The organism is Rhodobacter sp. NTK016B (assembly GCF_017303295.1).
Classification (GTDB): domain Bacteria; phylum Pseudomonadota; class Alphaproteobacteria; order Rhodobacterales; family Rhodobacteraceae; genus Pararhodobacter.
This window is the reverse complement of record NZ_JAFKOK010000005.1, coordinates 112493-167528: the sequence shown is the minus strand read 5'-3', so window position 1 is coordinate 167528 and position 55036 is coordinate 112493. Positions and strand designations below refer to the sequence as shown.

Here is a 55036-nt window from a genome sequence, read left to right as displayed (position 1 = left end):
GCCAGCACGCCGAAGCGGTGATACATCACCGCGATGTCGAAGCGCCCGTAATGGAACAGCTTGATCACGTTCGGATCCGCCAGCAGCCGCTTGAGGTTCGGCGCATCGTCCTGATCCTGGGTGATCTGCACCAGATGCGCATTGCCGCCGCCGCCGGAAAGCTGGATCAGGCACAGCCGGTCGCGATGCGGATTGAGCCCCATGGTTTCGCAGTCGATGGCGACAACCGGACCCAGATCCAGATCATCGGGAAGGTCCTGGGAATAGAGATGCGTCGCCATGCTCAAGCTTTCGATACCGCGGAAACTGGCGCTTGGCTTAGACCTGACGGCCCCGCACGTCAATTGTGGCCCCCAAAACGCAGCGGGGCGCCCCATGGACGCCCCGGTATGGTAATCGCGCAACTTCGCGATTTCAGCCCATGCGATCCGAGGCATAGGCCCCCGGCGAGGCCGGGAAGACGACGGTCTTGTTGCCGTTCTGGAACACGCGATGTTGAGCATGCGCATGCACCGCGCGCGCCAGAACCTGCGCTTCGACATCGCGCCCGAGCGACACGTAATCGCTGGCCGATTGTGCGTGGGTAATGCGCACGATGTCCTGTTCGATGATCGGCCCTTCGTCCAGATCGGCGGTGACGTAATGCGCCGTGGCGCCGATCAGCTTTACCCCGCGCTGGAACGCCTGCTTATAGGGGTTCGCGCCCTTGAAGGACGGCAGGAACGAGTGGTGGATGTTGATGATCCGCCCCGACATCTTGGTGCACAGCGCATCCGACAGCACCTGCATGTAGCGCGCTAGCACGATCAGTTCCGCGCCCGAGTTCTCGACAACTTCGAGCAGACGCGCCTCGGCCTCGGGCTTGTTCTGCTTGGTGACGTTGATGTGGTAGAACGGCAGATCGTGGTTCACCACGACCTTCTGATAGGTCAGGTGGTTCGACACCACGCCGACGATCTCGACCGGCAGCGCGCCGATGCGCCAGCGATAGAGCAGGTCGTTCAGGCAATGGCCGAAATTCGACACCATCAGCAGAACCTTCATCCGCTTGGCGGTGTCGTTGATGCCCCATTCCATGCCGAACCGCTCGGCGACCGGCGCGAAGCCTGCGCGCAGCGTCTCGGGGTCCGCGCCGGTTTCGGCGACGAAGGTGATGCGCGTGAAGAAGCAGGCGGTTTCCTGATCGTCGAATTGCGCGGCATCGGTGATGTTGCATCCGTTCTCGGCCAGAAAGCCCGAGATCGCGGCGACAATGCCGCGCTGCGTATCGCAGCGGACCGTGAGGACGTAAGAGGTCATCGAAAAAGTTCCTTATTCGGGCGTCTCGCTGGAAGTCTAGCCGATACTGCGGCGCAGCATACGCCCCTGCAGGTACGCCCGCGACGCAAATCGCGATACCAGCGACGCCGAAACGCAGCACCGGGACGCGGATGGTGAACTTTTTCCCTGCCTGCCGGCGCCCTGCCCGGAAAACGGCGCGGGCGCGGCTGGTGCGGCAGCGCGGCGCCCGCGCACGTCTTGGTTGACGAGCGACCGGGACGCGCCAGATTCCAAGCTGTCAAACCCGGAGACCCTGAAAAGATGAGCGCCCAGGATGTCGACGCCAGCGGCCTGCAAAGCATGGCCGAGGTCGTCGAAGACATACGCAACGCCGCCAAAGGCGATGACAAGACGACGCTGGGCGAGGTCCTGCGGGCGCTCGAACACGCGTCCTTCGTGCCGGTGCTTCTGGCCCCGGCGCTGATCGTGGTGACGCCGCTCTCGGGCATCCCGTTCTTTTCCAGCTTCTGCGGGCTGGTGATCGCGCTGGTGGCCGGGCAGATGTTCTTCGGTCGCTCGTCGCTATGGATTCCGCGCTTTCTGGATCAGCGCACGATCCCGTCCAAACGCCTGCGCGACGCCACCGACAGCCTGCGCAAGCCCGCGCGCTGGATCGACAAGCGCACCAAGGCGCGGCTGCAATTCCTTGTCTCGCCGCCCTTCGACCGGATCACGCATTTCTTGTGCATGCTCTGCGGTCTGGTGATGCCGATGCTCGAACTCGTGCCGTTCTCGTCCTCGATCCTCGGGGCAGCGGTGACGATGATGGCGCTGACCCTGTTGCTGCGCGACGGGCTCTTCGCGCTGATCGGCTTCGGCTTTATCGGCGTGGTGATCGGGCTGGTCGTCTACCTGCTGTGAGCGAGGTCAGCTTCCCGGCTGCCACATATCGGCCGAGATCAGCCAGCCGCCATCGACCCTGACAAGATACAGAAGCGACCGGCCCTGCACCTGTTGCGGCGCCTGCCCCGGCGGGGCGATGGTCGCGCGCCACAGCATGACCAACGCGGCCCTGTCGCTGCCGGTCTCGCTGCGTTGGCGCGTGACGGTCAGGCTGTCATAGCCATTGGCGAAGTTGCGCGCCCAGATCTCGCGGACCTGATCGCGGCCCGACAGGATCGGACCGTTGAACAGAAAGACCGCAGCGTCAGGGGCATAAAGCGCGGCGACGGCATCGGCATCGCGCGCGGCGACTGCCTCGGTCATGGCCGCCACCGCGTCGCGGGGCGTGGCGACTTGCGCGAAAAGGGGCGCGGCGGACAGGATGGCACTCGTAAGGGTGACGGTAAGGATTTTGAGAAAAGACATGCGGGGCCTCCGGGCAATGCCACGCGGGTGTACCAACGCGGCGCCGGGGCGGCTTCACCAATTCGGACTAAGGCCATCCATTCGGTGATCTTTGTTCTGTCGCACGCGGGCTGCACAACGCCCCCGTGAAAACATTTCGACGCGCGCCAGAGCTGGCGCGCGTCGTGAGCGATCGGCTTGGATATGCCGTCGGAAGATCAGGCTGCTCAACGCGTGACGTTGAACGGACGGTTGCCGGCATCGGCGCTGTAGTCGTTGACGGTCAGCACGTCGCTGGCGTTCAGGCCCGTCGCTTGCAGTTCGCGCGACGAATAGACGTCACCGGCGCGGACTTCGACTTGTTTGCGCGGGCCGACTTCGACGATGTCCGAGGCTTCGAGGCCAGCGGCAACCAGTTCGCGCGTGGTGTAGACGTCGCCGGCGCGGAATTCGATCTGGCCGTTGCTGGTGACTTCAGCGGCGTTCGAAGCGTTGCGGTTGGTCACGCCATTGGCGGCGAGGTCCGACGCGTTGGCGGCAACGGCGCCCAGAGCAACGAAAGCAACGGTGGCGGAGATAGCAAAGCGGTTCATTTTCAGTCTCTCTTTCAGGTCTGTCTGTGTGTGTTTTGGATGATCGTTTCCGGTCATGAACGGGAGGTAGGGTCGCCCCCGGCTGTCATCAATCCGTCGCATATCTTCCAAAATGAGCCGCCAAATGTGCAGCCCTGCACACAAAACAATCACCCGATAACCTTGATATGAGAAACGCACAGAATTACCGCGATTTCGCGGATTTAAATTGACGTCGCGCCCATAAGGGCCGGACGGCCTTCGCGGCCCCAAACCGTCCGCCGCCATCCCCCGGCGATGCCGGTTTCTCGACACCCGGGAGGCCCCCGAACGGGGCCGAAAATCCGGCTCTCGGGGCCGGTATGACAAGAGCGCAAATCGGGTATGTCGCGCCTTGACCATGAAGAAGGCCCGGCAGAAGCTGCCGGGCCGTTCATTTGTCGATTGTGACGGGTGTCAGAGGCTGGCGTCCAGCGCCGCGATGATCGCGTCGCCCATCTCGGCGGTCGAAACCGGGGTGCCGCCATCCGGGCCCATCAGGTCGGCCGTGCGCAGACCGTCGGCGAGGACTTTCTCGACCGCTTTTTCCAGACGGTCGGCCTCGGTCAGTTCGCTGAAGGAATAACGCAGCGCCATGGCGAAGGAGAGGATGCAGGCGATCGGGTTCGCCTTGCCCTGACCCGCGATATCGGGGGCCGAGCCATGCACCGGCTCATACAGCGCTTTCGGGCGGCCATTGGCCATCGGCGCCCCGAGCGAGGCCGAGGGCAGCATCCCCAGCGAACCGGTCAGCATCGCCGCGAGATCCGAGAGCAGGTCGCCGAACAGGTTGTCGGTGACGATCACGTCGAACTGCTTGGGCCAGCGGGTCAGCTGCATGGCGCCCGCATCGGCATACATATGCGACAGCTCGACATCGGGGTATTCGGCGTCGTGGATTTCCTGCACGACGTCGCGCCACAGGATGCCCGATTCCATCACGTTGGCCTTCTCCATCGAGCAGACCTTATTGCCGCGCTTGCGGGCCAGCTCGAACGCCGAGCGGGCGACGCGCGCGATTTCGGATTCCGTGTAGCGCTGGGTATTGATGCCGACGCGCTCGTTGCCTTCCTTGTGGATGCCGCGCGGCTCGCCGAAATAGACGCCCGAGGTCAGCTCGCGCACGATCATGATGTCGAGACCGGCCACCACGTCCTTCTTCAGCGAGCTGAAATCGGCCAAAGCGTCAAAGCACTGGGCCGGGCGCAGGTTGGAATAGAGATCCATCTCTTTGCGCAGACGCAGCAGGCCGCGTTCGGGCTTCACGCTGAAATCCAGCGTGTCGTATTTCGGACCGCCCACGGCGCCCAGAAGAACCGCGTCCACTTCCTGCGCCTTGGCCATCGTCGCGTCGGTCAGCGGGGTGCCATGCGCGTCATAGGCGCAGCCGCCCACCAGATCCTCGCTCACGTCAAAGCTGAGGCCGCGCTTGTCGCCGTACCAGGTGATGATCTTCTTCACCTCGCCCATGACTTCGGGGCCGATGCCGTCGCCGGCGAGGATCAGGATGGAAGGATTGGCCACGGCGGGACTCCTTGAATTACGGATGCGTGAGCGGCCTAGCCTGCCTGTGCCGTGTGGTCAAGATTTCCACACGCCGGGTCTCTCCGCGACAGCACCGTTCAACAGCGGATGAGGCCCGTTTTCGGTCTGCGCCGAACGCCGGTGCCGTGTTACCCTCGTCCCCGTGCATTTGAGCCCGAGGATTTTAGCGATGCGTTTTTCGTCCCTGATACTCTCCTCCGCAGCGTTTGGCCTTTTCTCTCCGCTGCCCGGTCTGGCCGATGTCGTCGAGGTCCGACCGCCGAATGTCGCCGAACTCTCGCAAGAGCGGCGACAGACCCTGCTTGATGACGTTGTGGCCATGTCGGTGTCGCTGGAAGTCTGCGACACCACGCCCAGCGATCTGACGGTCGAAGAGGCCGAGATCCTCTGGATCAGCGGGCTGGCCCTGGGCGAAAGCTTGGGCATCCCCGAAAACGACCTCTACGCCACGCATTACCCCCGCGCCCGCGCGATGTTCGACAGCCAACCCGCGCGCTGTGCGCAGGTTTCCGGCAATCTGCGCCCGCTGGTGATGACGCTTGTGGGATACGGCGCCGGGCCGGTCCTCAGCGAGTAAGGTCCATCGCCGAAACCAGCGCCTCGGCCAAGAGATCCCAGACCCGACGAACACGCGGCGTGCGGCGCATCGCTTCATGCGCCGTCAGCCAGACCGGCAGCGTCGGCAGGTCGATCCCGAAATCGAGCTCGCGCACCGTCGGATCGCGCCGCCCGAAGCTGCGCTGCGCAAAGCCGATCCCCGCGCCCGCGCGCACCAATTCCCATCCCGTCGCCACGTCGTCGCAGCGAAAGGCGAACATCTCGCGGGTGGCGGTGACGCCGAGGCTTTGCATCCCCTCGATCAGCAGCGTCTCGCGATCCTGACCTATGAGGTCATGCCCGGCCAGATCGGCGGGCGTGGCGGGCACGCCGTGTTGCTCGATATAGCTTTGCGCGGCAAAGGCGCCTATGGCGGTGTCGCCCAGATGGCGGGTAATCAGGTCCTGCTGCGTGGGGCGATACATGCGGATGGCGATATCGGCTTCACGGTAAAGCAGGTTCGACGACCGGTCCGACGGCACAAGGTCGATGGAAATGCGCGGCTCCTGCCTGCGGATCGCGGTCAGCACCTGCGGCAGATGCCAGACCGACACCGCGACCGAGGCGGTGATGCGCACGCTGCCCTCCAGCCGGTCCTCGCGCCCCGCTGCGGCAAGGGTCATCGCATTCGCTGCCGCGCGCATCTGCCGTGCGGGGTCGATCAGGGCGGCGCCGGTATCGGTCAGTTCCAGCCCGCGCGGCTGGCGGTGAAACAGCTCGACACCAAGCTGATCTTCGATCGCGCGGATCTGGCGCCCCAGCGTCGGCTGGCTGCGGCCCAGCGCCCGCGCCGCGCCCGACAGGCTGCCGGTTTCGGCCACCGACAGGAAAGCCTGAACCAGAGACCAGTCGAGAAAGCGGAACGCATCCATTCACAAATGAATACACGACATACGAAGTCATGCAATTCCGATGAGGCCTGTCCATGCGTACACCCTGAGGCATCGCAAGGAGACACCCATGACACAGACTGCTCTTATCCTCGGCGCCAACGGCAAGGTCGGTGACCATGTCGCACGGGCCTTCCGCGCCGCCGGCTGGTCGACCCGCGCCTATCAGCGCGGCACCGACATGACCAAGGCGGCCCTCGGCTGCGACGTGATCTTCAACGGCCTCAACCCACCGAATTACCACGACTGGGCGACGATCCTGCCCGCGATCACCACACAGGTTCTTGCGGCTGCGAAAGCCTCGGGCGCGACCGTGCTGTTTCCGGGCAATGTCTATGTCTATGGCAGTCAGCCCGGCCCGTGGGACGACACCACGCCGCACCGCCCGGTCACCCGCAAGGGCCGCATTCGTGCCGAGGTTGAAGCCCGCTACAGGGATGCCGCGGCGGACGGGGTGCAGACGATCATCCTGCATGCGGGCGACTTCATCGACCCCGACAGCGATCAGGACCTGATGAGCATCGTCATGCTGAGAAAGCTGGACAAGGGTATCGTGACGACCATGGGCGACCCGGATGCGGATCACGCTTATGCCTATCTGCCCGACATGGCGCGCGTCATGGTGATGCTGGCCGAGAAACGCGCCGAACTTCCCGCGTTCAGCGATACGGCCTTTCCCGGCCATACCCTCACCACGCGCGAACTGACCGAGGCGCTGTCACAAATGACCGGACATCCGCTGAGCATCCGCCGCTTTCCGTGGTGGGCGCTGCGCCTTGGCGCGCCGTTCTCGGAGCTGGCGCGGGAATTGTCCGAGATGCGCTATCTTTACGACACGCCGCACCGCTTGTCCGGCAAGGCCCTGTCCACGTGCCTGCCCGACTTTCGCGCGACGCCGCTCGGCGAGGTCCTGCGCACGATGCTGCCGCAGCAAGAGCGCTTCGCAACCGCAGCGTGACTTGATGGCTTGGTTGCGCTACCGTCCGGGCTGAAGTCGTATCGAAACGAGGAGGCTATCATGTCCAAGCATCCGCTGGATCACGACCACGGCCCGTCGAAAGGCCGGCTTGAGAAATTCACCGCGGCGGAAAAGGCAGGAATGCCCAGCGCCGCCACCAGAGAGCTGCAAAAACGCGAACGCACCAAGGGCGACGCGAAGCTCAAGGCCTATACCAAGATCGAAAAGGTGGGCGTTTCGGGTTAACCCTCGGACCCGTCCCCGCCCCAGTCAGCCGCCTGCATCTCGCGCAGGCGGCTGGCCGTGCGTTCGAATTCGAACGACCCGGCGCCCTCGGCATACAGGTTTTCGGGATCGTCTGCCGCCGATGCGATCAGCCTCACTTTGGCCTCGTAAAGCGCGTCGATCAGCGTGACGAAGCGCTTGGCCTCGTTGTAATTCGACGATGACAGGCGCGGAATGTCTTCCAGAATCAGCACCCGAACCCGTTCGGCCAGCGCCAGATAATCCGCGGGCCCCAGCGGCTTGGCGCACAGGTCCCAGAACGAGGCCCGCGCGACGCCGTTATGGTGTTGCGGCACTTCGACCCGGCGCCCCTGCACGTCCAGCACAAGCGGCGTCCCGTTGCTATGGCCGGTCAATTCGTCCCACAGGGTGTTGATCGCCGCGCGCGCTTCGGCCCCGGCGGGCGAGAAGAACACTTTCTGGCCGCTCAGCCGGTGCTGGCGGTAATCCGTCTCGCTCTCCATCTCGATCACATCCATCTTCTGGCGGATCAGGTCGATGAAGGGGACGAACAGCGCGCGATTGAGCCCGTTCTTGTACAGATCCTCGGGCACCCGGTTCGACGTCGTCACCACCGTGACGCCCGCATCGAACAGCATCTGGAACAGACGCCCCACGATCATCGCATCGGTGATGTCGGTGATCTGCATCTCGTCGAAGGCCAGCAGGCGGACCTCGTCGGCGACCTTGCGGCCCACCGGTGCCAGCGCGTCATCGACCCCGGTTTTGCGCGCCTCGTGCATGCCGTGATGCACTTCCTGCATGAAGGCATGGAAATGGACACGGCGCTTGTCGGGGATATCGACCGACTTTTCGAACAGGTCCATCAGCATCGACTTGCCACGCCCGACACCGCCCCACAGGTAAAGCCCCTTGTAGCCATCGGGCGCCTTCTTGAAGAACCCGCCCAGAAGCCCCTTCTTCACCGGCTGTTCCAGAAAGGCACGCCTTTCTTCCAGCGCGGGCAGAAGGGCGCGTTGCGCCGCGTCGGGGCGAAGCTCGCCTGCGGCTACCTTGGCATCGTAGAGTTCGGTCAGTGTCTGTCGCATGTCGCTGACTTAGCGCGACACCACCCGCCGCGCCAGCACCCAGGCGCATTCCGTGTTCCGGGGCCATTCAAGTCCGGTTTCACACCGGTTTCACGGGCCACGGGCCGCCGATCTCCCGTATCTGGCCTTGCCCTTACCGTCCCGCATTCGGTAACGGTGTTGCGTAGCTGAACAGGGAGCGAGAGATGGCGAGTGACGACCCGCGGACGCTGGTGTCCACCGACTGGCTGGCAGCGCATCTGAACGACCCGGATCTGCGCATCCTCGATGCTTCGTGGCACATGCCCGGCTCGGATCGCGATTCGAAGGCCGAATATCAGGCCGCGCATATTCCCGGCGCCCGTTTCTTCGATATTGACGAGATCAGCGACCAGCGCAGCGCGCTACCGCACATGGCTCCGCCGCCCGAGAAGTTCATCTCGCGGATGCGGGCGATGGGCGTGGGCGACGGGCATCAGGTCGTGGTCTATGACAGCGTCGGCCTGTTTTCGGCGCCGCGCGTGTGGTGGACCTTCAAGCTGATGGGCAAGATGGATGTCGCCGTGCTGGACGGGGGCTTCCCGAAATGGCTGCGCGAGAACCGCGAGACCGAGGATCTGCCGCCCGTCGTGCGCGACCGCCACATCACCACCCAGCGTCAGGCGCATATGGTCAAGGATGTGAGCCAGGTCGCCTCGGCCTCGAAGCTGGGTGACTGGCAGATCGTGGATGCGCGCGGCGAAGCGCGCTTCAAGGGTGAAGTCGAGGAACCCCGGCCCGGCCTGCGTTCGGGCCATATTCCGGGCGCCAAGAACACCCCCTTCGGCAACCTGCTGAACGAAGATGGCACGATGAAGGACGACGCGGGCCTGCGCGCCGCGTTCGAAGCCTCGGGCGTCGATCTGTCGAAACCGATCATCACGTCCTGCGGTTCGGGCGTCACGGCGGCGATCCTGTCACTGGCGCTGGAACGTCTGGGCCATCCGCAACACGCGCTTTACGACGGATCGTGGAGCGAATGGGGCATGTATCCCGACCTGAAGGTCGAGAAGGGCTGACATGACGCTCTACAAGGCCGGCGAAGCTGTCGATTACCGCGTCACGTGGCTCGAAATGACCCAGCGGCCGGGCTATGGCTGGCCCTCGCTGCCGGTGGGCCGCGATGTGATCCTGACCCACGCGGATACCCCGCCCGCATGGTGGTTCCTGACGCTTTATAACGCGGTCGGGCGCGACTATGCGTGGACCGACAAACACGCGATGGGCGACGCGGCGATCGCCGACTGGGTCCAGCATGCCGACGTGTCGCTGTACACGCTGATGGGCAAGGGCTGGCCGCAGGGCTTTTTCATGCTCGACTGGCGCGAGACGGGCACCTGCGATCTGGCCTATTTCGGGCTGGTCCCCGAAGCGGTGGGGATGGGGCTGGGAAGCTGGCTTCTGAAAACCGCGATCCTGACGGGCTGGGAGCGTGAAGGCACCACCCGCATGACCGTCAATACCTGCACCCTCGATCATCCCCGCGCGCTGGCGCAATATCAGCGCATGGGCTTCTCGCCGCTGAAGACCGAAGTGCATACCCGGACGCTGGCACGGGACTTTACCGCCAAGCAACCCCTGACCTGAGAGAAGAGAGAACGCCATGTTCCAGAGCCTGCCCGCCCCGGCCGCCGATCCGATCCTGAAGGTCATGACGATGTATCGCGAGGATGCGCGCGAGCGAAAGGTCGACCTCGGCCTCGGCGTCTACAAGGATGTCAGCGGCCACACGCCGGTCATGCGCGCGGTCAAACTGGCCGAAGAGCAGCTTCTCGCGCAGCAGGACACCAAGGCCTATACCTCGCTGTCGGGCGATCCCGCACATTCCAAAGCCGTGGCGGCGCTGGTTCTGGGCGACGCGGTTCCCGCCGCGCGTCTTGCCGGAAGCTCGTCGACCGGCGGCACCGGCGGTGTCCGTCAGGGGCTTGAGCTGATCCATCAGGCGAATCCGGATGCGACGGTGTGGATTTCGACGCCCACATGGCCCAACCACTTCGCGCTGACCAAGGCGGCGGGTCTGAAATTCCAGACCTACCGCTATTACGATGCCGAAAGCGGCAGTCTCGACCGCGCGGGCATGTGGGAAGACCTGAACGCCGCGAAAGCGGGCGACGTGGTGATGCTGCATGGCTGCTGTCACAACCCGACCGGCGCCGATCTGAGCGCCGACGACTGGGCGCGGGTGGCGGACTTCTGCAAATCGAAGGGCGTTCTGCCCTTCATCGACATCGCCTATCAGGGCTTTGGCGACGGGCTGGACGCAGACGCGGCGGGCCTTCGGGCGCTGGCCGGACAGGTGGACCGGATGATCGTCGTGGCGTCGGCCTCGAAGAATTTCGGGCTGTACCGCGACCGCGCCGGCTGCTGTCTGGTCATCAGCCCCGAGGACGAGCGCGCCGCCGTTCAGGGCACGCTCGAGACGATCAACCGGCAGGCCATCAGCTTCCCGCCCGATCACGGTGCGCGGCTGGTGACGATGATTCTGGAAGACGACGCCCTGCGCGCAACGTGGGAGCACGAACTGACCGAGATGCGCGACCGCATGAACGCCCTGCGCCGCCAGCTTGCCGACGCCCTGCGCAGCGAATGCGGCTCGGACCGGTTCGGCTTTCTCGCCGATCAGCGGGGCATGTTCTCGGTTCTGGGCGGCAACGAAGAGCAGATCGCCCGCCTGCGCGAGGAATTCGGCGTCTATGTTGTGGGCGGCGGACGGCTGAACATGGCCGGGCTGACCGAAGAAACCATCCCGCATGTCGCCAAGGCCATCGCCACGGTTCTCTGAGCCGCGACATATGAAAAATCGGGGGCCGCTTGTGCCCCCGATACGGTCTTCGCCCGCCCCCTGTGGTTTTCGCGTCCGCCCTTACACCAGGCCGGCGCGTCGTCAGATTTTCAGGAACGGCTGCAGCAAGCGCGGGATCAGCCCGTTGAAGCGCAGTGGCGCATCGGTCACGGCCAGACAGATGCAGGCCGACCCCGTATCGGCGACCGGGGTATGTTCAAGCGCCTCGTCGGCAATCTCGACATCACCGCGCCCGAAATGGTCGGTCTCATCATGGAAGGCGCCCTGTAGCACCAGCGTCAGCTCGGTGCCGTGGTGACCGTGATCGGGCACCGCCGTGCCGGGCGGAATGTAGAGCAGCCGCGCGCTGCTGCCCGGCGCCTGCGTCAAGATCGCCTGCCGCACACCGCCGCCGACGCTGCGCCACGCGACCGCATCGCTGTCCCCGCCGACATAGTCCTGCAAGGGCGCGGGGAAAATGCCGGGCGAGGCCGGGCGGGGTGCCGGGGTTTCTGGCGCGTCATCGCCGATCCGCGCAAGCGTGGCGGCCAGCGCGCCGTCGGCCATCGCCATCACGGCGCTGTCTTCCAGCAGCGCGCCGCCGACCGCGTCCTGCGCCTGCAGGCGGACGCGGCATTCGTCGCACATCGACACATGCGTGGCGACGAGCAGATTGAACGCCTCGGGAAGGGTTCCGGCCGAATAGCCGGTCAGCAGGGCGTCTGAGAGGTGATGACGGATCATCTGTTCTTGTCCTCAGGTCATGTGTTGGCGCAGCTTTTCCAGCGCCAGACGGATACGCGATTTGATGGTGCCAAGGGGCAGCCCCGTGGCGGCGGCGATCTGCGAATGGCTCAGATCGCCGAAGTAAGCTCGTTCGATCAACGCGCGCTGATCTTCCGGCAACCGGGCAAGCGCGTCGCCCAGCCGCTCGGATTCCTGTTGCATGACCAGCGTATCGAGCTGGTCGGGTTCGGGTTCGGGCCCCCATGGCAGCTCTTCCGGCTCGGGGCGCCGGTCGCGACGCAGCAAGTCGATGCGGCGGTTCCGGGCGATGGTGAAGATCCACGTCGCGACCGAAGCCCGCGACGGATCAAACATCCGCGCCTTGCGCCAGACCGTCGCCATCACGTCCTGTACGCAATCCTCGGCCATCGCGGGCGTGGCGCCCGACTTGATCAGAAACGCCTTCACCCTTGGGGCGAAATGCGTGAAAAGCGCCGCGAAAGCCGCCTTATCGGCATCGCGCGCCACGGCTTGCATCAGCTTGGCGTAGCGCAGGCTTTCATCGTCTCTGGTCACGTCACGCGGCCCTCCGTCGGCAAATCGACCCTCCGGCGCCCGCCCCATGGGCGGCACCGGCATGGCGAGTGTCTGCGGATCCCGAACGTCTTGCAACATGGGCTTGTTACGACATAGCGCCCGGACCGGATCACTCGCCCGTCGGTTTTTTTCATCAAATAGCGCCCGATTTTGCTTTTTTTCGGTTTTGCTTCATCCGTTTCCGTTTTTCGCGCGTACCCTTTGCAAACCATCGGGAGTGTAAGATGCCGTTCGAGTCCGTTCCAGTTCCGCCCAAGCGCATCGCCATCATCGGCGCGGGGATATCCGGGATGGCAGCCGCGTGGCTTCTGGCGCCCGGCCACCGCGTGACTCTGATCGAGGCCGAGCCGCGCCTTGGCGGCCATGCGCGCACTGTCATGGCGGGCAGATTCAACGATCAGCCGGTCGATACCGGCTTTATCGTCTTCAACCATGCCAATTACCCCAATCTGACGGCGATGTTCGAAGCGCTCGACGTGCCCACGGCGCCCGCCTCGATGAGTTTCGGCGCGTCTTTCGACAAGGGTGCCTGCGAATACGCGCTGGCCAATCTCGACACGCTGTTCGCCTCGCGCCGCAACATCGCCGATCCGCGTTTCCTGCGCATGGTGCGTGATATCGTGCGGTTCAACGCCAAGGCGGTTCATGCCGCGACCGACCGCGACATGAGCATCGGTGGCCTGATGGACCGGCTGGGCATGGGCCGCTGGTTCCGCGAACGCTATATCGCGCCGTTCTCGGGCGCGATCTGGTCGACGCCTACCGACAAAATCATGGATTTCCCGGCCCGCGCGATGGTGGATTTCTTCCGCAACCACGCGCTGTTGTCGAATAACGGCCAGCACCAGTGGCACACTGTGCGCGGCGGTTCGATCGAATACGTCAACCGGCTCGAGCGCGATCTGCGGGTGCGCGGGGTCGACATCCGGCTGGGTGCCCCCACCGCCGGCGTGCGGCGCCTGCCCGAAGGGGTCGAGATCCGGCTGGAAGGCGGCGATTGGGAGACCTTCGACGAGGTGATCTTCGCCACGCATTCGGACACGACGCTTTCGCTTCTCTCCGATGCCAGCGCGACCGAACGCGCCGCGCTGGGTGCGGTGCGCTATCAGGACAACCATGCCGTCCTGCATTGCGACGAGACGCTGATGCCCAAGCGCCGCAAGGTCTGGTCGTCGTGGAGCTATACCGAGCATTCGCCCGAGGACCGCGAGCGGATCAGCCTGACCTACTGGATGAACTCGCTGCAGCCGATCCCGCAGGACGATCCGATGTTCGTCACGCTCAACAGCACCCGGCAGATCCGCGAAGAATGCATCTATGACGAAAACACCTTCCGCCACCCGGTCTACGACATCGCCGCTTTCGCCGCGCAGGATGTGCTGCGGGTCCTGAACGGGCGGCGCAACACGTGGTTCTGCGGTGCGTGGATGAAGAACGGCTTCCACGAAGACGGCTTCGCCAGCGCGGTGGACGTGGTCAAGAAAATGGGCGCGGGCGCTGAAGCCGAGGCGGCATGAGCACTATCGAACATATCGCCGGGCACACGTTCCACGGGCGCAACGACACGCTGTCGAACCGGTTTTCCTATGGCGTCGATTACCTGCTGCTCGATGCCGAAAGCCCGCAACAGGCCCCGCGCCTGTTCTCGCGCAACCGCGCCAATCTGGTGTCGCTGCACGACCGCGACCATGGCGGAGAACGCGGCGCGGGCAAGGGCGCGGAATGGGTGCGCGCGGTGATGGCGACAACCGAGGCGCCGCGTATCGGGCGGATCGAGTTGCTCGCCCAGCCACGCGTGCTGGGTCATGTGTTCAATCCGGTCTGCTTCTGGCTGTGCCACGATCAGCAAGGCGCACTGATCTGCGTGATCGCCGAGGTCAACAACACTTTCGGCGACCGCCATTCCTATCTGTGCCACAATGACGGCTTCACCCCGATCGGGCCCGAGGACACGCTGGAAGCGCGCAAGGTCTTCCATGTATCGCCCTTCCAGCCGGTCGAGGGGGAATATCGCTTCCGCTTCGACATTCGCCCCGACCGGATCGCCATTCGCATCGCCTATAACCATGCGGGCGGCGGGCTGGTTGCCACGCTGACCGGCCCGCGCCGCCCTGCGACGACCGGCAGCCTGCTTCGCGCGATGCTGCGCCGCCCCTTCGGCTCGCGCCGGGTGCTGGCGCTGATCCACTGGCAGGCGCTCAAATTGTGGTGGAAGGGCGCGGTCTACCGCCCGCATCCCGTGCCGCCGGAACAGGAGGTCTCGCGATGACGGAGATTCTGCTTGCCCTTGCCGCTGTCGCGGTGCTGACGCTGGTGGCGCGCAATTTCATCGGCTTCACCGCCCAGCGCCCGGCGCATTACGCGACACAGCAGCCGCAATTCGACCTCCGCCACCATCTGGACGGCCCGCTTCTGTGCGAAGGCGTGATCTATGGCCCGCTGGGCCGCGTCAATTCGCGTTTCGTGGCCGATATGCAGGGGCGCTGGGAAGGTAATCGCGGCGTTCTGGACGAACATTTCCGCTATTCCAGCGGCGAAACGCAGATCCGCCAATGGCGCCTGACACTGGCCAATGACGGCGACATCCGGGCCGAGGCCGACGATCTGGCCGATCCGGGCCGCGGTCGTCAGGAAGGCGCCGCGCTGCAATTGTGCTATCGCATTCGCCTGCCGGAAAAGGCGGGGGGCTGGGTCCTGGACGTGACGGACTGGATGTACCTCACCGACAACGGCACGATCATCAACCGCAGCCAGTTCCGCAAGTTCGGCATCAAGGTGGCCGAGCTGGTCGCGACGATGCGGAGGGTTCCGGCATGAAGACGCTTGCGGGACAGACTTGGTGGCTGATCGGCGCGTCCGAGGGGCTGGGACACGCTGTGGCGACGGCCATGGCTCGGGATGGCGCGGATCTGCTGCTGTCCGCCCGCTCCGAGGACCGGCTGCGCGAGGTCGCGCTGGAAACCGGCGGGCGGCCCCTGCCCGTGGATGTCAGCGACCCCGAATCCGTGGCCCGCGCCGCCCGACAGGCGGGCGAGATCGACGGGCTGATCTATCTGGCCGGCGCCTATTGGCCGCTCAGCGCGCAGGAATGGGACAGCGCCAAGATCGAGACGATGATCGACGTGAACCTGACCGGCGCGGTGCGCGTCTTGGGCCATGTGCTGCCCGCGATGATCGCGCGCGACAAGGGGCGCATCGTGCTGACCGGCTCGCTGGCCGGGTTCCGGGGCCTGCCCGGCAGCCTGGGCTACGGGCAGTCCAAGGCCGGGCTGATGAACCTTGCGCAGGGGCTGCAGGCCGATCTGCAGGGCACCGGCGTGGCGGTTCAGCTGGTCAATCCGGGTTTCATCAAGACCCGTCTTACCGACAAGAACGAATTCTCGATGCCCTTCCTGATGCAGCCCGACGAAGCCGCCGGGCATGTCCTCAGGGCGATCCGCAATGAGCGTCCGGCGACGTCGTTCCCGGCTGTATTCTCGTGGCTGTTCCGCGCCGGGCGGGTATTGCCCACCGGCCTGTGGAACCGGATCTTCGCGCGCGGCTGATCCGGGTCGCTGCATCCTCTTGCACCCGTGCCCCATCAAGGCGATGCTGATCCCCAACGCAGGAGATTCCGATGACGCCCGAGATCAGCATCAAGAAAGTGGTCCATATCATCTTTCAGGCCCGTGAACGCGGCCGGACCGCGGAATTGCACGCCTTCATCGACGCGCTCAACGAAGATGAGAAAGCCAATCTCGTCGCCATCGCCTGGGTCGGTCGCGGCGCGTTCGAACCCGAAGATTTCGACGACGCGCTGAAGACCGCCTATGCCGAGGCGACGGCACCGACGGCGGATTACCTGATGGGTATGCCGCATCTGTCCGAGAACCTTGAATCCGGGCTTGAAGCCTTGGAAATCGATGTGACCGAGGCGGAAGAGGATTTCTACGACCGCTGATCCGGAGCGGGCGAAACGGCGCAGCCCGGAAGGCTGCGCCAACAGAGATCAGACGCGCTCGAGCGCGACGGCGATGCCCTGCCCCACACCGATGCACATCGTGCACAGCGCGCGCGTCCCACCGTTCAACTGCATCTCAAGCGCCGCTGTGCCGGTAATGCGGGCGCCCGACATGCCCAGCGGATGGCCCAGCGCGATAGCGCCGCCATTGGGGTTCACACGCGGGTCGTCATCGGCAATGCCAAGCTGGCGCAACGTGGCCAGCCCCTGCGAGGCAAAGGCCTCGTTCAGTTCGATCACGTCGAAATCCGCCGCCGACAGGCCCAGCCGCGCCATCAGTTTCTGCGACGCCGGCGCCGGGCCGATCCCCATCACGCGCGGCGGCACCCCGGCGGTCGCACCGCCCAGAATGCGTGCGATGGGCGTCAGGCCATAAGCCTTGACCGCAGCTTCCGAGGCGACGATCAGCGCCGCAGCCCCGTCATTGACGCCCGACGCATTGCCCGCCGTCACGCTGCCCTCGGCCGTCACGATGGGGCGCAGACGCTCAAGATCCGCCAGCGTGGTCGAAGCGCGCGGATGCTCGTCGGTATCGACGATGCTGGTGCTCTTGCGGCTCTTCACCTCGACCGGCGTGATCTCTTTCGCCAGACGCCCGTTTTCCTGCGCGGCGGCGGCCTTCTGCTGACTGCGCAGGGCGAAAGCGTCCTGATCGGCGCGCGCGATCGCATGGTCGACAGCGACATTCTCGGCAGTCTCGGGCATCGAATCGACGCCGTATTGCGCCTTCATCAACGGATTGACGAAGCGCCAGCCGATGGTCGTGTCATAAACCGCATTGTTGCGCGAAAACGCGGACTCGGCCTTGGGCATGACGAAGGGCGCGCGCGACATGCTCTCGACACCGCCCGCGATCATCAGATCGGCCTCGCCCGCCTTGATCGCGCGGGCGGCGGCCAGAATCGCGTCCATCCCCGAGCCGCACAGGCGGTTGATCGTGGTGCCCGACGCCTCGACCGGCAGCCCTGCCAGCAGCGCGGCCATGCGTGCGACGTTGCGATTGTCTTCGCCCGCCTGATTGGCGCAGCCATAGATCACGTCATCGACCGCCGCCCAGTCGACGCCGGCATTGCGCTCGATCAGCGCCCGCAGGGGAATCGCGGCCAGATCGTCAGCCCGGACCGAAGACAGGGCACCGCCAAAGCGGCCAATGGGCGTACGGACATAGTCGCAAAGATAAGCGTCGGGCATTCAGGTCTCCGGTTCGGTGGCGGGGCCGTGTTTGTGTCTGGCGGGTGGCGGAGCGCCCCCGGCCCATCGGCGTGCAGGCTATGCGCGGCCTTCGGGATCTGCAACGCTGAGCGGGCCGCGAGACGGCGCGTGACGGGGGCATTCCCCGATCCGGCGGGGCGCTGTGCCATGGGCATTGCCACGCGAAGGGTCTGAAAAGCAAAAACCCCGCAAGGCTTTGAACCTTGCGGGGTTTTCGTTCTTGCAATTGGTGCCCAGGAGAGGACTCGAACCTCCACTTCCTTACGGAAACTAGCACCTGAAGCTAGCGCGTCTACCAATTCCGCCACCTGGGCCGGTTGCGTGAGCGGCTGATTATCCGTGCCCTCGGGCACTGTCAACGGGGCTCGTGAAAAAATCGCGCGGTGGGGAAAGAAATCTCTCGCCGCATCGCAGCAAGCCCTTAGCCGGTTTCGTGGTTTTAACTTGTCCACGCGGGGGGCCAGAGGTATTCAGCAAGACAACGCTATGGACGCAGCGATCTCTGTACGGAGGGCGAAATGTCGAAACTTGTCACCATCCTGGGCGGTTCGGGCTTTGTCGGGCGCTATGTTGCCCGCCGCATGGCACAGGCGGGTTGGCGCGTTCGCGTCGCCACGCGCCGTCCCAGCGAGCATCTCTTCGTGCGCACCTATGGTGTCGTCGGTCAGGTCGAGCCGGTCCTGTGCAACATCCGCGACGACGCCTCGATTCGCGCCGTGCTGGAAGGCGCCGACGCGGTGGTGAACTGCGCGGGCATCCTGACCGAAAGCGGCAAGAACAGCTTCGAGGCGGTTCTGGCCGACGGCGCGGGCCGCGTTGCGCGGCTGGCATCCGAGGCGGGCGTGGGCCGGATGGTGCATATCTCGGCCATCGGCGCCAATGCGCAGTCGGACAGCGGTTACGCACGCGCCAAGGCGGCGGGCGAAGACGCCGTGCGTGACGCCTTCCCGAACGTCGTGATCCTGCGCCCTTCGGTGATCTTCGGCCCCGAGGACGAGTTCTTCAACCGCTTCGCCGGGATGGTGCGTTCGTCGCCGGTCCTGCCGATCACCGCCGGTCACACGAAGTTCCAGCCGGTCTATGTCGACGATGTCGCCGAAGCCGCCGCCAAGGGCGCGATGGGCGATGCCGCACCCGGCGTGTACGAACTGGGCGGTCCTGACGTGATGACCTTCCGCGAACTGATGACGATGATGCTGGATGAGATCCGCCGCAACCGCGTGATCGTGAACATGCCGCGCTGGATGGCAGGGCTGGTTTCGCGGCTGATGGGCGTGGTGCAGTTCCTGACCATCGGGATCGTCAAGAACCCGCTGACCCGCGATCAGATTGCCGATCTGCAAAGCGACAACGTCGTTTCGGACGAGGCGAAGACGCTGCACGATCTGCGTATCGTCCCCACCCCGATGGAATTGATCCTGCCGACCTATCTGTGGCGCTTCCGGCCCGCCGGGCAATACGCTGCGATCAAGGAATCGGCCAAGGGCCTGCGTCGTCAGGAATAAGCGAGCCACAGCAGGAACACGCCCAGCGCGATCCGGTAGATCACGTAGGGCGTGAAACTGACGGCGGCGAGGAACTTCATCATCAGCTTCAGCGCGACAAGCGCAGCGACGAAACTGATCGCCGCGCCGATGGCGCCGTCAATCGCCGCCTGCGCATTCGCCGTCTCGACAAGATCCAGCGCGGTGATCGCCCCCGAGGCGATGATCGTCGGGATCGACATCAGCATCGACAGCCGCGCGGCGTCATGACGCTCGAATCCCAGAAACCGCGCGCCGGTGATCGTGCTGCCCGAGCGTGACGTGCCCGGGATCAGGGCCACGGCCTGCCACAAGCCAAGGATGATCGCGTCGCGCAGATTCCAGCCCTCGGCCCGACGGGTTTCACGGCCCATCTTGTCGGCAACATAAAGGACGATGCCGAATCCCAGCATGGTCCAGCCGATCACCGTGATCGAGCGCATCGCATCGACCATCCCGGTGACTTTCAGGATCAGGCCGACCACGATCACGGGGAGCGTGGCAACCGCCAGAAGGCCCGCCATGCGCGCCCCGTCCGAGTCGAATCGCCCACGGATCATGTCCGGAATGCCGCGAAGCACCGCCATCACGTCGTCACGGAAATAGAGCATGACGGCAAACAGCGTCCCGACATGCACTGCCACATCCAGCGCGACGCCTTGGTCCTGCATCCCCGTCAATTGCGGAAAAAGGATCAGATGGCCCGAGGACGAGATCGGAAGGAACTCGGTAATGCCCTGAATCAATGCGAGAATCAGGATGTGGTAGAGCGGCATTCGACGAGACTCCGGCCTGTGCGCCGGCACCTTACTGCCAAACCCCGGGGGCTTCATCCGAAAACATAGGTATCACTTGCTGACCTATTAATCGCAAAAAAACGCCCGAAAGGCTTGCGTGAGCCAAAATAAAGTGGATATAGGTCACACATACTGACTTTTATTGCATCGCGGTTCAGAGTATTTGTGCGCGACACATCGGGAGGCCGTACCCATGGCAAAACAGCCTATGCTCAAATTCGTGACCACGTCCAAGGAAATGCCGACCAAACGGACGGCGGGCGAGCGTCGTGAGGATTTCGCCGAAATCTACCGCGAATACGCGGCGGAAAAGGCGCAGGAGCAAGCCAGCCGCTGCAGCCAGTGCGGCGTTCCCTATTGCCAGTCGCATTGCCCGCTGCACAACAATATCCCCGACTGGCTGATGCTGACGGCGACGGGCCGTCTGCAAGAAGCCTACGAGATGTCGCAATCGACCAATACCTTCCCCGAGATCTGCGGCCGCATCTGCCCGCAGGATCGTCTGTGCGAAGGCAATTGCGTGATCGAGCAATCGGGCCACGGCACTGTCACCATCGGCGCGGTCGAGAAATACATCACCGACACCGCGTGGGAAAAAGGCTGGGTCAAGGTCGGCGCCCCGCTTGAAGAGCGCGATCAGTCGGTCGCCATCATCGGCGCGGGTCCGGGTGGTCTTGCCGCCGCCGACAATCTGCGCCGCGCGGGCCTGCAGGTCACGGTCTATGACCGTTATGATCGCGCCGGCGGGCTGCTCACCTATGGCATCCCCGGCTTCAAGCTGGAAAAGGACGTGGTCATGCGCCGCGTCGAACAGCTGGAAGCAGCGGGCGTGCAATTCGTTCTGAACTGCACCGTCGGTCAGGACATCAGCTTTGACGCGATCCGCGGCAAGCACGACGCCGTGCTGATCGCCACGGGCGTCTACAAATCGCGCGACCTTGGCGGCAAGGGCGCGGATCTGAACGGCATCGTCAAGGCGCTGGACTATCTGACCGCCTCGAACCGCAAGAGCTTCGGCGACGAGGTCGAAGATTTCGACTCGGGCCGTCTTGATGCCAATGGCAAGCGCGTCGTTGTGATCGGCGGCGGCGACACGGCTATGGATTGCGTGCGCACCGCCGTGCGTCAGGGCGCGACGTCGGTCAAGCTGCTCTACCGGCGCGACCGCGACAACATGCCAGGCTCGCAGCGCGAAGTGCAGAATGCCGAGGAAGAAGGCGTCGATTTCGTCTGGCTGACCGCGCCCGCCGGGTTTGAAGGCAGCGAGATTGTCGAAGGCGTCGTCGTGCAGAAAATGCGTCTGGGTGCGCCCGATCTGTCGGGCCGTCGTTCGCCCGAACTGATCGAGGGTGCCGATTACGTCGAGCCCGCCGATCTGGTGATCAAGGCGCTGGGTTTCGAACCCGAAGAACTGCCCGCGCTGTGGGATGTGCCCGAACTGACCGTGACCCGCTGGGGCACGATCCGCTGCGACCACACCACCCACGCGACCAGCCTGCCGGGCGTTTACGCTGTGGGCGACATCGTGCGCGGCGCGTCGCTGGTGGTCTGGGCAATCCGCGACGGGCGCGAAGCGGCGCAGTCGATTCTTGAGTATCTGGCGGCGCCCGCTGCCGTGGCGGCCGAGTGATGGACGCCCGGCTCCGCCTTCTGGCGGTGACGGCCGCGATGACGGGCTTTGCCCTGCCGGCGCTCGCCGACGAATTCGTGCCGCCCGCAGGGTGCAGCCTGACGATGACCGAGCAGTCGCGCAACTGCACGGTGTCGCAGTATTTCATCTGCGAGAACGCCCCCGGTCATCGCTGGCGCATCACTTTCGATGCCGAAGGCGCGATCTACATCAACGAGATCGATGCCGAGGCCCAATGGCTGCGCGATCGATCACTGCCCGATGGCGGCTGGACGATCACCGAACAACCCGCCGAGGACCCGTCTTCGATCACCACGCTGTTTGAGACCGGGCGCGACGACTGGTCCTTTGTCCAGCGTCTTCCATCGGGACAGCGGGTGCGGGTCGAAGGCTATGACCGCCTGCTGGGCGAAACCGAAATGATCGACGGCGAAGAGCTTGAGCGCACGCAGTACAGCTTCCGCCTTCTGGCCATGGACGGCACCGAACTGAGCGAGTCGTCGGGCGAGGAATATGCCTCGCGCCACTACCGCCGCTTCTTCGGCGGCCTGCGCACGACCGAGATCGACGGCGCGAGCGTGACAACCGACAGCTCGCCCAGCCGCTTTATCCACGAAGGCGAGCCGGGTTACGGCTCGACCCTGCCGCTTCATGGCTGTGGCCAGATGATGAGCGGTGAGCTTCTACCGGGGGAACGGACATGAGCACGACAACCCGCACCGGCGGCTGCATGTGCAGCGCCGTTCGCTTCACGGCCGAGCTGGTCAATCTGGAATTCGGCGCCTGCCATTGCGAAATGTGCCGCCGCTGGACCGGCTCTGCGCTTCTGGGCATCACCACGCCCGTGGCCAATGTCACGTGGCAGGGCACCGAGTCGATCACGCGGATCCAGTCCTCGGACTGGGCCGAGCGCGCCTTCTGCAACAAATGCGGAACCCCGCTTTACTACCACCTGACGGCCGAAGGGCCGATGTCGGCATCTCTGGAGCTTCCCATCGGCCTGCTGGACGATGCGGGCGGGCTGACGATGACCAATGAGATCTACATCGACCAGAAGCCCGACAGTTTCTCTTATGCGGGCGAAGGACGGGACACCATGACGCGTGCCGAAGTCTTCGCCAAATACGCCCCCAACGCCGAAATCTGAACAGGAGACTTGCCATGACCGTCTATGACGAAAGCTGGGTCGCCGCCGAAGAGGCAAAGCGCCAGTGGATGGATGAGAACGGCCTCTACAAGGCCGATGACGAGCATGCCTCCTGCGGCGTGGGTCTTGTCGTGTCCATTGACGGCAAGCCCTCGCGCCAAGTGGTGGTGAACGGGATCAACGCGCTGAAAGCGATCTGGCACCGGGGCGCGGTCGATGCCGACGGCAAGACCGGCGACGGCGCGGGCATCCATGTGCAGATCCCCGTCCCCTTCTTCTATGACCAGATCCGCCGCACCGGGCACGAGCCCGATCTGGATGCGCTGATCGCCGTGGGTCAGGTCTTCCTGCCGCGCACCGATTTTGGCGCGCAGGAACGCTGCCGCTCGATCGTCGAGACCGAAGTGCTGCGGATGGGCTATTATATCTACGGCTGGCGCCACGTTCCCGTCGACACCTCGGTGCTGGGCGAGAAAGCCAACGCGACGCGCCCCGAGATCGAGCAGATCCTGATCCGCAACACCAAGGGCACCGACGAAGAAACCTTCGAGCGCGAGCTCTATGTCATCCGCCGCCGGATCGAGAAAGCCGCCGCCGATGCGCAGATCCAAGGCCTGTATCTGTGCTCGCTGAGCTGCCGCTCGGTGATTTACAAGGGCATGATGCTGGCCGAACAGGTGGCCGAGTTCTATCCGGACCTGAAAGACGAGCGTTTCATCTCGTCCTTCGCGATCTATCACCAGCGCTATTCGACCAACACCTTCCCGCAATGGTGGCTGGCGCAGCCCTTCCGCATGCTGGCCCATAACGGCGAGATCAACACGCTCAAGGGCAACGTCAACTGGATGAAGTCGCACGAGATCCGCATGGCCTCGTCGGCCTTCGGCGACATGGCCGAGGATATCAAGCCGATCATCCCGGCGGGCACCTCGGATTCGGGTGCGCTGGACGCGGTTTTCGAAGTGCTGGTGCGCTCGGGTCGCTCGGCGCCGATGGCGAAAACCATGCTGGTGCCCGAAGCGTGGTCGAAAACCACGGTCGAGCTGCCGAAAGCGTGGCAGGACATGTATTCCTACTGCAACTCGGTGATGGAACCGTGGGACGGCCCCGCCGCTCTGGCGATGACCGATGGTCGCTGGGTCTGCGCCGGTCTCGACCGGAACGGCCTTCGCCCGATGCGCTATGTCGTGACCGGCGACGGGATGCTGATTGCGGGTTCGGAAACCGGCATGGTTCCGACCGACGAGATGACGGTGCGCGAAAAAGGCGCGCTGGGTCCGGGGCAGATGATCGCCGTCGACATGAAAGACGGCCATCTGTACCGCGACGTTGCGCTGAAGGATCGTCTGGCGTCGAGCCAGCCCTTCGGGGAATGGATCGACAAGATCGTCGACCTGAACGAGCTGCTGCGCGACGTGCCCGAAGCGCCGATGTTCTCAGGCGAGGATCTGCGCCGCCGCCAGATCGCCGCAGGCTATTCGATGGAAGAGGTCGAGCAGATCCTCTCGCCGATGGCCGAGGACGGCAAGGAAGCCGTGGCCTCGATGGGGGATGATACGCCCTCGGCGGTGCTGTCGAAGATCTACCGTCCGCTCAGCCACTTCTTCCGTCAGAATTTCAGCCAGGTGACCAACCCGCCGATCGACAGCCTGCGCGAAAGCCGGGTGATGTCGCTGAAGACGCGGTTCGGCAACCTCAAGAACGTGCTGGACGAATCCAGCGCCCAGACCGAAATCCTGATGCTGGAATCGCCGTTCATCGCGAACGAGGAATTCCGCGTCATGGTCGAGCAATTCGGCGGCGGCGTGGCGGTGATCGACTGCACCTTCGACGACGATGGCGACGAAGACGCGCTGCGCAACGGGCTCGAGCGGATCCGCACCGAGGCCGAGGACGCCGTGCGTTCGGGGAACGCCCATATCGTGCTGACGGATGAAAAGCAGGGCCCCAACCGGGTGCCGATGCCGATGATCCTTGCCACCAGTGCGGTTCATTCGTGGCTGACCCGCAAGGGCCTGCGGACCTTCACCTCGATCAACGTGCGCTCGGCCGAATGCGTCGATCCGCATTACTTCGCGGTGTTGATCGGCTGCGGCGCGACGACCGTGAACGCCTATCTGGCAGAAGACACCATCGCCGACCGGATCGACCGCGGCCTGCTCGACGGGTCGTTGGTCGAAGCCATGCGCCGTTACCGTGACGCGGTCGATGCGGGTCTGCTGAAGATCATGGCGAAGATGGGGATTTCGATCATCTCGTCCTATCGCGGCGGTCTGAACTTCGAAGCCGTCGGCCTGTCGCGCGCGCTGGTCGCCGATTACTTCCCCGGCATGCACAGCCGGATCTCGGGGATCGGTCTGCACGGTATCCAGATGAAGCTGGTCGAGGTCCATTCCAAGGGCTGGAAGATGCCCGTGGGCCCGCTGCCGGTGGGCGGTTTCTACAAGGCGCGGCGCTCGGGCGAAAAGCACGCATGGGAAGCGCAGACGATGCACCTGCTGCAATCGGCCTGCGACCGCGCGAGCTACGACATGTGGCGCAAGTATACCGCCGCGCTGCAGGCAAACCCGCCGATCCATCTGCGCGACCTTCTGGACTTCAAACCGCTGGGCCGCGCGATCCCGATCGAAGAGGTCGAATCGATCACCTCGATCCGCAAGCGCTTCGTCACGCCGGGCATGTCGCTGGGCGCGCTCTCGCCCGAGGCGCACCGCACGCTGTCCATCGCGATGAACCGAATCGGCGCCAAGTCGGATTCGGGGGAAGGCGGCGAAAGCCCCGACGATTTCACGCCCGAACCCAATGGCGACAACGCCTCGGCCAAGATCAAGCAGGTGGCTTCGGGCCGGTTCGGCGTCACCGCCGAATACCTGCTGCATTGCGAGGAACTTGAGATCAAGGTCGCCCAAGGCGCCAAGCCCGGCGAGGGTGGTCAGCTGCCCGGCATGAAGGTCACCGACCTGATCGCCAAGCTGCGTCACTCGACCAAGGGCGTCACGCTGATCTCGCCGCCGCCGCACCACGACATCTATTCGATCGAAGACCTTGCGCAGCTGATCTACGATCTCAAGCAGATCAACCCGCGCGCCAAGGTCACGGTGAAGCTGGTAGCGTCCTCGGGCGTCGGCACGATCGCCGCTGGCGTGGCCAAGGCCAAGGCCGACATCATCCTTATCTCGGGCCATAACGGCGGCACCGGGGCCTCGCCCGCGACCTCAATCAAGTATGCGGGTCTGCCGTGGGAGATGGGCCTGACCGAGGCGCATCAGGTTCTGGCGATGAACAACCTGCGCGACCGGGTGACGCTGCGCACCGATGGCGGTCTGCGCACGGGCCGCGACATTGTCATGGCCGCGATGCTGGGCGCCGAGGAATACGGCATCGGCACCGCCGCGCTGATCGCGATGGGCTGTATCATGGTGCGCCAGTGCCAGTCGAACACCTGCCCGGTCGGCGTCTGCACGCAGAAAGAAGAGCTGCGCCAGAAATTCACCGGCAACGCGGACAAGGTGGTCAACCTTATCACCTTCTACGCGCAGGAAGTGCGCGAGATCCTCGCCAGCCTCGGGGCCCGGTCGATCGACGAGATCATCGGCCGCGCCGATCTGCTCACGCAGGTCAGCCGGGGTGCCGCGCATCTCGATGACCTCGACCTGAACCCGATGCTGATCACCGTCGATGGGGCGCGCAAGATCCGCTACGACCGCGACAAGCCGCGCAACTCGGTCCCCGAGACGCTGGACAGCGAGATCATCCGCGATGCCGCCCGCTTCTTCGAGGAAGGCGAGAAGATGCAGCTCAGCTACGCGGTGCGCAACACGCACCGGACGGTGGGCACGCGCGCGGCCAGCCATATCGTCAAGAAGTTCGGCATGAACAACACGCTTCAGGCCGACCACCTGACGGTGAAACTGGCTGGCTCCGCCGGGCAGTCGCTGGGCGCCTTCTCGGTCCGCGGCATGAAGATCGAGGTCTTCGGCGATGCCAACGATTATGTCGGCAAGGGTCTGTCGGGCGGGCTGATCGTGGTGCGTCCGCGCATGTCCTCGCCGCTGGACGCGGCCGAGAACACGATCATCGGCAACACCGTGCTCTACGGGGCCACGGCGGGCACGCTGTTCGCGGCGGGCCGTGCGGGCGAGCGCTTCGCGGTGCGGAACTCGGGCGCCAAGGTGGTGATCGAGGGCTGCGGCTCGAACGGGTGCGAATACATGACCGGCGGCGTGGCCGTGATCCTCGGGTCTATCGGCGCGAATTTCGGCGCGGGCATGACCGGCGGCATGGCCTATGTCTACGACCCCGAAGGGCTGGCGGCGGACATGCTGAACATGGAAACGCTGGTGACCTGCCCGGTGACCGTGGACCATTGGGAAGCCGAGCTGAAAGGCCTGATCGAGCAGCACGTGGCCGAGACGGAAAGCGTGCGCGGCACCGAGATCCTGCGCCGCTGGGATGTGGAGAAGTCGAACTTCGTCCAGATCTGCCCGAAAGAGATGCTGGTGAACCTGCCGCATCCGCTGTCGGTCGAACCGGCGGCAATGCCGGCTGAGTGATCGCGCGGCGGGCTTCGGCCCGCCACCACCACGACCACCACCACACAAGAAAAAGGGGCCGCTTTCGCGGCCCCTTTCGCATGGCGCATTGCCTGCGTCGCGATCACTCGCCGGTCATATCGACCATTTCCATCGTATCGCCGTCGATCCGGGCGATGGTGTGCCATGCGCCGTCGCCGACCTGACTGATGAAGATGTCGTTCGACCCCTGATGATCGGCGCCGTAACTGACATGCGTGCCCAGAAGCGCGTCATCGAAATCGAGCGATTCCATCGCCGCCACGAAGTTCTCGGTGGTCAGGTCAGGCCCGGCCTCTTCCAGCGCCATCACGAGGTTCTGCGCCGCCGTGTAGCCCAGCATCGCGAAGCCCGAAGCGGGCTGGTCGTAGCGCGCCTGATAGGCTTCGATGAAGGCGGCGGGCGCCTCCTCGTTCGCGCGGGCATAGAGATCCTGCCAGCCCGACGAGGCATAAAGCCCGTCCGTCACGCCGCCCGGCACCATCGCCACCGGCTCGAGGAACCCGGCCGAGGTGGTCAGGAACATCGCGTCTTCCCAACCCAGCCGCTTGGCGGTGCCGACGACCGTGATCCCGGCCCGCACGCCCAGAGCCTGCGTGATGATCTGGCAGCCCGCATCGCGCAGACGGCTGACAGCGCCGACGAAGTCCTGCTCGTCGGGGCGGTGCGTGGTCTCATCGACGAAGTTCAGCCCCAGACGTTCGGCCGCTTCGCGCGACGACGTCGCGATCTCTTCGCCGAAATCGGTGGGCAGGTACATCGCGCAGACATTGGTCGCGCCGGTCTCGGCATTCAGATACTCGATCCCCGCCTGCACCTGATCGTAATAGCTCGAGAACGCGACGAAGTTCATGCCCGGCGGCTCGGGCAGGATCGCCCGCGCGGCGGTCAGCGGGCTGATATTGGGAACGCCGCGGCGCTCCATCAGCGGGTAATGCGCAAGGTTATGCGGCGTGCCCAGATTGAGCAGCATCGCAAAGACGCCGTCGCGCTCGATCAGCTTGTTATAGGCCTGCGTCGCGCGCGGCAGCTGATACCCGTGATCCTCGGTGATGTAGCGGATCTGACGGCCATGCACGCCGCCATTCGCATTGACCTGCTCGAAGAACAGGTTGGCGCCGTTCACCGCCGGGGTCGACACCGCCGCGAACACGCCCGACAGGTCATGCGCGCCGCCGATCAGGATCTCGCTGTCGGTGACGCCGCGCGTCTGCGCGCCCGCTGTGCCGGCCACGGCCATGATGGCGGCGGCGATCATAAACTTGGTCTTCATGTCTTCCTCCCCTTCTCGGGCCACGAGGGCCCTGTCTTGATGTTTCAATACATCGCGTCGATCAGCGCCTTGTGGCGCGTTTCGACGGTTGCGCGTTTCAGCTTCATCGTGGCCGTAAGCTCCTCATCCTCGGCCGTCAGAAGCACGTCGATCAGGCGGAAATCCTTGATCTGCTCGACGCGCGCGAACTCCTTGTTGACCGCGTCCACCTCGGCGCGGATCAGATCGAGCACCGGCTCGGCCCGGCACAGCGAGCGGAAGTCGCTGAACGGAACCTTGTGGTCCTGCGCGTATTTCTCGACATTCTCCTGATCGATCATGATCAGGCAGGTCAGATATTTGCGCCGGTCGCCGATGATCACCGCATCGCTGATGTAATGGCTGAATTTCAGCCGGCTCTCGATCTCGGCGGGCGTGATATTCTTGCCGCCGGCGGTGATGATGATGTCCTTGATGCGGCCCGTGATGGTCAGGAAGCCCTGATTGTCGATACGCCCGACATCGCCGGTTCTCAGCCAGCCGTCCTCGGTAAAGGCCTCGGCGGTCTTGTCGGGCTTGTTGAGATAGCCCTTGAAGATATTGAGCCCCTTGAGCTGTATCTCGCCTTCAGCCGAGAGGCGCACCTGAACGCCGGGATTGGGGCGCCCGACCGAGCCTGTGGCATTCGCCTCGGGCAGGTTGATGGTGGCGACGCCCGCCGTCTCGGACATGCCGAAGCCTTCGTAAAGCGGCACGCCGATCGCGTGATACCAGCGCAGCAAGTCGGGCGAGATCGGCGCGGCGCCGGTCAGGCCGCGCTGGATCCGGTCCATGCCCAACATCCGCCGCAGATTGGCCAGCACCAGGAAATCCCAGACCCTGTAGCGCAGCGCGACACCCGACGGCACCGGCTTATCATCGAGAAGGTAATCGGCCCGCGCGCGCCCGGCCTTGATCGCTTGCCCGAAGGCCCAGCGGCCCAAAGCGGTGGATTCCTGCGCCATGACCAGAACGCGCGAATAGATCTTTTCCCACACGCGCGGCACGGCGACGAAACCATGCGGCGAAATCTCGCGCAGATTGTCGAACACGGTTTCCGGGCTTTCGGCGAAATTCACCGTCGAGGACACGATCAGCGGCGTATACAGCGACACGATCCGCTCAAGGATATGGCACAGCGGCAGGAAACACAGCTGCTCGGCGCGTTTCTCGAAGCCCAGCCCCGAGAGCGAGCATTCCATCCCCGCCATGATGTTTTCCTGCGTCAGCTGAACGCCCTTGGGCTGGCCGGTTGTGCCCGAGGTATAGATCAGCACGCAGACATCATCGGGTTTCGCCTTGTCGATCTCGGCGTTGAAGATGGCCTCGTCGTCGTGACGGCGGCCCAGATCGTAAAGATCGTCGAGGAACAGGCATTTCTCATGCGCGAAGTCGTGCAGCCCCTCGGGGTCAAGGATGATGACCTTTTCGAGCGACGGCATCTGGCCCGCGACTTCGAGGAACTTGTCGAGCTGCTCGTCATTCTCGACGAACAGGAACTTGGTTTCGCTGTCATTGACCAGATAGGCCAGCTGCTGGGCGCTGTCGGTGGTATAGACCCCCGACGAGATCGCGCCCATGCATTGCGCGGCCATGTCGATATACATCCATTCCTTGTTGTCCTCGGACAGGATGGAAATCGCGTCGCCCCGCTGCAGGCCCAGCGCCCGCAGGCCCATGCCGATCAACCGCGCGCTGGTCAGATAGTCGTTCCAGCTATAGGTCTGCCAGATGCCCAGATCCTTTTCGCGATGCGCGGTGGCCATGCCGTTTTCCTGACAGCGCGCGCGCAGCAGCGCGGGCACCGTGACATGGCCGTCGATGCGGATCGGGCGCTGGCCGGGCTCGGCATTGACACGAACGCCTTTGAGAATCTTCTCTCCGCTCATCGCCACGTCTTCCTTTTCTTCCAACGCCGCTCGCCCCGCGCGCCCTCGTTCGCGTGGCCCAGATAGAAGCTCTGAATGTCCTCGGATGCGGCCAGCTTTTCGGCGGTGTCGGCCATGACGATGCGGCCCAGTTCCATCACGTAGCCCTGATCGGCCAGATCCAGCGCCACGGCGGCATTCTGTTCGACCAGCATCATGGTGACGCCTTCATCCTTGTTCAGACGCCGCAGGATGTCGAAAATTTCCTGCGTCAGAAGCGGCGACAGGCCCAGCGACGGCTCGTCCAGCAGCATGATCTTGGGCCGCAGCATCAGCCCACGCCCGATCGCCAGCATCTGTTGCTGACCGCCCGACAGCGTGCCCGCTTCCTGCTCGCGCCGCTCGGCAAGGATCGGGAAATAGCTGAAGACCAGATCCCGGTCGCGCGCGATCTCGGCGCGGTCCGACCGGGTATAGGCCCCGAGGCTGAGATTTTCCTCGACCGTGAGCAGCGGAAAGACTTCGCGCCCTTCGGGAACCTGCACGATACCGCGCCGCACCACCTGATGCGGCTCGCGGCCCTGTATCTGTTCGCCTTCGAACAGGATCTGGCCCTTTTCCGGGTCCATGATCCCCGAAATGGTCTTTAGAAGCGTCGTCTTCCCTGCGCCGTTCGCGCCCAGCACGGTGACGACCTGCCCCTTGCGAACCTCGAGGCTGACGCCGCGAATGGCCATGATCGGGCCATAGAAGGTTTCCAGATTGTTGACCTCAAGAAGTGCGCTCATATCCGCTCTCCCTGTGCATTCGCGGTCTTCGACACCGCCGAGGTGCCCAGATAGGCCTCGATCACCGCCGGATGCGACTGAACCTCGGCGGGCGTGCCCTCGGCCAGTTTCGCGCCATCGGCCAGCGCCAGCACCCGATCGCAGACCTTGGACACAAGGCCCATGTCATGCTCGACCATCAGCACCGTGATGCCCATCTGCCGCCGGATGTCGTCGATCCACCAGCGCATGTCCTGCGTTTCCTCGACGCTGAGCCCCGAGGCCGGTTCGTCCAGCAGCAACAGGCGCGGTTTCGTCGCCAGCGCGCGCGCCAGTTCCACCACCTTGCGCACGCCGTAAGGCAGCCCGGCGATCATCTTGTCGCGGTAGACCTGAAGATCGAGGAAATCGATCACCTCCTCGACCGCAAGCCTGTGCGCGCGCTCTTCCGCGCGCACGCGGCCGGTGAAGAACAATTGCTCGGGCAGGGTCGAGCGCCGGTGCCGATGCCGTCCGACCAGCAGGTTCTCCAGCACCGTGGCACGCTCGAACAGCTCGATATTCTGGAAGGTGCGCGCGATGCCCAGATTGGCGATCTCATGCGCGCGGTGTGTCAGCAGATCACCGCCATCGAACCGGATCGAGCCGCGAACCGGCCGGTAGAACCGCGAGATCATGTTGAAAACGGTGGATTTCCCCGCTCCGTTCGGGCCGACCAGCGCGAAGACCTCGCCTTCGTTGACCGACATCGACAGGTTGTTCACCGCCGTGACGCCGCCGAATTTCAGCGTGACGCCGTCGAGTTCAAGCAGGCTCATCTCAGGCGCTCCGTCTTCAGATAGGTTTTCTGGCGACGGAACATGTCGCGGCGGGCGAAGGGGAACAGCTCAAGCCATGTGCGCATCTTCAGCCAGCGTCCGTACAGGCCCATCGGCTCGAACAAGATGAAGGCGATCAGGATCATGCCGAACACGCCGGTTTCCAGACCGGGGATCGAGGCCGAGCCCAGATTGTCGGTCAGGATCGACAGGAATTGCGGCAGGAAGGCGATGACGATGGCGCCCAGAAACGCGCCGTGGATAAAGCCCAGACCGCCGATGATGATCATCATCAGAAGCTGGATCGCGATGAGGAAGTTGAAGGTCTCGTTGTTGAAGGCCCCCGCGAACAGGCCCATCAGCGCCCCGCCAAGGCCCGCAAAGGCACAGGACAGCCCGAAAGCCATCGTCTTGGTGCGCGCCACGTCCACGCCCATCGCCTGCGCGGAAATCTCGGAATCCCGAACGGCGGCGAAAGCGCGGCCAAGGGGCGAGCGCAGCAGGTTGCGATACAGCAGCGCGACGAAGACCGATGTGCCCAGCGCGAGGTAATACCACGTCTCGGGCGCGGCCCAGCGGTTGATCTCGATGCCGAAGATCTCGATCACCGGGGCGAAATAGCCGTTCACGCCGCCCGTCCAGGGCTCGAGGATGACGATCAGGTCGTCGGCCAGAATTGCCAGCGCCAGCGTGAAGATCGCCAGATACACGCCGTGCAGCTTGAGTGCCGGAATCGCGATGATCGCGCCGATGATCCCGGTCACCACGCCCGCCAGCAGGAAGGCCGCAAGAAAGGGCAGCCCCAGCTCCATGAAGTTCACGCAGGAATAACAGCCCAGCGCCATGAAGGCCGAATGTCCGAGGCTCACCTGCCCGGTCTGCCCGGTCAGCAGCATCAGCCCCAGACCGGCGACCGCCCAGATCAGTACGTTGGTGACTTCGCCCAGATAAAAGCCGTCGATCAGCCACGGCAGCACCAGCATCAGAAGCAACAGCGCAAGGTAGAGCGAGAAGTTCCACCAGTCGGGGAACAGCCGGATGTCCTGATCGTACGATGTCTTGAAATGAAAACGCATGGACTCAGACCTTCTTGACGCGGACTTGCGCGAACAGCCCGTGCGGCCGGAACACCAGCACGAAGATGAGAATCGCGTAGGGGGCGATCTGCGAATAGCCGGTGGGCAGATAGCGCGCGGCAAAGGGTTCGATCACGCCGACGATGATACCGCCCATCAACGCGCCCGGCAGGCTTCCGAAGCCGCCGATCACCGCTGCAGCGAAGGCCTTGATACCGATGAACCCGGACGAAATGTCGATCGCCCCTTTCGAAGCGTAGAGAATCCCCGCCACGCAGGCGACGATCCCGGCCAGCGCCCAGACGGCGCCCTGAACCCGCTTCACGGGGATACCCATGTAATAGGCGGCCATCTGGTTTTGCGACGCGGCCTGCATCGCCAGACCCAGCTTGGTGCGCTGAAAGAACTGCCACAGCGCCAGGGTCATCAGCAGCGTGACGACGATCACCGCGATATCGGCCAGCGACAAGACTACGCCGCCGAACCGAACGTCGCCCAGTGCCAGCGGGGAATGCAGGCTTTGCGGCTCATGGCCCCAGATCACGCCAGCAATGAAGCGGATCACGAAACCCAGCGAGATCGTCAGGATCACCACCGCCGTCTGGCTCTGTCCGAACATGAACCGCAGCACGGCAAGATCCAGCAGATAGCCCAGCGCCCCCATGATCAGCAGCGCGATCGGTACCGCCAGCCAGAAATTCAATCCCATGAAATGGGGGTTCACCAGCCCCACCATGACGAACGCGCCGAGCATCATGAAATCGCCCTGCGCGAAATTGACGGCTTCGGTTGCCTTGTAGATCAGCACGAATCCCAAGGCCACGAGGCCGTAGACACAGCCGTTGGCGAGCCCGCTCAACAGCAGTTGCAACACATCCATGGACGGTCCTCCCAGACCCGCGCCTTTCCGACCCGACGTTGATCGCCGGTGCCGGCCTCCTTCGGCGCGTCCTGTCAGGATTGACAGAAGAGCGGGGCATTTCAACTACAGAAAGCCATTCTCTGACGAAAATTTCAGATGACCTCGCTGTCGGCGCGATGATCAGGCAGCTTTCTGCGCCGCAGCATGTTGCATTCTGTGAGTCATTTCAGAAGTTTGTTTCCATAAATGCAACATTCTTCTTCTTGTGCGTGCATTCAGGCGTTAACCTAGCGTTGTGATCGCACCCATTCAGGTTGCCAGTTTTGGATGGGGGCGGGGCGAATAGCAAAAAACGTCGAGACTATTGGGGGTTCACATGCAGGTAGCTGCTTTCGACAAATACAACTCCGAATTGCTGAATATGTTTTCAGACTCTACCCTCGGGCTGTTCCTGCCCGGGCGAGAGGCGGAACTGTTCAGCTTCGGGACGATCGATTATCTTGAAGCGGGCGACATCTTGCCCACGGACACGAACTCGCCACTTCATGTGGTGCTGGATGGCCGCCTTGCGGGCACCACGGATTGGTTCGGACCCGGCAACCATTTCGGTGAGGCGGATTGCGCGCTGCAGGCGCTGGACCGTCCTGCGCGGGTTTGGGTGGTGGATACCACGACCCTGCCGATGGATCTGCGTCGTGGTCTGACCAAGGCTCTGATGGCCGCCTCGCTGGCCGAAGCCGCCGCGACTCCGGCCCCTGAACTGCCCGAGGCCGATTCGCTTTGCGACGTCGACCACCCGGAAATCCGCCGTCAGGCCGCGCGCCTGCGCCGCGCGTCGCCCGTCAGCACCGCCGAGGCGATCCTGAAATTCGTGCACGGTTTCCCCTATCGCTTCGGCGCGTGGCAGGAACGCGCCTCGGACACGCTGAAGCGTGGCGTTGGCATGTGCACGACCAAAACCAACCTTCAGGTTGCCCTGATGCGCGCCGCCGGTCTGGAAGCGGGCTTCGTCGAAGTGCCGATGCCGACCTCGGTTCTGGGCAAGCTGATGCCATCGAGCTGGCTGGCGCTGCAGCGCCCGACCGTTCGCCACTACTTCGCCGCGGTGAAGCTGAATGGTGTCTGGCACGGCGTGGATTCGTCTTATGACTACGCCAGCTACCGCATCTTCCTGGAAATGTTCCCGTGGATGGCCCATCGCGAAGAGCCGGTCCTGACCGAGGGCGCGCCTTACATTCCCTGTCTGGAAATCCAGCACAAGGATCTGTTCGACATCTCCGTCGTCGACTCGATCGCCGGTGAGATGGGCAAGAAAAGCCGGTTCGAGACCCGGCATTTCGAAGCGCTCAACACGCATGTCGACCGGGCACGCGGCGTGCATCTGCGCTGGCTGGGCTCGGCCGCCGAGTCCGTCACCGGGAGCGAGGCCAGCGCATGAGCATCTACGACTGGGACTTTGGCGCCCCGACGCCCTCGTCCATGGGCGACCACGACGTGCCACGGGCCTCGGACCGGCTGGCGGGCAAGCGCATCGCGCTGCTCGTGACCGGCGGCATCGCGGCGATGAAGACCCCCGAACTGGCGCGCGGTCTGCGCCGGCACGGGGCCAGCGTCACCGCTTTCGCCAGCGAGGACGCGCTGAACTACGTCGCGCGCGAGGCGCTGGAATGGGCCACGCTGGGTCCGGTCGTGACCGGCCTGACCTGGCGCGCCGAGCATCTCAGCGACGAGCAGCCTTTTGATGCCTACCTTGTTGCCCCGGCAACTCATTCGACCATCGCCAAGATGGCGCACGGGATCGGCGACACCGTCGTCACCTCGACGCTGATCTCGGCTCTGGGCCGGATGGAACAGGGCCGCACCAAGGTGCTGGTCGCGCCGACGATGCATGGCACCATGCACAACGCTCAGCTTGTCGACAACGCGCGCAGGCTGGCGGCTCAGGGCGTTCAGCTGATCGCGCCGCGTGACGCCTATGGCAAGCACAACCTGCCCTCGACCGAGTTCCTGTGCATCGCCGTGGGGCGTGCGCTGAGCGAGTCGCCGCTGCAGGGGCGCCGGATCATGGTTACCGCCGGTCCGACCCCGGTTCCGATCGACGGCGTCCGCCGGATCGTCAACCGCTTTCGGGGCCGTCTGGGCGCGCAATTGGCCGAAGAGCTGGTCTGGCGCGGCGCCGAAACCGAGCTGATCCTCGGCGACGGCGCGTGGCGGCCCAAGACCCCGATGCCGATCACCGTGACCCGCACCTTTGACGAGTATCGCGATACCGTCGTCGCGCGGGTGAAATCGGGGCTCTGGGCGGGCGTGTTCTCGGCCGGGGTGGCGGATTACCGTCCGCGTCAGGCGGTCACCGGCAAGATCGCCTCGGGCCAGTCCAGCCTGACGCTGGATCTGGAACCGACCGAGAAGGTGATCGACCTTGCGATGAACGCGGATACGCGAATGCATACGGTCGCGTTCAAGTATCTCGAAGGCGTGACCGAAGAAGAGCTGGTCCGCGTCGCGTCGAAACGGCTGGACCGCGCGGGTCTGGTCGTCGCTACGCGGGGCGAGGATACGCGCGGCACCGATCAGCGCGCGCTGATGGTGACATCGGACGGCGTGACGCCGGTCGATGACAAGCGCGCCATCGCCCGCGCGATCTCGGATTATCTGGAAGGGCTGATCGACAGCCCGGCGATGCTGAACGCCGCCGAGTAAACACTCCCCCACAAAACGAAAGGGCGGCCGGAACCCCGGCCGCCCTTTTCGCATCGCGCGTCTGCTACGCTCAGATCATGCGGATCACGTCTTTTCCAACGGCCAGCATATAGCCCTGCCGGGGAATGTTGCGCACCAGAAGCTCGCTCACCATCTGGTTGCCCAGCGAATCCCGCAGACGCTTGATGCGCGTGGCGCCCGCCGCTTCCTCGCAATCGGACTCTCTGCGCCCCGAGATCACCGATTCCAGCTGCGCGCCCGACATCATCTCATCGTCCATCCGCGCCTCGGCCAGCACCGCCAGCGCTTCGACCGCGGCCTCGGTCAGGTTGAATTCCAGATCGTTGATATAGACCTTGCGCTCGCCCCTGCTGATAACCAGCGTCGAGACCTGAATCCCGGTCTTCTGCACCTGCGCCAGTTTGCGGTTGAGCCCGATCAGCACCAGCACCAGCACCAGAGAGGTGATGAGCAGCAGGCTGGCGAACACGATCAACACGAAGATCACCCCCCGGTAACTGACCAGCACCTCGGTAAAGGTCGTCCCCGATTGCGCAAGGATCTCAAGCAGCCGCAGCTCGGCATTGCCGGTCAGATCGGCATTGTCGTTGAAGATCTGCAGGACACGCGCGTTGAATTCGTTCGTGTCGGGCAGATTGATGAACAAAAGAACCGCTGCCAGCGCCAGAATCAGCACGATGGCAGCGATCCCCAGAACGATCGCGCGCGAACCCGCGCGCGTCAGGCTGGTTTCAGAAGCGGAGATAATGGCCATTCGTATAACCCGAATTTCCCGGTGCGGCGTTCGAGTTAACTGTGGACACAATATTCGACAAGGTCCAGCCAGAGCGGCCCAGCGCGTTGCGCAGATAATTGGCGGCGGCTTGCGCATTGCAGGCCCCGCCGCGGATCTCGGCCACGCCAAAGGCAAGCTGGACGGGATTCTGCCGCTGCGCCCGGTACTCGGCATAGCAGGCGGCATGCGCGGGCGCTGCAAGCGCCGTGAGCGTGGCGGCGGTGAGAATCATGGAACGGAAGGTCATGGCGATCTCGGGCTTTCGTAGGGCGGATACCTGCCGACCATGCGCAACCCGGCCCCGCTATGCAATATCGACCCCCTGCGGGGCGCTTTTTCGCCGAGGTTATCCGATAACCACCCCCCGATATTGCCTCTCAGGCACGGCTTGCGCAGGCTGAAGACATGACGGTCAACACGCGCGCCGCGTGCATCAGGGGTCTCAGACCCGATGCCGCGGCGCCCAGTGCCACCGACATTCCGCGTAACCGACATTCTGAAAGGTCTTGTCATGACATCCCTCTCCCGCACTCCCGCCGTCGGGATGCGCGCCTTGCCGCATCGGGTGACGATGCTGGTGGCCGCCCTCGCCGTTATTCTTGCCGGTCTCGGCGCCACCGCGCGCCCGGCCAAAGCCGATGCCGAAGACATCCTGCGCTTTCTGGCCGGGGCCATCGTCATCGGCGCCATCGTCAACGCGATCGACGACAACCACACGCCGCAATATTACGGCCGCTGGGCGCTGCCGAATTCCTGTCTGGAAACCATTCGCGTCAACCATCGCAACGTGCAATCCTACAACGCCCGCTGCCTGCGCCGCGCGGGGTATCAGGGCCTTCCCAGCCGCTGCAGCTATGAGTTCCGGCTGCGGGGCGGTCACACGCGGCGCGGCTATATCGCCGAATGCCTGTACGAGGCCGGCTATCGCGGTCAGGGCGGCTATTACTCGCCGCCGCGCCATCAGCCCTATTCGCCCCCGATTCAGGCCCAGCCGCCGCGCGTCTCGCCTCCGCAACACTATGGCCAGCCCCGGGTGCGGGGTGACATGCCCAACCGCTGCCTGATGTCCTATCGCCAGAACGGACGCAGCGTGCAGGGCTATTGGGCGCATTGCCTGCGCAATGCGGGCTATCACAACCTGCCGGGCCGTTGCCGCGTCACCGCGACCAATGGCGACCGAATCTATAACGCCACCTGCCTGCGGCAGTCGGGCTACTGAGTCACCGTCCCGGTCGCCGCGCCAAGCCTTTTGATAGCAAGCCCTTTTGAACGGCAAGGCGATCGGGATGCGTGAGCCGGGGAAACCCGGACAGGGGGCGGGCCTTCGGGCCCGCCCCTTTTGCCTATCGCACGGTCCTGTGGCTTGCCTGAACCCCTGTGGCGTGGTTTCTCGGCCCATGCCCAAGATCCATCCCAAACCCGACCGCCCGCTTCCCGACCTGTCGCTTGAAACCGCGCTTGGCGTGCCCTTGGTGGCCGGCGTCGACGAGGTCGGGCGCGGCCCGCTTGCAGGGCCGGTGACGGCGGCGGCGGTGATCCTTGACCCCGCGCGCATTCCCGATGGGATCGACGATTCAAAGCGCCTGCGTGAACCCGCCCGCCTGCGGCTCGCGCAAGAGATCCGCGACAGCGCCGTCGCCTGGGCCGTCGCCCATGCCAGTGTCGACGAAATTGACACCCTCAATATCCTGCAGGCCAGCCATCTGGCGATGGTGCGCGCGCTGGCCGCGCTGGCCCCCGCCGCGACCCATGCGCTGATCGACGGCAACCGCCTGCCGCGCGACCTGACCATCCCCGCGCAATGCATCGTCAAGGGCGACAGCCGCAGCCTGTCGATTGCCGCAGCCTCGATCCTGGCCAAGGTAGAGCGTGACGAAATAATGCGTGAACTTTCGCTCGCAAACCCCGGATATGGCTGGGAAAAGAACGCGGGCTACCCCTCGCCCGCGCACCTGAAGGCTCTGCAAGAGAGGGGGATTACCCCCCATCATAGGCGCTCCTTCGCCCCCGTGCGCAAGATGTTGTGTTAAGAACGCAAAATAAGGGACTGATTCAGAAAGGGAATTGACGCGGACTCCAACTTGAATCATCTTAAGTCCATCGGAGCGCCACCAAACAAAAAACCGGCGCCCGGAATGAGGCAGTGATGGCAATAAAGACCCGGGCGACGGTGGCTGAGAAGCTCCCGCTCGACCAGATACTTGCGGGCGATTGCATTGAAATTATGAACAGCCTGCCGGAAGGCAGCGTTGATCTGATCTTTGCGGACCCTCCCTATAACCTCCAGCTCAAGGGGGCTCTCCACCGGCCGGACAATTCGGCTGTGGATGCGGTGACCGACCATTGGGACCAGTTCGCAAGCTTCGCGGCTTACGACAAGTTTACCCGCCAATGGCTGAACGCGGCGCGCCGGCTTCTGAAGCCGGACGGGGCGATCTGGGTTATCGGCAGTTACCATAACATCTTCCGCGTCGGAACCGCGTTGCAGGACGCCGGTTTCTGGGTGCTCAACGATGTCGTCTGGCGCAAGTCCAACCCGATGCCCAACTTCAAGGGCAAACGGCTGACCAACGCGCACGAGACGATGATCTGGGCGTCCAAGGCCGAAGCGTCGAAATACACCTTCAACTATGAGGCGCTCAAAGCGCTCAACGAAGGTGTGCAGATGCGCTCGGATTGGGTGTTGCCGATCTGTACGGGCCATGAGCGCCTGAAGGATCAGCACGGCGACAAGGTCCACCCGACGCAGAAGCCCGAAAGCCTGCTGCACCGTGTGCTGATCGGCACCACCAATCCCGGCGACGTGGTCCTTGACCCCTTCTTCGGCACCGGCACCACCGGCGCCGTGGCAAAGATGCTGGGCCGCCACTTCATCGGCATCGAGCGCGAGGAAGGCTACCGCAAGGCGGCGCTCAAGCGGCTCGACAAGGTGCGCAAGCTCGACGCCTCGGCGCTCGAGATCTCGACCTCGAAACGCGCCGAACCGCGCGTGCCCTTCGGACAGCTCGTGGAACGCGGGATGCTTCGTCCGGGCGAGGTTCTTCTGTCACCGCGCGGCAAGCCCGCGAAGGTGCGCGCCGACGGCTCGCTGGTCTCGGAAGCGCATCGCGGCTCGATCCATCAGGTCGGCGCCGCGCTGGAAGGCGCGCCTTCGTGCAACGGCTGGACCTATTGGCAGTTCAAGCGCGACGGGCAGCTGATCCCCATCGATATACTGCGCCAGCAGATCCGGTCCGAAATGGCCCGAAACGGCTGACGCAATACAGTTTACCGCCAGCGTCCGTGCTTGTGAGCATGGACGCCACTTTCCCCCGTCCTTCGTGGCGGGGGCTTTTTTTCATCAGATAGCGCAACGCCGGGTCGGTCAAGCGATTCCGGCGTGTCCGTTTCAATCGGCCTGCTGGTTTTTCTCAGCCGCCTTCTTCATCCGTTCGATCAGCGCCGTCTTGTCGGCATCGCCGCCCAGCTTCCCTTTCGGATGCTCGTTCACCGTCTTGTTGCGCGGATGTTTCCCCGAGGCGCCACGGCCCCCGGATTTGCTGTAATCGGGCATTTGGTCGCTTACTCCCGCGCCAGTTCGTGTTGGTACCGCAGCCGCGCGACATCTTCGTTGCGATCTGCGCGCCGCAATTCGCCGAGCGTCTGCTCGACCTTGTTCATATGCGCCTCGGCGGCAAGCCGGGCGGCCTGAGGATCGCGCGCCTGAATCGCCGCATTGATCGCCCTGTGCTGCTCGAGCAGAAGATCCCGCGTCGAACGCTGGCGGAACATCTGCTGGCGGTTGTAGAAAACGCCGGCCTTCAGCAAGTCGAACATCACCCGCATCGTGTGCAGCATGATGATGTTGTGGCTTGCCTCGATGATGGCGAGGTGGAATTCCGCGTCGAGCTCGGCCTCGTCGGACGGGTTACGCTTCAGATGCGCGGCTTCCATCTTTCGGAACACGGTGTCAATGACCTTCAGGTCGGTGTCCGAGCCGAACCGCGCTGCGCGGTCGGCGCACATGCCTTCGAGGTCCCGCCGGAAGCTGACGTAATCGACCACCGCCTCTTCATGCGACGCGAACAGCTTGATCAGCGCGTCCGAAAAGGCCGAGCCCAGCATATCCGCGACGAACACGCCCGACCCCGCGCGGCTGACCAGCAGCCCGCGCTCTTGCAGATCGGCAATCGCTTCGCGCAGCGACGGGCGGCTCACGCCCATCCGCTCGGCCAGTTCGCGCTCGGACGGCAGACGCTCGCCCGGACGCAGCAAGCCGCGCAGGATCAGAAGCTCGATCTGGCGAACGACCCCGTGCGAGAGTTTTTCTTGTTGGACCGGCTGAAACGGCATCTTTCCCCCCTGATTGGTCAAAAGATATGACCGCCCCCGCCGCCGGGCAACTGGCTGCGCAGAAAACCGGACAGAATAATTGAGGGCCGGACAACGCGGTCCGGCCCCCGAAACAAGATAGCGCAGGTTCTGCGCGGGCAGATCAGTTCGGACGGATCGTCAGCACCACGCGGCGGTTCTGCGCGCGGCCTGCCGCGGTCTCGTTCGAGGCCACCGGCTGGCTTTCGCCCATGCCACGGGTCTGAACGCGCTGCGCAGGCACCCCGGACGAGATCAGCACACCGGCCACCGCATCGGCGCGGCGCAGCGACAGCGTCTGGTTATACGCGTCCGAGCCGGTCGAATCGGTGTGGCCCGTGACGAACAGCACGCTCAGCGGGTAGCTGTTGATGTTTTGCGCCACGGCCCGCAGGTTCGCCTGCAGATCCGGACGGACGGCCGAGCTGTCGGTGGCGAACAGGATATCCTGCGACATCGTCACGACGATTTCCTGACCGGTATTCACGACCTGCGCGTTCGAGCCCAGCGAAGCCTGCAGCTCTGCCGCCTGCCGGTCCATATGCGCGCCGATCATGCCGCCCGCGATGGCGCCGATCCCGGCACCGATCGCCGCGTCGCCACGATCCCCGACCATCGAACCCAGCAGGCCACCCACGGCCGCGCCGGTCAGCGCGCCGGTGCCGGTGCGATAGGGATCGCCGGTCGAGGTGGTGCAGGCAGCCATCAGAGCCAGAGCGGTCATCGCCGCCATCGCCTTCGTTGCGGTCATGGAAATCTCCTTTAAGTCCTTGGGGACAAAACTGTCGGAGCGCAGATTAGCCAATGCCGTGCGGCGCGCACAGTGGCCATGTTGCGGACCGCGCGTCACGATCGATTGATCGGCGGATTGCTGCCCGTGTTGCAGCCCGTGCTGCGACCCGTCACGCCGCGTCCTCGCGCGCGGCCTCCCAGGCCAGCATCGCCCGCTTCACCGGCAGCCCCCAGTGATAGCCCGTCAGCGCGCCGGATTTGGCAATCGCGCGGTGGCACGGGATGAGCCAGCTGATCGGGTTGCGCCCCACCGCCGCGCCCACCGCCCGGTTTGCCTTGGGGCTGCCGATCGCGCGGGCGATCTCGGAATAGGTGGTCACATGCCCCGACGGGATGGTCAGCAGCGCCTCCCAGACCTTGATCTGGAACGGCGCGCCGATCAGATAGAGCGGCGTCTCGCGCAGCCCGCCCTCATGGCCGAAGGCCGTATCCACCCAAGGCTTCAGCCGCATCGGGTCCTCGACGTAATCGGCCTTGGGCCAGCGGCGCACCAGATCGGCAAAGGCGGCCTCGGCCCCCATCTCGGCGGCAAAGCCCATGCCGCACAGCCCCTTGTCCGTCCCCATCACAAGCGCCGCGCCGAACGGGCTGTCGAACCAGCCCCAATAGATTCGCAGGCCCGCGCCGCCCCGCGCGTAATCGCCCGGCGTCATCGCTTCCCAGCGCAGGAACAGATCGTGCAGCCGCCCGGGACCGGACAACCCGGCCTCATGCGCCGCGTCCAGCACGGTGAAGCGCTCGGCCAGCAGGCTGCGTGCATGGCCCAGCGCCAGATATTGCTGATAGCGCTTGGGCGACACGCCCACCCATTGCGTGAAAAGCCGCTGGAAATGCGCGGCACTCATGCCCAGCCGCCCGGACAATTCCTCCAGCGCCACGCGCTCGCCGCCCGCCGCATCGATCTCGGCAATCGCGCGCGCCATGACGCCGTAATGATAGCTGCCTTCGTCCATCACCCCGTCCATCCCGCGCCCCTTCATTCTGCCGGAAATACTCACCTTAGGGGGCATCCTAGCCACCGGCGCGCGGGCTCTCGACCCGGAACCTGCGCATTCACGCGCCCCACCAGTCGCGGGGTTTCATCCGCTTCGCGCGCCCTGAACGGTCGTCGAGCCACAAGGCCAGCCGCCTGAACGGCGACAGCGCCAGTTTCAGCCACAAGCGGTTGCGGCGTTTGGAAAAATCGCGGTTGAACGGACAAACCCGCAAACAGATCGCGCAATCCGAGGCCAGCTTCGCCCAATAGCCAAAGCACTTCTCGGCATCCGAGGTCCATTTCACCACGCCCCGGATCGCGCTGCGATTGGGCGTTGCCTCCGAGGGCGCGCCGAAAGGCAGCGCCTTGACCGGGCAGGCATCGGCGCAGCGGGTACAGATGTCGCAGACCGCTTTCACGCCCAGCGGTTTCGGCGCGTCATGCGCCAGCGGGAGGTTGGTGAAGATCTTGGAAAACCGCAGCCTTGGGCCGAATTCGGGCGTGATCACAAGCTGATTGCGCGCGTATTCGCCCAGCCCCGCCTTCACCGCATAGGGGATCACCAGCCCGGTATCGTTCATCGAGGCCACGGCCTCGTAACCCAGATTGCGGATGAAGGCCGCCAGCTGCATGACGATGGCCGCCTCGTGGCTGTATTCGCGCCCCGTTGCGGCCCCCGCAAGGGCCGACGGATAGGTCTGCACCAGCGGCTGGTCCATCTGATGGCCCAGCACGATCACCGAGGTCATGCCGGGCGGCAATTCCACCGGCGCGTCGCTGAAATCGCGGGTATCGACCTGCGTCTCATAGATCCAGCGCGGATCGAAAGCCGTGATCCCGCACAGATCGGCGCCAAAGAAGGCCGCGACGCGCTTGATCTCACCGGCCATCCGGGCGGGGTCGTCCACCGCCACCTGTACCGGCGCCACGGGCGTGTCGGGGCGGATCGGGGCCTGAAACCCCTCGCGCACCCCCTCGCCCGCCGAGCGGTTCGAGACGATGTCGCTGACCAGCCAGGCCGCGTTTCTCAGCGCGAAGTCCTTTTGCTGGAACCCCTCGCCCTTTCGCGGGGTCGCGTCGATGCGGTAGCTGGCAAAGAACGCGTCCGTCTGTTTCGAATGGACCGTGTCGTCCCAGAAAGCGCGGGTGAAGACGTCGTCGCGCTGACGAAACCGCCTGAACGCATCGGTGACGACGATCCCGGCTTCCGCATCGAGCGGATCGGGCGGAAGGTTGTGGCCGGGCTGTGTCATGGCGCCACGCTACGCCCGGTGCCCGAGCGCTGTCAAAGCCTCTGGACGCATGACCCGGGCCGCGCCATGGTGGCGGACAGACGCTTTTCCCGGCTCCTTTCGATGTCCCTGCTCATCTCCTTCGCAGCGCTTTTCGTCTCGGTCTTCCTGCTGCAGCTGGGGCTGGGCGGGGTGGTGCCGCTGGATGCGCTGTCGGGCACCGAGCTGGGCTTCAGCGCCGAGCAGATCGGTGCCATGGGCTCGGCCCATTTTCTGGGCTTCTTCGTGGGTTGCTGGTGGGCGCCCCGACTGATGGGCAGCGTCGGCCATTCCCGCGCCTTTGCGGCCTTCGCCGCCGCCGGCACGACCGGCATCCTTGCGCATATGATGTGGGTCGATCCCTGGGCATGGTCGGCGATGCGGATGCTGTCGGGACTGGCCGTTGCGGGCTGCTACACGATCATCGAGGCGTGGCTGCAATCCAAGGTCACCAATGCCACGCGCGGGCGGGCGATGGCGGTGTACCGGATGGTCGACGTGACCGGTAATCTGGGCGCGCAGGTGATGATCGCTTTCCTGACCCCCGCCGCCTATGTCAGCTACAACCTGCTCGCGCTGTTCATGTGCTTTGCGCTTTTCCCGCTGCTGCTGACGCGGGTCGAGGCCCCCGCCGCCGGAACCGCGCCCCGGCTGCGTCCGATGCTGGCATGGCACAAATCGCCGCTGGGCGCGGTGGGCGTTGTGGTCTCGGGCGTCACCGGTGCGGCGTTTCGCATGGTCGGCCCGCTTTTCGGCGTCGCCATCGGGCTCGAGGCGAATCGCATCGCGCTGTTCCTGTCGGCGTATGTTCTGGGCGGGGCCATCGCGCAATTCCCGATGGGCTGGATCGCCGACAAATACGACCGCCGGTCGGTGCTGATCTGGATTTCGGCGGCCTCGATTCTGGGATGCGCGGGGATGGTCGCGGGGGCGCAGGGCAATATCGTCACGATCTTTCTGGCTGCCGGTTTCTTCGGCTTCACGACTTTCCCGATCTATTCGATCTCGACCGCCCATGCCCATGACTTTGCCGAGCAGAACGAGCGGGTCGAGCTATCGGCCGCGCATATGTTCCTCTACGCCGTGGGCGCCATCGCCTCGCCCGTCATCGCCTCAGCGCTGATCGGCGCTTTCGGCCCGGGCTCGATGTTCGCGTTCATTGCGCTGGCGCATGTGCTGCTGATCGGCTTCGGCCTGTTGCGGATGCGCGTGGGCCGCACCCCCGACCATCACACACCCTATGTTTACTCGCCTCGGACATCCTTCCTAATCGGACGCCTGCTGCGGCGCCGGGAAGAGTAAGGCTTGCGCCCGCCTGCCGGGCATTGCAAGGAACGGAAATGGCCGCGCAACTCGACTATCTCACGCTCAAGGAAATCTTTCGCAGGTTCCACGAGGTCGAGCCCGAACCCAAGGGCGAACTCGACCACACCAACGCCTATACGCTGGTGGTGGCGGTGGCGCTGTCTGCGCAGGCCACGGATGTCGGCGTGAACAAGGCCACGAAAGCGCTGTTCAAGACCGCCGACACGCCCGAAAAGATGCTGGCCCTTGGCGAAGAAGGCCTGATTGAGCACATCAAGACGATCGGCCTTTACCGCAACAAGGCCAAGAACGTCATCAAGCTGTCGCGCATTCTGGTCGAGCAATATGGCGGTGAGGTGCCGTCCTCCCGCGCGGCGCTGCAATCGCTGCCCGGCGTCGGGCGCAAGACCGCCAATGTCGTGCTGAACATGTGGTGGGGCGTGCCCGCGCAGGCGGTGGATACGCATATTTTCCGCATCGGCAACCGCACCGGCATCTGCCCCGGCAAGGATGTCGACGCCGTCGAGCGCGCGATCGAGGACAACATCCCGGCCGAGTATCAGCACCACGCCCATCACTGGCTCATCCTGCATGGCCGCTATGTCTGCAAGGCGCGCAAACCCAATTGTCCCGCCTGCCTGATCCGTGACCTCTGCCCCTTCGACGAGAAAACCCTGTGACCCGTACCAATGTCTCTTCCGGCTCGTATCTCGAACCGATCATCGGTTTCAGCCGCGCCGTCCGCATCGGGCAACATGTCTCGGTCGCCGGCACCGCGCCGATCGCCGAGGGCGGCGGCACGCATGGCGTGGGCGACATGGCCGCGCAGATGCGCCGCTGCCTGGAAATCAGCCTTGCGGCTCTGGCCGAGGCCGGCGCCCGCCCCGAAGACGTGATCCGCTCGCGCATCATCGTCACCGATATCGCCCGCTGGGAAGAGGCCGCGCGCGTGCATGGCGAAGTCTTCGGCAGCATTCGCCCGGCCTGCACGGTCATGCAGGTCAAGGGCTTCGTCGACCCCGACTGGCTGGTCGAAACCGAAATGGACGCGATCATCCCGGAGGATTCGCAATGAGCAAAACGTATCAGGTCGCCGGGATCGGCAACGCCATCGTCGATGTCATTTCGACCGTCAACGACCACTTTCTGGACCATATGGGTATCCAGAAAGGCATCATGCAGCTGATCGAACGCGAACGCGCGGAAACCCTGTTCGGCGCGATGCGCGACCGGCAGGAAGCCTCGGGCGGGTCGGTGTGCAACACCATCGCGGGCGTCGGCGCGCTGGGTCTGAAGACGGCGCTGGTGGGCCGGGTGCGCGATGACAGCCTCGGGCGCTTCTTCGCGCAGGATACCGAGCGCACCGGCACCGCCTTCGTCAACCCGCCGGTCAAGGGCGGCGAACTGCCGACCTCGCGCTCGATGATCTTCGTCACGCCCGATGGCGAGCGGTCGATGAACACCTATCTGGGCATCTCGTCCGAAGTGGGCCCCGACGATGTCGACGACGCGGTGATGGCCGATACCGAGGTCGTGTTCCTCGAAGGCTATCTGTTCGACAAGGACAAGGGAAAGGAAGCGTTCCTCAAAGCCGCCCGCGCCTGTCACAAGGGGGGCGGCCGGGTCGGCATCGCTCTGTCCGATCCGTTCTGCGTCGACCGTCACCGCGCCGATTTCCGCCGCCTCGTCGCGAACGAGATGGATTACGTCATCGGCAATGAAAAGGAATGGACCTCGCTCTATCAGGCCAACGACCTCGACGAAGCGCTGGCCCAGGCGCAGGAAGACTGCCAGATCGTCGTATGCACCCGCTCGGGCGATCCCGTCGTGCTGATCAAGGACGGCCACCGGGTCGCAGCCCCCGTGAACACGCGCGTTCCGGTCGATGCGACCGGCGCGGGCGACCAGTTCGCGGCGGGCTTCCTCTATGGGCTGGTGAGCGGCCATTCGATGGAAACCTGCGGCCGCATGGGCAATATCGCCGCGGCCGAGGTGATCGGCCATATCGGCGCCCGCCCGCATGCCGATATCTTGGCTCTCTACAAGGCCGAAGGCCTGATCTGAGGCGTCACGCCGGCACCGCCTGCGTCAGCGCCGCTTCGATCAGCGGCGCCAGGCGGATCGTCAGCAGGCAGATCCAGACCGCCCCGTAGATCAGCGGCACCCACAGATCCAGCTTGCGCCGCGTCGGCTGACGCGGCGTGCCCCCCTCGATGCCGAAATAGTCGCGCCAGACCTCGGCCCGCCGCGCCCGGTCGTCGATGAAACGCTGCTGGGGACAGAACGCGGCCAGCGCGCTCAGCCGATCCTCGGACAGGTCGGAGATGTAGCGATGCTTGTGGTAATCCGAGATCAGCGCCCGCGCCCGCGTGATCGGGTACCAGATCACCCACAGATGCACCTTGCTCAGCACGAAGATCACACCGAAGGCCAGGTCCGAGACCAGCGTCGGCTGCCCCAGCGTGGCGACCAGCGCACCCACGGTCAGCAGGAAGCTCTGCACTGTCATCCCCAGCGCGCGGTATTGCTGCAGCAACCCCTCGTTGACCTGCCACTGGGTGTTCGCCTGATCGTGTTGCGGACGCGCGCTCATGGTATTTGTCCTGTCTCGTGTTCGGGCTAACCTGCGCGGCAGGCGCTCTGTCCACGGGGACCCCCCGCCTTGAGCGGAACGCGCGGGGCGCCCATATGTTCACAGTGTATTGCCCCGAAAGGGGTGTTGCGGAAAAGGGCGCATCGACCATGGGTTACGTCAAGACCGGCATTCTGATGGCAGCGATGACCGCGCTGTTCCTGGGCGTGGGCTACCTGATTGGCGGCAGCTATGGCGCGGTGATCGCGCTGGTGGTCGCGGCGGGGATGAACGCCTTCGCGTGGTGGAACTCGGACAAGGCGGTGCTGAGAATGCACAATGCCCGCCCCGTCGACGCCCATACCGCGCCCGATCTGCAGCAGATGGTGATGGAGCTGGCGCGGAATGCCGATCTGCCGCCGCCGGCCGTATACATCATCGAAAGCGACCAGCCCAACGCGTTCGCCACCGGCCGCAGCCCCGACAACGCGGCGGTGGCCGTGTCGCGCGGGCTGATGGACCGCATGTCGCGCGAGGAGGTCGCGGCCGTGGTCGCGCATGAGCTCGCGCATATCAAGAATTACGACACGCTGACGATGACGATCACCGCGACCTTCGCCGGCGCGATCTCGATGCTGGCGAATTTCGCGATGTTCTTCGGCGGAGCGCGGCAACGCGCCAACCCGATTGCCATGATCGCGATGATGATCCTCGCACCACTGGCTGCCGCGCTGGTGCAAATGGCGATCTCGCGCTCGCGCGAATACGAGGCCGATCGCATCGGCTCGCAGATCGTCGGCAACCCGCTGTGGCTGGCCGAGGCGCTGCGCAAGATCCAGGGCTATGCCAGCCGGATCGACAACGACGCGGCCGAACGTAACCCCGCCACGGCGCATATGTTCATCATCAACCCGCTGCACGCCCATGCCCGCGACAAGCTGTTCTCGACCCACCCGGCGACCGAGAACCGCATCGCCGCGCTCGAGAAACTGGCCGCCGAGATGGGTGCGCGCAGCGCGACGGGCTTAGGCGGCCGCCCGGCCTCGAACCGGCGCGGCGCGGACCCGCGCCACGACCCCGGCCCCTGGGGCTGACGGAGAGGGCGGACGGGGGCGCTGCCCCCCGAACCCCCCGGGATATTTTTGGAACAAAGATGCACGATAAACGGCGTGGCCGAGAGTCGACCACGCCGCCGTCTTCGTTCACGGTCATCGGCATCCCTGCCTGTACCGTGCAGCCAGAGTGACGCATTAACCTTGATGACAGGTAAACGCGCCCCTCTTTGTTCCTCAAATATCCTCGGGGGGTGAGGAGCGCAGCGACGAGGGGGGCAGACAGCCCCTCTGTACGTCACCCGCCTCGCCCAACGTCGGCACAGGACGCGCCGAGACCGCTGGCTCCCCGTCGAAGACAAAGGGCGAGCGGATCCCGCGATGCGGGCCGAGATCCAGCTCCATCCCGCGGGCCTTGACCTGCGGATCGGCGAAGACCTCGTCCATCGTGTTGATCGGTCCGGCGGGAATACCCTGCGCCTCGCATCCGGCGAGCAGTGCGGCCTTGGTCCAGCCCCGCGTCTTTTCCGAGATCGCCTCGCAAAGCGGCGCGCGATTGGCGACGCGGCCGGCATTGTCGCGGTAATCGGGATGCGTGATCAGATCTTCCAGACCCAGCAGCGTGCACAGCCGGTGATATTGCGCGTCGTTGCCGGTGGCGATGATGATATGGCCATCCGCGACCTCGAACACCTGATAGGGCACGAGGTTCGGATGCCAGTTTCCGGTCCGGCCCGGCGCCTGTCCCGAGGACAGGTAGTTCATCCCCTGATTCGCCATCACCGCGACCGCGCAATCCAGAAGCGCCATATCGACATGCGCGCCTTTCCCGGTGCGCCCGCGTTCGATCACGGCGGCGAGAATGGCGGTGGTTGAATAGACCCCGGTGAACAGGTCCGTCACAGCGACCCCCACGCGATGCGGTTCACCCTCGGCCGGGCCGGTGATCGACATCAGCCCGGACATGCCCTGAATGATGTAATCGTAGCCCGCGCGATGCGCATAAGGGCCGTCCTGTCCGAAGCCGGTGATCGAGCAATAGATCAGCCGCGGGAAGTCTTCCTTCAGGGTCTCGTAATCGAGGCCGTATTTCTTCAGCCCGCCGACCTTGAAGTTCTCGATCAGGATATCGGCATCGGCCAGCAAGGCCCTGACCTTCGCCTGCCCTTCGGGCGTGCGGAAATCGGCGGTGACCGAGCTTTTGCCCCGGTTGGCGGAATGGAAATAGGCCGCGACCGGGGTGCCGTCGCGGTCGATGAAGGGCGGACCCCAGCGGCGCGTATCGTCGCCTTCGGGGGCCTCGACCTTGATCACCTCGGCGCCCAGATCGGCCAGCGTCTGTCCGGCCCAGGGACCGGCAAGGATGCGCGCCAGTTCAACGACGCGCAGCCCTTTCAGCGGTGTCGCACTCATCCGTCGGCCAGCAGCGGATCCAGGATCGCACGGAACTCGTCCATGCTCATGTTGGAATAGGTGGTGCCGTTGATCACGAAGGACGGGGTGCCGGTGATCTCGTATTCTTCCATGCCTTCCTGATAGACCTGCATCATGGCCGTGGCCATGTCGCGGTCGGCGAGGCATTCGTTCAGCGCCTCGTCGGTCAGACCGGCGCGGCGGCCGATGCGGCGCAGGTTGTCGGCGACCTCGTTGGCATCCGAGCCGCGCGCCCATTGCTGCTGCTCGTCATACAGGATGTCCGAGATGCCGAAATAGCGCATCTGCCCGCCGCAGCGCGCGACCAGCGCGGCCCACAGGCCATAGGCGTCGAAATAGACCTCGCGGTACTCGAAACGCACGCGGCCGGTATCGATGTATTCTTCCTTCAGTTGCGGCCAGACGGTCGCATGGAAACTGGCGCAATGCGGGCAGGTATACGAGGCGAATTCCATGATCGTCACCTCGGCATCGGGATTGCCGAGAACCAACTCTTCGACGCGCGAGGTATCGACCGCGGCGGCGTCCTCGGTCTGGGCATGGGCGGCGCCGGGTGTGATCAGGGTCTGGCCGGGCACGGGACGGCCGGTCAGATTTGTGTAGCCGGCATAGGCACCGGCGGCAGCCAGGGCGGCGCCCCCCGAAAGCAGAAGCGAGCGTCGATTCATTCTATATCCTTTCCTTCGTCCCGGCGCCGCGTTTCGGCGTGCCGGGCCTGTCGCATGAGAACTTGGGTGGCGAGACGATCCAGCGCGGCCTTGAGCCCGCCGTCATTCACGCCTTCGGTCATTCCCTCGACCACCTGTTTTGCGCGCGAGAGCGCTTCGGGCGAGGGTTTGGCGATATTCGGCCCCTCAAAGGGGCGTTGCGCTTCTGCCAGTTGCGGTGCCATGCCGCGCGCCGAGGTCTGGGTCACGCGGACCCGGCTGATCGCGGCATAGCCGTAGATCGCGTTGACCTTGTCGCGCAGTTTCTCAGTCTGCATCTGCACCAGCGGCGCGGCGGCGCCCGAGGCCAGCAGCGTCAGCGTCGCGCCGATGCCCTGCTGGGCGTAGCTGACCTTGACCGGGCGGCACATCGGCGCCAGATCCGGTCCGGCGATTTCGGGCCAGTGGGTCAGCAGGCGCGTGACCGCGAAGCCGCGCGACTCGCCCGCCTTGCGGATCGGGTCGCGCAACAGCCCGCTTGCCGGCTCGAATCCACGCATCCGGCGCGCGGCTTTCGCGCGCGGGGCATCGGAGGCTTTCGAGGCAGAGGTCATTGCGGGGCGGGCTTTCCTGTCAGTCTGCAATATCTTAGTGACTCTGTAAGCCTTGGCCAGAGGCCGCGCGACAGGAGGCGTCAAGAATGCGTGACGGGACTGCAACACGCCACGAAGCTGCGGCGCTTCTGCGCTGGTACGACCGGGCGGCGCGGGTGTTGCCATGGCGCGTGGGTCCGGCCGAACGCGCGGCGGGCGAGCGGCCCGATCCCTACCGCGTCTGGCTGTCCGAGATCATGCTGCAGCAGACCACCGTCGCCAGCGTGAAAGCCTATTTCGACCGTTTCACCACCCGCTGGCCCACGATCGAGACCCTCGCCGCCGCCGAAGATGCCGAGGTCATGGCCGAATGGGCGGGCCTTGGCTATTACGCCCGCGCCCGCAACCTGATCGCCTGTGCGCGGCAGGTCGCTCAGGGCGGGGCGTTCCCCGATACGCTCGACGGGCTGCGCGCGCTGCCCGGCATCGGCGCCTATACTGCCGCTGCCGTGGCCGCCATTGCCTTCGACCGGCCCGAAACGGTGGTCGACGGCAATGTCGAGCGCGTGGTCTCGCGGTTATTCGCGGTTCAGGACCCGCTGCCGAAGTCAAAGCCCGCGCTGGCCAGGCTTGCCGCCCGGCTGACGCCGCAGGAACGCCCCGGCGATTTCGCGCAGGCGATGATGGATCTGGGCGCGACGATCTGCACGCCGCGCAATCCGCGCTGCGAAACCTGTCCGCTCGAAGGCTTCTGCGAGGCGCGCGCGCAGGGCATCGCGGCCGACCTGCCGCGCAAGACGCCCAAGGCGCCCAAACCCACGCGGTACGGCACCGCCTATGTCGCGCTGCGGGCCGATGGCGCGCCACTGCTCGAGACGCGACCACCCAAGGGGTTGCTGGGCGGGATGCCCGGCTGGCCCGGCACGGATTGGGCGGACGCCCCCGATGCCGCGCCCCCGCTGCAAGCGGACTGGACCATCCTGCCCGGCGTGGTGAAGCACACCTTCACCCATTTCCATCTGGAGCTGACGGTCGCGCTGGCCCATGTGCCGCAGGACGCCGAGCCCGAGCGGGGCGACTTTCGCCCCGGCTTCGATCCGGCCGCGCTGCCCACGCTGATGCGCAAGGTCCATGATCACGCGGATGCGGCATCGGGTGACCTTTTCGCCCCGCGCAAGCAGGATTAGGGTGGCCGGGAACGGAGCTGTCCCATGACGACCGACCCCAGACCGATCTCAGGCTCGCTGGCCTCTGCGCTGCCGTTCTGGCTGTCGCTGGGCTTCGTGCCACTGCTGTGGATTGGTGCTTTTTGGGGCGGACTGTGGCTGGTGCTGGCGCCGCTTTATGCGTTCGGGCTGATCTCGCTCATGGATGCGATCGGCGGGCTGAGCAGCGTCAATCCCGATACCGAAACGCCGGTGCAGCGGCTTTTCTGGTATCGGCTGATCACGCTGATCTGGTTCCCGATACAGACCGCGATGATCTTTGGCCTGATCTGGTACATCACCCATCGCGGCGATCTGGTCTGGCACGAATTGCTGGTGCTGTTCTATGGGCTGGGCATGGCAACCGGCGGCATCGGCATCGTCTATGCCCACGAGCTGATGCACCAGAAAACCTCGCTTGAGCGCTGGCTGGGCGATCTGCTCATGGCGCAGGCGCTGTATTCGCATTTCCGCTCGGAACATCTGCGCGTGCATCACCTGTGGGTCGCCACGCCGCGCGACCCGGTCAGCGCCCGCTATAACGAGGGGTTCTGGCGCTTTTTCCTAAGGGTGCTGCGTGATTGCCCGCGCTCGGCATGGCGGGCCGAGGTGGCGATGCTGAAACGCGCGGGCAAGGGCCCACTCGACCCCGCCAACCCGTTCTGGCGCTATGGCGCGCTGCAGGCCGGTTTCCTGATTCTGGCCTTCGTGGTCGGCGGATGGCTGGGGCTGGCGCTGTTCGTCTATCAGGCGATGGCCGCGATCTTCCTGCTGGAACTGACGAATTACGTCGAGCATTACGGCCTGACGCGCAAATATCTGGGCGAGGGCCGCTACGAGCATGTCCAGCCGCGCCATTCATGGAACGCGGCGCACAAGGCGTCGAACTGGCTGCTGATCAACCTGCAGCGCCATTCCGACCACCATTACAAGCCCGACCGCCGTTTTCCGCTCTTGCAGACCTACGATGCCGCCGAGGCCCCGCAATTGCCCGCAGGCTATCCGACGATGGTCTTCGTAGCAGCCTTTCCGCCCTGGTGGCGGCGGATGATGAACCCGAGGGTCCGCGCGTGGCGCCGGCAATTCTATCCCGAGATCGACGACTGGTCCGCC

The 55036-nt window shown here is 64.7% G+C and carries 57 protein-coding genes and 1 tRNA gene (2 of these 58 cut by a window edge); 29 read left to right on the top strand and 29 right to left on the bottom strand.

The window, feature by feature from the left end; translation table 11 throughout:
• Window positions 1-281: the beginning of a ribonuclease D gene (locus JI664_RS08460; RefSeq protein ID WP_207013275.1), read on the bottom strand. Its footprint begins 331 nt before the window's first position; only the first 281 of its 612 coding nucleotides appear in the window; it begins with the start codon at window positions 279-281; its stop codon lies off the left edge, out of view.
• A gap of 133 nt (window positions 282-414) precedes the next feature.
• Window positions 415-1299, bottom strand: coding sequence for a formyltetrahydrofolate deformylase (gene purU / locus JI664_RS08455; protein WP_207013274.1), 885 nt, complete (start codon window positions 1297-1299; stop codon window positions 415-417).
• A 282-nt stretch (window positions 1300-1581) separates the two neighbouring features.
• Between purU and JI664_RS08450 the strand changes: the two genes are divergently transcribed.
• Entirely contained in the window at window positions 1582-2181 is a 600-nt protein-coding gene (locus JI664_RS08450) for an exopolysaccharide biosynthesis protein (RefSeq protein ID WP_207013273.1), read from the top strand.
• 6 nt (window positions 2182-2187) lie between these two features.
• On the opposite strand, the gene JI664_RS08445 is transcribed toward JI664_RS08450, so the two are convergent.
• The 3 genes from JI664_RS08445 to leuB all read right to left on the bottom strand — a co-directional run bounded on the left by JI664_RS08445 (window position 2188) and on the right by leuB (window position 4742).
• The gene (locus JI664_RS08445) at window positions 2188-2628 is read right to left on the bottom strand and encodes a YybH family protein (protein ID WP_207013272.1); all 441 of its coding nucleotides are present in this window, start codon (window positions 2626-2628) and stop codon (window positions 2188-2190) included.
• A 206-nt stretch (window positions 2629-2834) separates the two neighbouring features.
• Window positions 2835-3200 carry a hypothetical protein gene (locus JI664_RS08440; RefSeq protein ID WP_207013271.1) on the bottom strand — a complete coding sequence of 122 codons (366 nt, stop codon included), beginning with the start codon at window positions 3198-3200 and terminating at the stop codon, window positions 2835-2837.
• A gap of 435 nt (window positions 3201-3635) precedes the next feature.
• Window positions 3636-4742 carry a 3-isopropylmalate dehydrogenase gene (leuB, locus tag JI664_RS08435; protein WP_207013270.1) on the bottom strand — a complete coding sequence of 369 codons (1107 nt, stop codon included), beginning with the start codon at window positions 4740-4742 and terminating at the stop codon, window positions 3636-3638.
• Between the two features lie 190 nt (window positions 4743-4932).
• Between leuB and JI664_RS08430 the strand changes: the two genes are divergently transcribed.
• The gene (locus JI664_RS08430; RefSeq protein WP_207013269.1) at window positions 4933-5340 is read left to right on the top strand and encodes a hypothetical protein; all 408 of its coding nucleotides are present in this window, start codon (window positions 4933-4935) and stop codon (window positions 5338-5340) included.
• Here the strand turns inward: JI664_RS08430 and JI664_RS08425 are convergent.
• On the bottom strand, window positions 5330-6232 hold the full coding sequence (locus JI664_RS08425; RefSeq protein ID WP_207013268.1) for a LysR family transcriptional regulator: 903 nt from the start codon (window positions 6230-6232) through the stop codon (window positions 5330-5332). The genes JI664_RS08430 and JI664_RS08425 overlap by 11 nt on opposite strands.
• Window positions 6233-6320: 88 nt before the next feature.
• Here JI664_RS08425 and JI664_RS08420 point away from each other — a divergent pair, with 88 nt between their 5' ends.
• A complete protein-coding gene (locus JI664_RS08420; protein WP_207013267.1) occupies window positions 6321-7208 on the top strand; it encodes an NAD-dependent epimerase/dehydratase family protein in 888 nt (295 codons plus the stop codon).
• A gap of 60 nt (window positions 7209-7268) precedes the next feature.
• Window positions 7269-7454, top strand: a complete 186-nt coding sequence (locus JI664_RS08415) for a hypothetical protein (RefSeq protein WP_207013266.1) — start codon at window positions 7269-7271, stop codon at window positions 7452-7454.
• Here JI664_RS08415 and zapE read toward each other — a convergent pair.
• Window positions 7451-8542: a cell division protein ZapE gene (gene zapE / locus JI664_RS08410; RefSeq protein WP_207013265.1), complete on the bottom strand. Its 1092-nt coding sequence runs from the start codon at window positions 8540-8542 to the stop codon at window positions 7451-7453. The genes JI664_RS08415 and zapE overlap by 4 nt on opposite strands.
• A 185-nt stretch (window positions 8543-8727) precedes the next feature.
• Between zapE and sseA the strand changes: the two genes are divergently transcribed.
• The 3 genes from sseA to JI664_RS08395 are packed head-to-tail and all read left to right on the top strand — an operon-like array spanning window position 8728 to window position 11342.
• Window positions 8728-9579, top strand: coding sequence for a 3-mercaptopyruvate sulfurtransferase (gene sseA, locus JI664_RS08405; RefSeq protein WP_207013264.1), 852 nt, complete (start codon window positions 8728-8730; stop codon window positions 9577-9579).
• A 1-nt stretch (window position 9580) separates the two neighbouring features.
• The gene (locus JI664_RS08400) at window positions 9581-10147 is read left to right on the top strand and encodes a GNAT family N-acetyltransferase (RefSeq protein ID WP_207013263.1); all 567 of its coding nucleotides are present in this window, start codon (window positions 9581-9583) and stop codon (window positions 10145-10147) included.
• Between the two features lie 16 nt (window positions 10148-10163).
• Entirely contained in the window at window positions 10164-11342 is a 1179-nt protein-coding gene (locus JI664_RS08395; RefSeq protein ID WP_207013262.1) for an aromatic amino acid transaminase, read from the top strand.
• Window positions 11343-11444: 102 nt separating this feature from the next.
• Here the strand turns inward: JI664_RS08395 and JI664_RS08390 are convergent, their stop codons facing one another.
• Both JI664_RS08390 and JI664_RS08385 read right to left on the bottom strand, forming a co-directional pair.
• The gene (locus tag JI664_RS08390; protein ID WP_207013261.1) at window positions 11445-12086 is read right to left on the bottom strand and encodes a ChrR family anti-sigma-E factor; all 642 of its coding nucleotides are present in this window, start codon (window positions 12084-12086) and stop codon (window positions 11445-11447) included.
• Window positions 12087-12098: 12 nt separating this feature from the next.
• Window positions 12099-12605: a sigma-70 family RNA polymerase sigma factor gene (locus tag JI664_RS08385; protein ID WP_207013380.1), complete on the bottom strand. Its 507-nt coding sequence runs from the start codon at window positions 12603-12605 to the stop codon at window positions 12099-12101.
• Between the two features lie 284 nt (window positions 12606-12889).
• On the opposite strand from JI664_RS08385, the gene JI664_RS08380 reads away from it, so the two are divergent.
• The 5 genes from JI664_RS08380 to JI664_RS08360 all read left to right on the top strand — a co-directional run bounded on the left by JI664_RS08380 (window position 12890) and on the right by JI664_RS08360 (window position 16605).
• Window positions 12890-14182 carry an NAD(P)/FAD-dependent oxidoreductase gene (locus JI664_RS08380; protein WP_207013260.1) on the top strand — a complete coding sequence of 431 codons (1293 nt, stop codon included), beginning with the start codon at window positions 12890-12892 and terminating at the stop codon, window positions 14180-14182.
• Complete coding sequence (locus JI664_RS08375; RefSeq protein WP_207013259.1) at window positions 14179-14934, top strand: DUF1365 domain-containing protein; 756 nt, start codon at window positions 14179-14181, stop codon at window positions 14932-14934. The genes JI664_RS08380 and JI664_RS08375 overlap by 4 nt, the downstream gene beginning before the upstream one ends.
• On the top strand, window positions 14931-15482 hold the full coding sequence (locus JI664_RS08370) for a DUF3833 domain-containing protein (RefSeq protein WP_207013258.1): 552 nt from the start codon (window positions 14931-14933) through the stop codon (window positions 15480-15482). Before JI664_RS08375 ends, JI664_RS08370 begins: the two co-directional genes overlap by 4 nt.
• Window positions 15479-16210 carry an SDR family NAD(P)-dependent oxidoreductase gene (locus JI664_RS08365; RefSeq protein WP_207013257.1) on the top strand — a complete coding sequence of 244 codons (732 nt, stop codon included), beginning with the start codon at window positions 15479-15481 and terminating at the stop codon, window positions 16208-16210. The genes JI664_RS08370 and JI664_RS08365 overlap by 4 nt, the downstream gene beginning before the upstream one ends.
• A gap of 71 nt (window positions 16211-16281) precedes the next feature.
• Window positions 16282-16605: a DUF3775 domain-containing protein gene (locus tag JI664_RS08360; RefSeq protein WP_207013256.1), complete on the top strand. Its 324-nt coding sequence runs from the start codon at window positions 16282-16284 to the stop codon at window positions 16603-16605.
• A gap of 48 nt (window positions 16606-16653) precedes the next feature.
• Here the strand turns inward: JI664_RS08360 and pcaF are convergent, their stop codons facing one another.
• Together pcaF and JI664_RS08350 are read right to left on the bottom strand one after the other, a co-directional pair.
• Window positions 16654-17856, bottom strand: a complete 1203-nt coding sequence (pcaF, locus tag JI664_RS08355; RefSeq protein WP_207013255.1) for a 3-oxoadipyl-CoA thiolase — start codon at window positions 17854-17856, stop codon at window positions 16654-16656.
• A gap of 248 nt (window positions 17857-18104) precedes the next feature.
• Window positions 18105-18191: transfer RNA gene (locus JI664_RS08350), tRNA-Leu, on the bottom strand.
• 204 nt (window positions 18192-18395) lie between these two features.
• Here JI664_RS08350 and JI664_RS08345 point away from each other — a divergent pair.
• Entirely contained in the window at window positions 18396-19382 is a 987-nt protein-coding gene (locus tag JI664_RS08345; RefSeq protein ID WP_207013254.1) for a complex I NDUFA9 subunit family protein, read from the top strand.
• On the opposite strand, the gene JI664_RS08340 is transcribed toward JI664_RS08345, so the two are convergent.
• Window positions 19373-20176, bottom strand: a complete 804-nt coding sequence (locus JI664_RS08340; RefSeq protein ID WP_207013253.1) for an undecaprenyl-diphosphate phosphatase — start codon at window positions 20174-20176, stop codon at window positions 19373-19375. The two genes, JI664_RS08345 and JI664_RS08340, sit on opposite strands and share 10 nt — an antisense overlap.
• A 214-nt stretch (window positions 20177-20390) precedes the next feature.
• Between JI664_RS08340 and JI664_RS08335 the strand changes: the two genes are divergently transcribed.
• From JI664_RS08335 to gltB, 4 genes are read left to right on the top strand one after another with little or no spacing between them, the layout of a single operon-like run.
• Entirely contained in the window at window positions 20391-21827 is a 1437-nt protein-coding gene (locus JI664_RS08335; RefSeq protein ID WP_207013252.1) for an NAD(P)-dependent oxidoreductase, read from the top strand.
• Entirely contained in the window at window positions 21827-22531 is a 705-nt protein-coding gene (locus JI664_RS08330; RefSeq protein ID WP_207013251.1) for a hypothetical protein, read from the top strand. The genes JI664_RS08335 and JI664_RS08330 overlap by 1 nt, the downstream gene beginning before the upstream one ends.
• The gene (locus JI664_RS08325; protein ID WP_286173964.1) at window positions 22528-22974 is read left to right on the top strand and encodes a GFA family protein; all 447 of its coding nucleotides are present in this window, start codon (window positions 22528-22530) and stop codon (window positions 22972-22974) included. The genes JI664_RS08330 and JI664_RS08325 overlap by 4 nt, the downstream gene beginning before the upstream one ends.
• Before the next feature lie 14 nt (window positions 22975-22988).
• Window positions 22989-27527 carry a glutamate synthase large subunit gene (gene gltB, locus JI664_RS08320; protein WP_207013250.1) on the top strand — a complete coding sequence of 1513 codons (4539 nt, stop codon included), beginning with the start codon at window positions 22989-22991 and terminating at the stop codon, window positions 27525-27527.
• Between the two features lie 103 nt (window positions 27528-27630).
• Here the strand turns inward: gltB and JI664_RS08315 are convergent, their stop codons facing one another.
• Genes JI664_RS08315 through JI664_RS08290 form a run of 6 tightly spaced genes read right to left on the bottom strand, consistent with a single transcriptional unit; the run spans window position 27631 to window position 34245 of the window.
• Window positions 27631-28818 (bottom strand): ABC transporter substrate-binding protein, encoded by a 1188-nt coding sequence (locus JI664_RS08315; protein ID WP_207013249.1) that lies wholly within the window; start codon window positions 28816-28818, stop codon window positions 27631-27633.
• A 44-nt stretch (window positions 28819-28862) separates the two neighbouring features.
• Entirely contained in the window at window positions 28863-30725 is a 1863-nt protein-coding gene (locus tag JI664_RS08310) for an AMP-dependent synthetase/ligase (RefSeq protein WP_207013248.1), read from the bottom strand.
• Window positions 30722-31492, bottom strand: coding sequence for an ABC transporter ATP-binding protein (locus tag JI664_RS08305; RefSeq protein ID WP_207013247.1), 771 nt, complete (start codon window positions 31490-31492; stop codon window positions 30722-30724). The genes JI664_RS08310 and JI664_RS08305 overlap by 4 nt, the downstream gene beginning before the upstream one ends.
• Window positions 31489-32289, bottom strand: a complete 801-nt coding sequence (locus JI664_RS08300; RefSeq protein WP_207013246.1) for an ABC transporter ATP-binding protein — start codon at window positions 32287-32289, stop codon at window positions 31489-31491. The genes JI664_RS08305 and JI664_RS08300 overlap by 4 nt, the downstream gene beginning before the upstream one ends.
• Window positions 32286-33365, bottom strand: coding sequence for a branched-chain amino acid ABC transporter permease (locus tag JI664_RS08295; RefSeq protein ID WP_207013245.1), 1080 nt, complete (start codon window positions 33363-33365; stop codon window positions 32286-32288). The genes JI664_RS08300 and JI664_RS08295 overlap by 4 nt, the downstream gene beginning before the upstream one ends.
• 4 nt (window positions 33366-33369) lie before the next feature.
• Window positions 33370-34245, bottom strand: coding sequence for a branched-chain amino acid ABC transporter permease (locus JI664_RS08290; protein WP_207013244.1), 876 nt, complete (start codon window positions 34243-34245; stop codon window positions 33370-33372).
• 358 nt (window positions 34246-34603) lie between these two features.
• On the opposite strand from JI664_RS08290, the gene JI664_RS08285 reads away from it, so the two are divergent.
• Together JI664_RS08285 and JI664_RS08280 are read left to right on the top strand one after the other, a co-directional pair.
• Window positions 34604-35665, top strand: a complete 1062-nt coding sequence (locus JI664_RS08285; protein ID WP_207013243.1) for a transglutaminase-like domain-containing protein — start codon at window positions 34604-34606, stop codon at window positions 35663-35665.
• Window positions 35662-36930, top strand: coding sequence for a phosphopantothenoylcysteine decarboxylase (locus JI664_RS08280; protein WP_207013242.1), 1269 nt, complete (start codon window positions 35662-35664; stop codon window positions 36928-36930). The genes JI664_RS08285 and JI664_RS08280 overlap by 4 nt, the downstream gene beginning before the upstream one ends.
• A 70-nt stretch (window positions 36931-37000) precedes the next feature.
• On the opposite strand, the gene JI664_RS08275 is transcribed toward JI664_RS08280, so the two are convergent.
• Both JI664_RS08275 and JI664_RS08270 read right to left on the bottom strand, forming a co-directional pair.
• The gene (locus JI664_RS08275; protein WP_207013241.1) at window positions 37001-37705 is read right to left on the bottom strand and encodes a hypothetical protein; all 705 of its coding nucleotides are present in this window, start codon (window positions 37703-37705) and stop codon (window positions 37001-37003) included.
• Window positions 37683-37973 carry a hypothetical protein gene (locus JI664_RS08270; RefSeq protein WP_207013240.1) on the bottom strand — a complete coding sequence of 97 codons (291 nt, stop codon included), beginning with the start codon at window positions 37971-37973 and terminating at the stop codon, window positions 37683-37685. The genes JI664_RS08275 and JI664_RS08270 overlap by 23 nt, the downstream gene beginning before the upstream one ends.
• A 264-nt stretch (window positions 37974-38237) precedes the next feature.
• On the opposite strand from JI664_RS08270, the gene JI664_RS08265 reads away from it, so the two are divergent.
• The 3 genes from JI664_RS08265 to JI664_RS08255 all read left to right on the top strand — a co-directional run bounded on the left by JI664_RS08265 (window position 38238) and on the right by JI664_RS08255 (window position 40982).
• Window positions 38238-38945 (top strand): hypothetical protein, encoded by a 708-nt coding sequence (locus tag JI664_RS08265; protein ID WP_207013239.1) that lies wholly within the window; start codon window positions 38238-38240, stop codon window positions 38943-38945.
• A gap of 178 nt (window positions 38946-39123) precedes the next feature.
• Window positions 39124-39756 carry a ribonuclease HII gene (locus JI664_RS08260; protein ID WP_286173963.1) on the top strand — a complete coding sequence of 211 codons (633 nt, stop codon included), beginning with the start codon at window positions 39124-39126 and terminating at the stop codon, window positions 39754-39756.
• Window positions 39757-39872: 116 nt separating this feature from the next.
• Window positions 39873-40982, top strand: coding sequence for a site-specific DNA-methyltransferase (locus JI664_RS08255; RefSeq protein ID WP_207013237.1), 1110 nt, complete (start codon window positions 39873-39875; stop codon window positions 40980-40982).
• Between the two features lie 132 nt (window positions 40983-41114).
• On the opposite strand, the gene JI664_RS08250 is transcribed toward JI664_RS08255, so the two are convergent.
• The 5 genes from JI664_RS08250 to JI664_RS08230 form a co-directional block, all read right to left on the bottom strand.
• Window positions 41115-41279 (bottom strand): hypothetical protein, encoded by a 165-nt coding sequence (locus tag JI664_RS08250; RefSeq protein WP_207013236.1) that lies wholly within the window; start codon window positions 41277-41279, stop codon window positions 41115-41117.
• An 8-nt stretch (window positions 41280-41287) separates the two neighbouring features.
• Window positions 41288-42058, bottom strand: coding sequence for a FadR/GntR family transcriptional regulator (locus JI664_RS08245; RefSeq protein ID WP_207013235.1), 771 nt, complete (start codon window positions 42056-42058; stop codon window positions 41288-41290).
• Window positions 42059-42200: 142 nt separating this feature from the next.
• Window positions 42201-42827 (bottom strand): OmpA family protein, encoded by a 627-nt coding sequence (locus tag JI664_RS08240; RefSeq protein ID WP_207013234.1) that lies wholly within the window; start codon window positions 42825-42827, stop codon window positions 42201-42203.
• A 151-nt stretch (window positions 42828-42978) separates the two neighbouring features.
• Window positions 42979-43833: a methylated-DNA--[protein]-cysteine S-methyltransferase gene (locus JI664_RS08235; RefSeq protein WP_207013378.1), complete on the bottom strand. Its 855-nt coding sequence runs from the start codon at window positions 43831-43833 to the stop codon at window positions 42979-42981.
• Window positions 43834-43921: 88 nt separating this feature from the next.
• Window positions 43922-45097, bottom strand: a complete 1176-nt coding sequence (locus tag JI664_RS08230) for a 4Fe-4S double cluster binding domain-containing protein (RefSeq protein WP_207013233.1) — start codon at window positions 45095-45097, stop codon at window positions 43922-43924.
• Window positions 45098-45199: 102 nt separating this feature from the next.
• Between JI664_RS08230 and JI664_RS08225 the strand changes: the two genes are divergently transcribed.
• Genes JI664_RS08225 through JI664_RS08210 form a run of 4 tightly spaced genes read left to right on the top strand, consistent with a single transcriptional unit; the run spans window position 45200 to window position 48484 of the window.
• Window positions 45200-46417 (top strand): MFS transporter, encoded by a 1218-nt coding sequence (locus tag JI664_RS08225; protein WP_207013232.1) that lies wholly within the window; start codon window positions 45200-45202, stop codon window positions 46415-46417.
• A gap of 38 nt (window positions 46418-46455) precedes the next feature.
• Complete coding sequence (nth, locus tag JI664_RS08220) at window positions 46456-47100, top strand: endonuclease III (protein ID WP_207013231.1); 645 nt, start codon at window positions 46456-46458, stop codon at window positions 47098-47100.
• Complete coding sequence (locus tag JI664_RS08215; protein WP_207013230.1) at window positions 47097-47495, top strand: RidA family protein; 399 nt, start codon at window positions 47097-47099, stop codon at window positions 47493-47495. Before nth ends, JI664_RS08215 begins: the two co-directional genes overlap by 4 nt.
• Window positions 47492-48484, top strand: coding sequence for an adenosine kinase (locus tag JI664_RS08210; protein ID WP_207013229.1), 993 nt, complete (start codon window positions 47492-47494; stop codon window positions 48482-48484). Before JI664_RS08215 ends, JI664_RS08210 begins: the two co-directional genes overlap by 4 nt.
• A 4-nt stretch (window positions 48485-48488) precedes the next feature.
• On the opposite strand, the gene JI664_RS08205 is transcribed toward JI664_RS08210, so the two are convergent.
• Window positions 48489-49013, bottom strand: a complete 525-nt coding sequence (locus JI664_RS08205) for a hypothetical protein (RefSeq protein WP_207013228.1) — start codon at window positions 49011-49013, stop codon at window positions 48489-48491.
• Between the two features lie 149 nt (window positions 49014-49162).
• On the opposite strand from JI664_RS08205, the gene htpX reads away from it, so the two are divergent.
• Window positions 49163-50086: a zinc metalloprotease HtpX gene (gene htpX, locus JI664_RS08200; protein WP_207013227.1), complete on the top strand. Its 924-nt coding sequence runs from the start codon at window positions 49163-49165 to the stop codon at window positions 50084-50086.
• Between the two features lie 195 nt (window positions 50087-50281).
• Here htpX and JI664_RS08195 read toward each other — a convergent pair whose 3' ends face one another.
• From JI664_RS08195 to JI664_RS08185, 3 genes are read right to left on the bottom strand one after another with little or no spacing between them, the layout of a single operon-like run.
• Window positions 50282-51457, bottom strand: a complete 1176-nt coding sequence (locus JI664_RS08195; RefSeq protein ID WP_207013226.1) for a CaiB/BaiF CoA transferase family protein — start codon at window positions 51455-51457, stop codon at window positions 50282-50284.
• Window positions 51454-52146, bottom strand: a complete 693-nt coding sequence (locus tag JI664_RS08190) for a DsbA family protein (protein ID WP_207013225.1) — start codon at window positions 52144-52146, stop codon at window positions 51454-51456. Before JI664_RS08190 ends, JI664_RS08195 begins: the two co-directional genes overlap by 4 nt.
• A complete protein-coding gene (locus tag JI664_RS08185; protein WP_286173962.1) occupies window positions 52143-52739 on the bottom strand; it encodes a DUF721 domain-containing protein in 597 nt (198 codons plus the stop codon). The genes JI664_RS08190 and JI664_RS08185 overlap by 4 nt, the downstream gene beginning before the upstream one ends.
• Window positions 52740-52825: 86 nt before the next feature.
• Here JI664_RS08185 and mutY point away from each other — a divergent pair, with 86 nt between their 5' ends.
• Both mutY and JI664_RS08175 read left to right on the top strand, forming a co-directional pair.
• The gene (gene mutY, locus JI664_RS08180; protein WP_207013224.1) at window positions 52826-53905 is read left to right on the top strand and encodes an A/G-specific adenine glycosylase; all 1080 of its coding nucleotides are present in this window, start codon (window positions 52826-52828) and stop codon (window positions 53903-53905) included.
• 24 nt (window positions 53906-53929) lie between these two features.
• Window positions 53930-55036, top strand: partial view of an alkane 1-monooxygenase gene (locus tag JI664_RS08175; protein ID WP_207013223.1) — the 5' portion only. 42 nt of this gene lie beyond the right edge of the window; 1107 of the gene's 1149 nt are visible here — the first part of the coding sequence; it begins with the start codon at window positions 53930-53932; its stop codon lies off the right edge, out of view.

Coding starts and splice junctions, on each gene's coding strand:
- purU (WP_207013274.1), bottom strand. CDS start 1,299: ATGACCTCTTACGTCCTCACGGTCCGCTGCGATACGCAGCGCGGCATT.
- JI664_RS08450 (WP_207013273.1), top strand. CDS start 1,582: ATGAGCGCCCAGGATGTCGACGCCAGCGGCCTGCAAAGCATGGCCGAG.
- JI664_RS08445 (WP_207013272.1), bottom strand. CDS start 2,628: ATGTCTTTTCTCAAAATCCTTACCGTCACCCTTACGAGTGCCATCCTG.
- JI664_RS08440 (WP_207013271.1), bottom strand. CDS start 3,200: ATGAACCGCTTTGCTATCTCCGCCACCGTTGCTTTCGTTGCTCTGGGC.
- JI664_RS08430 (WP_207013269.1), top strand. CDS start 4,933: ATGCGTTTTTCGTCCCTGATACTCTCCTCCGCAGCGTTTGGCCTTTTC.
- JI664_RS08425 (WP_207013268.1), bottom strand. CDS start 6,232: ATGGATGCGTTCCGCTTTCTCGACTGGTCTCTGGTTCAGGCTTTCCTG.
- JI664_RS08420 (WP_207013267.1), top strand. CDS start 6,321: ATGACACAGACTGCTCTTATCCTCGGCGCCAACGGCAAGGTCGGTGAC.
- JI664_RS08415 (WP_207013266.1), top strand. CDS start 7,269: ATGTCCAAGCATCCGCTGGATCACGACCACGGCCCGTCGAAAGGCCGG.
- zapE (WP_207013265.1), bottom strand. CDS start 8,542: ATGCGACAGACACTGACCGAACTCTACGATGCCAAGGTAGCCGCAGGC.
- sseA (WP_207013264.1), top strand. CDS start 8,728: ATGGCGAGTGACGACCCGCGGACGCTGGTGTCCACCGACTGGCTGGCA.
- JI664_RS08400 (WP_207013263.1), top strand. CDS start 9,581: ATGACGCTCTACAAGGCCGGCGAAGCTGTCGATTACCGCGTCACGTGG.
- JI664_RS08395 (WP_207013262.1), top strand. CDS start 10,164: ATGTTCCAGAGCCTGCCCGCCCCGGCCGCCGATCCGATCCTGAAGGTC.
- JI664_RS08390 (WP_207013261.1), bottom strand. CDS start 12,086: ATGATCCGTCATCACCTCTCAGACGCCCTGCTGACCGGCTATTCGGCC.
- JI664_RS08385 (WP_207013380.1), bottom strand. CDS start 12,605: ATGCAAGCCGTGGCGCGCGATGCCGATAAGGCGGCTTTCGCGGCGCTT.
- JI664_RS08380 (WP_207013260.1), top strand. CDS start 12,890: ATGCCGTTCGAGTCCGTTCCAGTTCCGCCCAAGCGCATCGCCATCATC.
- JI664_RS08375 (WP_207013259.1), top strand. CDS start 14,179: ATGAGCACTATCGAACATATCGCCGGGCACACGTTCCACGGGCGCAAC.
- JI664_RS08370 (WP_207013258.1), top strand. CDS start 14,931: ATGACGGAGATTCTGCTTGCCCTTGCCGCTGTCGCGGTGCTGACGCTG.
- JI664_RS08365 (WP_207013257.1), top strand. CDS start 15,479: ATGAAGACGCTTGCGGGACAGACTTGGTGGCTGATCGGCGCGTCCGAG.
- JI664_RS08360 (WP_207013256.1), top strand. CDS start 16,282: ATGACGCCCGAGATCAGCATCAAGAAAGTGGTCCATATCATCTTTCAG.
- pcaF (WP_207013255.1), bottom strand. CDS start 17,856: ATGCCCGACGCTTATCTTTGCGACTATGTCCGTACGCCCATTGGCCGC.
- JI664_RS08345 (WP_207013254.1), top strand. CDS start 18,396: ATGTCGAAACTTGTCACCATCCTGGGCGGTTCGGGCTTTGTCGGGCGC.
- JI664_RS08340 (WP_207013253.1), bottom strand. CDS start 20,176: ATGCCGCTCTACCACATCCTGATTCTCGCATTGATTCAGGGCATTACC.
- JI664_RS08335 (WP_207013252.1), top strand. CDS start 20,391: ATGGCAAAACAGCCTATGCTCAAATTCGTGACCACGTCCAAGGAAATG.
- JI664_RS08330 (WP_207013251.1), top strand. CDS start 21,827: ATGGACGCCCGGCTCCGCCTTCTGGCGGTGACGGCCGCGATGACGGGC.
- JI664_RS08325 (WP_286173964.1), top strand. CDS start 22,528: ATGAGCACGACAACCCGCACCGGCGGCTGCATGTGCAGCGCCGTTCGC.
- gltB (WP_207013250.1), top strand. CDS start 22,989: ATGACCGTCTATGACGAAAGCTGGGTCGCCGCCGAAGAGGCAAAGCGC.
- JI664_RS08315 (WP_207013249.1), bottom strand. CDS start 28,818: ATGAAGACCAAGTTTATGATCGCCGCCGCCATCATGGCCGTGGCCGGC.
- JI664_RS08310 (WP_207013248.1), bottom strand. CDS start 30,725: ATGAGCGGAGAGAAGATTCTCAAAGGCGTTCGTGTCAATGCCGAGCCC.
- JI664_RS08305 (WP_207013247.1), bottom strand. CDS start 31,492: ATGAGCGCACTTCTTGAGGTCAACAATCTGGAAACCTTCTATGGCCCG.
- JI664_RS08300 (WP_207013246.1), bottom strand. CDS start 32,289: ATGAGCCTGCTTGAACTCGACGGCGTCACGCTGAAATTCGGCGGCGTC.
- JI664_RS08295 (WP_207013245.1), bottom strand. CDS start 33,365: ATGCGTTTTCATTTCAAGACATCGTACGATCAGGACATCCGGCTGTTC.
- JI664_RS08290 (WP_207013244.1), bottom strand. CDS start 34,245: ATGGATGTGTTGCAACTGCTGTTGAGCGGGCTCGCCAACGGCTGTGTC.
- JI664_RS08285 (WP_207013243.1), top strand. CDS start 34,604: ATGCAGGTAGCTGCTTTCGACAAATACAACTCCGAATTGCTGAATATG.
- JI664_RS08280 (WP_207013242.1), top strand. CDS start 35,662: ATGAGCATCTACGACTGGGACTTTGGCGCCCCGACGCCCTCGTCCATG.
- JI664_RS08275 (WP_207013241.1), bottom strand. CDS start 37,705: ATGGCCATTATCTCCGCTTCTGAAACCAGCCTGACGCGCGCGGGTTCG.
- JI664_RS08270 (WP_207013240.1), bottom strand. CDS start 37,973: ATGACCTTCCGTTCCATGATTCTCACCGCCGCCACGCTCACGGCGCTT.
- JI664_RS08265 (WP_207013239.1), top strand. CDS start 38,238: ATGACATCCCTCTCCCGCACTCCCGCCGTCGGGATGCGCGCCTTGCCG.
- JI664_RS08260 (WP_286173963.1), top strand. CDS start 39,124: ATGCCCAAGATCCATCCCAAACCCGACCGCCCGCTTCCCGACCTGTCG.
- JI664_RS08255 (WP_207013237.1), top strand. CDS start 39,873: ATGGCAATAAAGACCCGGGCGACGGTGGCTGAGAAGCTCCCGCTCGAC.
- JI664_RS08250 (WP_207013236.1), bottom strand. CDS start 41,279: ATGCCCGATTACAGCAAATCCGGGGGCCGTGGCGCCTCGGGGAAACAT.
- JI664_RS08245 (WP_207013235.1), bottom strand. CDS start 42,058: ATGCCGTTTCAGCCGGTCCAACAAGAAAAACTCTCGCACGGGGTCGTT.
- JI664_RS08240 (WP_207013234.1), bottom strand. CDS start 42,827: ATGACCGCAACGAAGGCGATGGCGGCGATGACCGCTCTGGCTCTGATG.
- JI664_RS08235 (WP_207013378.1), bottom strand. CDS start 43,833: ATGGACGGGGTGATGGACGAAGGCAGCTATCATTACGGCGTCATGGCG.
- JI664_RS08230 (WP_207013233.1), bottom strand. CDS start 45,097: ATGACACAGCCCGGCCACAACCTTCCGCCCGATCCGCTCGATGCGGAA.
- JI664_RS08225 (WP_207013232.1), top strand. CDS start 45,200: ATGTCCCTGCTCATCTCCTTCGCAGCGCTTTTCGTCTCGGTCTTCCTG.
- nth (WP_207013231.1), top strand. CDS start 46,456: ATGGCCGCGCAACTCGACTATCTCACGCTCAAGGAAATCTTTCGCAGG.
- JI664_RS08210 (WP_207013229.1), top strand. CDS start 47,492: ATGAGCAAAACGTATCAGGTCGCCGGGATCGGCAACGCCATCGTCGAT.
- JI664_RS08205 (WP_207013228.1), bottom strand. CDS start 49,013: ATGAGCGCGCGTCCGCAACACGATCAGGCGAACACCCAGTGGCAGGTC.
- htpX (WP_207013227.1), top strand. CDS start 49,163: ATGGGTTACGTCAAGACCGGCATTCTGATGGCAGCGATGACCGCGCTG.
- JI664_RS08195 (WP_207013226.1), bottom strand. CDS start 51,457: ATGAGTGCGACACCGCTGAAAGGGCTGCGCGTCGTTGAACTGGCGCGC.
- JI664_RS08190 (WP_207013225.1), bottom strand. CDS start 52,146: ATGAATCGACGCTCGCTTCTGCTTTCGGGGGGCGCCGCCCTGGCTGCC.
- JI664_RS08185 (WP_286173962.1), bottom strand. CDS start 52,739: ATGACCTCTGCCTCGAAAGCCTCCGATGCCCCGCGCGCGAAAGCCGCG.
- mutY (WP_207013224.1), top strand. CDS start 52,826: ATGCGTGACGGGACTGCAACACGCCACGAAGCTGCGGCGCTTCTGCGC.